The sequence below is a fragment of the Vibrio navarrensis genome, assembly GCF_015767675.1.
Classification (GTDB): domain Bacteria; phylum Pseudomonadota; class Gammaproteobacteria; order Enterobacterales; family Vibrionaceae; genus Vibrio.
The window spans coordinates 1,901,309-1,958,979 of sequence record NZ_CP065217.1; the positions used below are offsets into that span (position 1 = coordinate 1,901,309).

The window sequence follows — 57,671 nt, forward strand, 5'->3', positions numbered from 1 at the left end:
TTCTCACATTAGGGAGGGCGGCATCTGGCGAGTCTGCGCCCGAGCAGTAAAGCCACATATAACACTGTTTATCTTCTTTGAGGACATTGAGCGGCGTTTCATCCGCCTGAATCACCACTTGCTCAAGTAGGTGCGTTTTTAAGGCCGCGTAAAGTGGAGCGAACTTCTCACTGACTTGGATAATCCACCTTGCCATGGTGGTTCGTGAGAGTTCGATACCCGACTGGGTAAACAGGGATTCTTGACGGTAAAGTGGCATCGCATATTGGTATTTGCCGAGGATGATATTGGTCAACAAGCTTTCTGTGGCGAAGCTCTTCGGGATAATGCTTTGCGGCGCTGGCTTTTGAACAATGCGGCTGTTGTCCTGAGTTTGCTCGCATTGGCGGCAAGCATATTTAGGACGAACATATTCCAACACTTTAAGTACCGCAGGTGTGAACTCAAGTTTCTCGCTACGGTCTTCACCGATTTTATGCAGACTATGTTGGCAGCAAGCGCACTGCTTTTCATCGTCGTCTAAATCGAGTTCGATAACCTCACGAGGCAAGGTCTTTGGCAGTGGCTGACGTTTACCGCGTTTCTTCGTTGTGATGGTCGTTGTGACAACTTCAACCTCTTCTTCCTTAGCGGCTTCACATTCCGCTTCGTTGAAGAGGTCACCTTGTGATTCATTGTAAGGCTTTAACGCCTCCGAGCGTTTAGCGAACTGACGGTCGAAGGCAAGTTTGAGTTGTTCAAGCAGCGATTGGCGCTCTTGTTTCAATTGGTTTTCTGACGCCAACAGTGCTTTCACCATCGCTTGTAGCTCGGCAACATCTTGGCTTTCTGGGTTGATATTTGGCGTCTTTTTCATGGCATTGATGATACTAAAATCATGCCGTTAATGCTTGGTGGATAAGACTTTATTATCGCTTAAGTCATTGTAAAATCGTTTATTCTAACGGGTTTATGGCCGATAATCGTGAAGCCAGAAAGCAGTCTATCAAGCTCGAATTGAGTTAGGGTAAACACCTCATTTTGCTCTTTTGATGGCCACTTGTACTTGGCTTTTTCAAGGCGCTTATACCAAAGAGCAAAGCCTGTTTTATCCCAGTACAACACTTTGATTTTGTCGCGCTGTTTGTTGGTGAACAGGAACAGTGCGCCGCTGCCCAAGGGCAAGTCGGTGTCATTTTCGATAATCGCAGCGAGGCCGTTGATGGACTTTCTAAAATCGACGCTTTCACGATACAAGTAAATCTTTGGAGCGCTGAGCATGCGTTTCATGATAACGCACCGATAAGCTCTGCGAGATAGGTCGCTGGTGTGCCTTGTGGGATGCTCAGTTCAACATTGTTTACAAGTAGTGTCATGTTGGCAACGACAACGTGAGTGGCTTGATACTTTGTCGTCTTTTCAACGACTTCTGCTTTAACAAAGCCAACCGTGTTCGGTTTTTCGATGTGCTTTAACTGTTGGCGCTTAGCGTAAAAAGTGGAAAGGCTCAGTCCGTTACGTTCACAGAATAATCGTTGTGATAGCTGGCTGGATTCATAGTGTTCGAACAGGGTTCGCCATTCTTGGTTAGTGCGTCGTTTGGCCATTTCAAATCTCCTTTGGGTTGGAGGTTTGATCTTATTATTCGGGCTAGACGATTAGAATGCGGGGTTTATGATGCGCTTACATTGCATCACTATTCTTGGTCGATACTAGAAGTCCAAGTAGCAATGATATCGCTTCTTTATAGCGTCCCAAGTTGTAGAGGCACATGACATAGAAAGGCTGAACTTCAATAGAACCAGGGTAGTCACTGAGAGTTTGCTCGAAATAGCTTAACGCCTCTGAATACATGCCAAGGGTTCGATAAGTGCTCGCTAGCCCAAACAAAGCATCAAACCTTTCTACCGACGAAAGTAGACCCGAAAGAGACAACAGATAATGAGCAACCGCTTCTTGCTCTTTACCCTCATTGTCGTACGACCAAGCAATTTGCAAGTGAGCCTTAGCAGAATAAGCCTCATCATTTAATAACGTTTTTAGTAAAGCTCTCGACTCTTGATACTTAGCCTTTTTCCGCAATTCAATCGCTTGTTTGATGAGACTTTCCATAATTTTCCTCGAAGCTTATAACGCCCGGCTAAGGGGTTGACAACGCACCACCGAACTTAAAAAACACACCGTAAACCCTGAACTTCAATTTTGCACTAAAGTCGCCAAGCGTTGACAATCCCTCTTGAGCCGTTTGTTAGGCTATTAATCCACCAATTCAATACCTAAGCTTTCTAATAAGCTCAACGCTTCATATCGTGAAAACTTAGCCTTTTTAACGTTATTTTCTAGTACGTTAATGGAGTATGCTATTGATTCACTGAAATCAACCCCTTGCAAATTTGTTCTCATAAATAAACTGTGGCTAAGATCACTATAAATCATTATTGAACCTGCAAAGTTACCTTCACGGAAATCAACATCATGCAACTTACATTCATCCAAAACCAATTCATTTAAGGTCAGGCCAAAGAAAGACGAGTCATTTAAAATACAACGCTTAAAACTTAGCTCAAAGTCTGAGTGATAAACTGGCCATGTCGCTTTCGTCCAATCAACGCCAACTAACTTACTGTCTTGAAATTTAAGCTCAAAGAGCTTTGAGTTTGTAAAATCCACCAAACTCAAATTGCAGCGTTCAAATGTTCAGTTTGTAAACTTACATTTCTGGAATTTAACCGCTGAAAAATCGCAGTCGGAGAATTGGCAATCTTCAAACTCGACGTCGCTATATTTCTCATCAGGTGAGGAAAGCTTCTCAAAAGAAACGTCGAAATATTGCTCATTATTTTTTAAATCTATCATCGTATCCTCTGAATAGCCTAACGCCCGGCTAAGGGGTTGACAACGCACCGCAGAACTTAAAAAACACACTGTAAACTCTGAATTTCAATTTTGCACTAAAGTCACCACGCGTTGACAATCCCTCTTGAGCCGTTTGTTAGCTGCTACACTTTAGCCGGAGATTGACTAACCAATAGCCTAATTTAAAACACATTATTGCTTTCAAACGACAAAGTAAAACGGACAACTGAGAAACTAAAACCTAATCCACGAAACGCACTTGGCAAAGAAGAAATAACAGGAAAACTTGACGAGCTTCTAGAGCTTAAATTTACAAAGAATTATGTCGAAGAAACCAACAACCAAGTGCGCGAAATCCATTTAAGCGCAAAAGAGCTTCAAAACCAAAGAAGCCACACCAAAGAAATAAACAAACACACCACTTCCCGTCAGAAGACTTCGGTTAGTTCAACCGCTTCACAAACAGTGCCACTGGCGAGATACGCGGAAAAATGATGACTTTCAGGTGTAAAGCTAGAACCTCAGACTAAGAAAAATAAACACGTAATTTCATGATTTTTATTAACCTCAGCTAACGCCCAATTAAGTAGTCCGAAACGCGACTACCAACTTCCTGCACAACACCGTAATCACCAAACTCAACGCAAAACAAAAATGCCACGCGTTGAGGGTCTGCTTGAATTGTTTGTTATGTTTTTCTGTTCGTCGATTTTTCAATGAGCTCATTCAAAAATTGCTTATTATTTTTAGCATGTAACATTAGGTCTGTAAAATGGTTACCTGTTATTTCAGGCACACTAAACACCCTTTTCGGATCAATCCACTTTCCCCAGTGTATTGGTACTTGAATTTGAAGCATTGCGCTTTGAACCTCTGACCAAGACTTATATAAATGTGCTGATGTTCCACTAAAATCTGGATGAACCGAGCATATATTGATAAGGTTATTTAAGCTTATTAGTTCTTCAATATAGCGTATCTGACTAAATTCCCACCAATAAATTTCAATATTACCATCAAAATATTTTAGGGTATCAATATCTCCATTGTATACTATTGCTGAGTCGCCAAAATCAGGTAAGCAAAATTTACACCCATACATTAGTTCTAATACACCATTAATTCTAAGTAACTGGACTCTAGACCATACAATATTTTCTTTAGAAATAACATCCCTATTACATTTGGGATTTTGACACTTAAGGGGAAAGTAATCCCAATCAGTTTTATTAACATGATGATGGAGCTTATGAGGTTCAGGAAAGTACTTTTGTAACGTATATCCTGTCATATTTGGAATGATGTCTAGAATATCACTTTGATAAAACTTTATACATTCAATCGGCATCTTCTTTCTATTACTTAATTGCTCAAACTGTGACTCCAAATTGCTTGTGGCATGGGTTGAATAAAAAGCAATGAAACCATCACACTCGTGCCTCAAGACTCGGTCTGATATGTTTTTTTCGATATCTGGACCGATGGCTTTACCCGAATTCGCATAATGCTTACAACTAACCAAATAAGTAATTCCAGATTTTCTTACGATCAAGTCTTTACCTTGATCGTTTCCCTCAGATGGTCTTCCAATTATTTCATACCCTATATACCAGAGCACATCTTCTGCAAAGAACTCCCACTGGGTAGAGTCAAGAGACTTTAGTTCTTCAATATACATACGACTTCCTTTCATGATCTGGTTTAGTAAAGTATCTACTAAACGTGGGGTACTCTGAAACATAACGCCCGGCTAAGGGGTTAGACAACGCATAGCCGAACTCAAAAAAACACTGTAAACACTGAACTTCAATTTTGCACCAAAGCCGCCAAGCGTTGGCAATCCCTCTTGAGCCGTTTGTTAGTTGCCCTTGCCCAACTCCAGTGCTAACATTTGTACACACGCAAACTTAGGAACTACTTATGGACACTAGAATTCAATTTCGTGTTGATGACGAAATTAAACGTTTAGCCCAACAAATGGCTGAGAGCCAAGGTCGCACACTCAGCGATGCTTGCCGTGAACTTACTGAACAAATGGCTGAGCAACAAAGAAAAACATTATCTCATGACGCTTGGTTAACTGAACAAATAAACCTAGCATTTGAGAAGTTTGACTCAGGAAAATCTTCATTTGTTGAACATAATTCAGCTAAAGCACGAATGACTGAACGAAAGGCCAAAATTCGTAATCGAGGCCAGCAATGATTTTATGGGAAGAAGAATCGCTAAATGATCGAGAGAAGATCTTTGAGTTTCTTTATGACTTTAACCCTGATGCGGCTGAAAAAACTGATGACATTATTGAGGCTAAAGTAGAAAACTTACTCGAACAACCATTGATGGGTGTTCAACGAGATGGAATTCGAGGACGATTACTCATTATTCCCGAAATCTCAATGATCGTTTCGTACTGGGTAGAAGGTTCAATTATTCGCATAATGCGAGTTCTACACCAGAAGCAGAAATTCCCTACCGATTGATTGTAGTCGGTGGGCAACTAACGCCCGGTTAAGGGGCAGACAACGCCACTATCAAGCTTCCGCATAACACCGTAACCACAAAAACCAACGCATAATAAAAATGCCACGCGTTGGCTGTCCCTCTTGAAGCGTTTGTTAGGTGCTAATTGCCCACTCTAACTAGTTCAATCGTGCAGGTTGAACTGCTTGAACCAAAGCTTGTATATCGACATTGTTTAAACCACCTTTTTTTGCCTTATTGTTCAAATAAGTGCCAAACTTCTCGGTGACATAAATGTCGTCCATCCAAAGACGGAACTCACCTAAAGCCTCAACAGGATAAATCCATGCCATTGGATCTTTTTGGGGGAAATCTTCCGGAAATACGTGAAGGTGTTTTCGACGAAGACCGTATTTTTCATCAAAGCTATTGCCACACCAATGTTTGCCCCAAGCCATACCAACGCTTATATCTGGCATCGTATTACTGTCAAAAGGCATACCACCTCTAATACCGGAGATTACTAAATTAGCAATCTCAGAAAAAACACTGAAGTAACCTGACGGTAACTCGTTAAGTGTTATACGCTCGTGAAAAGTTTTCCAATATTGTGGCAGCGAGTCTTCAGGATTGTAGCCTGTGCGTTCATAAATGAATGTACGAAGAGTTAGTCTGGCAAGGCTACGATAATTACGTGTGGCCTGTTCCTGTGGTGTTTGAGACTCGAACGCATAGTATTCAAGTATTGCCATGCAATTAACATCGTTGATTGCATGGTAAGTTTTCCCATCGACGGTAATTGGAACATATAAACTATTTGGGTCACCACCTTGCTCCAGAATCAACCGCTCAATAGCCTGACCACGAGGCTTAAAGCGCAAATCTGCTTCCCAATCTTTTACAAGAGTGATTATTACACTTGGTGCAACACCACATAAGGCAGCCAAACCACGAGCACCAAGATACGGAGTGCCGTTGTTCATTACCCCCATTTCAATTCCGTCAGGAGCAGTATGTTTTACTGAAGATAGTTGAAGGTTGTATTGTTCCATTTAGATTCCTTTCGATTAGATACCCATTTTTTATATGTGGTCTCATATGCAAGAAAACAAGTATGAAGTACGATATTTCTAGCACCTAACGCCCGCTTAAGGGGCAGACAACGCTACTACCGAGCTTCCGCATAACACCATTATCACAAAAACCAACGCATGATAAAAATGCCACGCGTTGGCTGTCCTTCTTGAAGCGTTTGTTAGCCGATTTTCAGGTCTAGCTTGAAATTACGAATAATCTTTTCATCCAAACAGCTTCGTAAAAACTTATTCATTTGTGTCATGTCATTAGAATAGTAAAAATCGAGCATGAGCGTATTAAACTCTTGCTGACGCTTGGCTTGCACATTAATGATAGGAAAACCATTAGCCAACAAAATACCGTTCATCATGAACCGACCGGTACGTTTGTTAACATCCCAAAAAAATTGAGCGCGTGCCATTTGTAAAAATGCAGTAATTGCTTGATCGTAAACATCAGATTCACTATTAACCTGACTCTCAACTTCAAGCCATTTATCGTCCAACTCATCTGGAGCGGGGGGCTCATACTCTGAACCCGTAATGGAAACGTAACCAGAGCGAAACTTACCCCACTCTAACGCTTCTTCTTTGCCAGCTATATTGTGAATTCTCAAAGCGGTTTCTTTATTAAATTGAAACTCACCTTGATCAACTAAGCCAAAAATAAGTTCCCATGCTCGAGCTTGGTTCATTGCCATATTTTGATCACTAATTCGATGGCCACCTACGGTGATCCCATCAAGAATCGTTTGCACCTCAGGCAAAGTCATTGCTACACCCTCGAGGTTAACAGCGTCATAAACCAAAGCTGGAACATCTCTTTTGGCAAGTTGTTTAGCCAACGGTATATTTGGTTTCATATTCCACATGTTATCTGTCAATGCTGTCATGGTGGTCTTCTTCAATGTAAGTAAAACTTGGCTAAGTATACACTTACTGATGAGTAAGGTGGTAGAAGTCGGCTAACGCCCGGCTAAGGGGTTGACAACGCATAACCGAACTCAAAAAACACACTGTAAACACTGAGCTTCAATTTTGCACTAAAGTCGCCACGCGTTGGCAATCCCTCTTGAGCCGTTTGTTAGGCCAACCAATTGACACCTTCACTTTCAAAACTAAAGAACAGAAGTGGACCCCAATGGTTGGACGCATAAGCTCATTTCTTAAGTGGTTGACCCAGCTCATGCTGCGTATCTTTGCCTACCGAAGTAGGCCTCATCAGGAGTGAGGTTATTGAGTCCTTGATGGTTACGCTCTTCATTATAAAACACCATGTAGTTGCCGATTTCAAGCTCGGCTTCACGGGGCGTGGTATAAGCCTTTAAGTAAACCTCCTCATATTTCAGGCTTCGCCATAATCGCTCAATGAAAACATTGTCAACCCAGCGGCCTTTCCCGTCCATGCTTATACGTATGTCATGTTCAATTAACTTCTGTGTGAACTCTGTGCTGGTAAACTGGCTGCCTTGATCTGAGTTAAAGATATCAGGTGGCCCATAATGCTTCAGCGCTTCCTCAAGCGCTTCGATACAAAAACTCGTGTCCATGGTGTTGGATAGTCGCCAAGCCAGCACTTTGCGGCTATACCAGTCGATAATAGCAACGAGGTACAGGAACCCCTTCGCCATTGGGATGTACGTGATATCAATCGCCCAAGCTTGGTTTGGGTAAGTGACTTCGATATCACGCAACAGGTAGGGATACACCTTGTGTGCTTTGTTCGCCAGCGTCGTTTTGGGCTTGGGGTAAATCGCCCCAATCCCCATATCGCGCATGAGTCGAACAACACGCTTACGATTAACGCTATGACCCTTCTTAGCCAGCTCAGTTCGAATGCGCCGACTGCCCATAAACGGATACTGAAGATGAATTTCGTCAATCATACGGCGCAACGCAATCTCCTCAGCAGAGAGTCCTATGGGTTGATAGTAAGCGGTAGAGCGAGCAATATTGAGCAGCTCACACTGGCGCTTTATCGGCAATGGGGTGGATTTAACCAGCGAACTCTTTCGCTGGGCTCGGTCTAACGACCGAGCACTTTGGCCAAAAAATCATTTTCCATGGTCAATTGACCGATCTTGGCGTGAAGTTTGTCCACTTCTTCGGAATTCTCTTTTCCTGTGTGATTTTCGGTGGCAAAAATCATGGCTGCGTTTTCAAGCAGCTCCTTTTTCCATGTCGAGATTTGGTTAGCGTGCAGGTTGTATTTCTGAGCTAACTCAGCGACGGTTTTATCGCCTTTAGCGGCATCGAGTGCCACCTTAGCTTTAAACTCAGGAGAGTGGTTTCTACGTTTTCTAGTCATAATCTGTCCCTGTATTGTTGGGTACTATCAAAACAGATCGACCACTTAAAGTCATGTCCGAAAATCGGGGGCCACTTCTGAACAAAGCTTTTTTGCAAACCAAAACAAACTAACCCATTCATTTATAAACCAAAATGCCAAATCAGCAAAGAAACAAAAAACTCAAATTGAGCGGTTTGGAAGAAAAGTGACGAGCGTAGCATGCTCGGCGGACGTTTGGATGCTGAAGGTTATTTTGCCGCTAAATTCATAACGCTAAACAACCCACGCGATCAAGAAACAACAAATATGTGATGACTATTTATTACCTAACTTAAGCCAGAAAACCTTGAATTCACCGTTCAATTCCAACTCGATTTAGCTGATAAAAACTCATGTTGCCTAACGCCCGGCTAAGGGGTTGACAACGCACCACCGGACTCAAAAAACACACTGTAAACACTGAAATTCAATTTTGCACCAAAGCCGCCACGCGTTGGCAATCCCTCTTGAGCCGTTTGTTAGGCCAACAGATTGACACCGAGACTTTCAAAACCAAAGGACGAGCTTTTTTGCAAACTTGAAACAAACTAACCGACTCATTTATAAACCAAAATGCTAAATCAGCAAAGAAACAAAAAAACTCAAATTGAGCGATTTGGAAGAAAAGTGACGAGCGTAGCATGCTCGGCGGACGTTTGGATGCTGAAGGTTATTTTGCCGCTAAACTCACAACGAAAAGCAACCCAACGCGATCAAGAAACAACAAATACGTGATGATTATTTATTGCTTAACTTAAGCCAGAAAACATGGAATTTACCGTTCAATTCAAACTCGATTTAGCTGATAAAAACTCACTTTGCCTAACGCCCGGCTAAGGGGTTGACGACGCACCGCCGAACTCAAAAAACACACCGTAAACACTGAACTGCAATTTTGCACTAAAGTCGCCACGCGTTGGCAATCCCTCTTGAGCCGTTTGTTATGCAAATTCAATAAGATAAACTGACTTTACTCGACCAAAAGCCACAATTGCAATGGTTGAGTGATTCAAGAATCAACCCAAGCAAGAACTGTGATAAATGAGCTGCCAAAACAAAGCCCACCTTTCAACAACAAACCAAGCTCTTGAATCAGGAAAACTCAACGAGCGAAAACTTCAGCAACTAAAAAATGCTCGATAAACTTGCCATTTCCACACTTTGCGCACGCTGAATTGACAACAAAACAGCACCAAAACTCATTGAGGCAAACAAAGAACCTTGTCTGTTTTACGGCTTGAGTGAACCAAGAATTTTAGGATAAAAATGCTCATTTGCCGACAATACAAAACGAATGGCCAGAGAAATCCCAAAAGATTGAACTTCTAAATTTACCTGAGTTGCATAACGCCGCATTAAGTGGTGAGCGACGCTAAACACCAATGCTTCGACAAACCACTTAAAACGCAAAAACTGAATTTACACTAAAACCGCCAAGCGTTGCGAATCCGTCTTAAATGCTTTGTTATGCAAATTCAATAAGATAAACCAGAAGTTACACTACATTTGATTAAGAAAACAATCAAAATGTTGGTTAAGTGAACCAAGAATCAACCCAAGCCTGAACCGTGATAAATAAGCCACCAAAACAAAGTCCACCTTTCAGCAACAAACCAAGCTTTTGAATCTGAAAAACTCAACGAGCAAAATATTCAGCGAACTCGAAATTCTCGATTAACTTGCCCTTTCCACACTTTGCGCTCACTAAATTGACCACGTACAAACGCTAAAACCAATTGAGGCAAGCAAAGAAATTTGCCTGTTTTACGGCTTGAGTTAACCGCGAATTTGAGGATAGAAAAGATCATTTGCCGACAACACAAAACGAATGGCCAGAGAAATCCCAAAAGATTGAGCCCCTAAATTTACCTGAGTTGCATAACGCCGCATTAAGGTGTGAGCAACGCTGCCACTAAACTAAACCATACCACCGTAAACACCAAACCCAAGGATGGAATGAAAAATGCTGAGCGTTGGGAATCACTCTTAAATGCTTTGTTAACTGGCTAGTCACTATGCCTTATTGGGACTACTTTTCTCGAAAATACTTTTCATATGCTCAAATGCTTTGGGGTCAAAATTTGGTGAAGGAATCTTGGTAAATGCACTATCACTGTCAAAGTTCCAGTTCTCAAAGATAGACTTCATATCTTCTTTATCAACATTATTCCCATAGATTTCCAAGTATAGTTTTCCAAACCGAATAGCATGAACACGGTCACTTCGTTTAAGTGCTTCATGTAAATGGGCATTACCTTGATTAAAGCAATGCTTAGCAAATGCACCTAACAAACCAATTACAATCAACCCTTTGAGGATAAGGTAAATGAAAAATAGCCAGTCAATGTTTTCTTTTGATGCTACGTTAAACGAGTAAGCCCCATAAGCCAGAGCAGCAATAGCTGCACCAATTGACCATTTTAAAGCTGAAGTTCCACGCTCGTTCCACGCTTTAGCCTCCAACTGAAATTCTTGCGCTTTTTCATCCAGGATATCAATAGCATCAGAAACATACTCCGGAACCTTAATATCAATGCGTTCTTGTATCTTTTTATCATGCTCTAGTTGGAGTTCAGCGAGCCTTCTTGATATTTCTTTTTCACGATTGCTTAGCTCTTGAGCCTTTCGCTTTGACTGTACTTGTTGTTGATGTAAGTGCTTTTCTGCTTCAACAATCTGTTGCTGTATTGCTTCTAGTTGTTTTGATTGTTGTTCCACTTTTATTTCATGATGCTGCTCTCGATATTCAATTTGTTGCTCAATGCGTTTAAGCCTTTGCAATGCCTCAAACTCAATTGAGTTTTCAATATTACTATTCAACAGATGATTGTACTCTGAGTCTAAATTTAGTTCCTGTTGAATATAATCCTTCCATTGAAGTCTCATATTATGAGGCAATAATTTTAACAATCGGTTCCGCTGACTTTCCTACACAGACTTAAGCACTACACCTTGAGTATCAGGACTTAGGGCAGAGAAGATCTTTTTGATATTCTCGTTAGATAGCATGAACAAATATTTATTTATATTCCTCGGGGGAATAGTAGAAAAGACCTTTTCTATCGTTGCCGGTTTAGCGACGGAAAAAAAGCGGCGTAAACTTACTTCATCCAATACAGAAAAGACACGAGCAATTTCTTTCCCATTACTATTGTTTATTAATTGGTCAAAATCTTCATCACTTGAAACCAACCACAGCTCTCTAAGGTGCTCTTTTGGCAAGTTAGAGATTCTCGGATAATCTGTTTTTATATTCATATTCCTCCCAGACAGTTAACGCCCGCCTAAGGGGCTGGCAACGCATTACCACTAAACTCAAACACAACAACTGCAACCACCGCGGCTCAATGGGACTGGAAACGCTACGCGTTGACAGTCCCTCTTGAGGCGTTTGTTAGCTTCGTAGCCGATTGTTTAGCAATGATTTTTAAACACATTTGCTTGAAAATTATTTTACGCAGAAGCATCACACAAACACACGTCCAACGCCAAAAGCTGTGAAGTTGGCTGCCAAAACTCAAAACGGTCAAGGCTAAGTTGGTCACGGTTAAGAGTCCGCGACAAAGAAAGCATACTTTCAGCGATGATGCAGCCTTTGTGAAACCAAACTTTCCGCGTGGAGCATCCAACAACATTGAAGCATCGAGGCTTGCTAGTTTTCAGTGACTTTGAAACCACTGAACTTTCAACACGTTCGACCAAATCAGCATCAAGAAAAAGCCCAAAAGCCAAATTGTGCAATTTGAACGCTAAAGTCTGAATTTTCAGGACAATTAAACCCAGATTTTGATGGTTTTTGCTTTAAGAAGCTAACGCCGCGTTAAGGGGTGCAGGCACGCAATACAGAAGCTACCGCACAGTGCCGTAATCACCGAACTCAACGCAAACTGAAAATGCCACGCGTGCCAAATCCCTCTTAAACGCTTTGTTATGCATGTTTTTCAACCAAAGCTCAGGGCTTCACAGTTACTGTACGACCATGTCCGACTGAACAGTATTTAACAACACCATTTGGTGAAGTAAACTTTAAACTCTGAGCATTTAACAACAAATTTCTAAGTTCAGGTAATTCAAAAAACTTTTCTTCCAACTCTCCTTTGGGGCAATACCCAGCAAAAAACCTAAACTCTTTTTGATAGCTAAATCTGGAATCTTTTACTGTCAGAGAGCGCTCTGTTGGATCTTCTGAGTATTGAACTGCACCAAAACTGACTTTTAAGCCACTAGCTTTTTCTACTAACTGTGCGTAGTCCTGAATTCTATTCGCAGGCAAAATAACGAAAAACAGCCCGAATTCTTGCTGCATCCGCTCCAAAGCTCCCTCAAAATCATTGTGAGGGCCCATAATAGCCCAAGATTGCATCCAAGCATCATGTTGCTCATGAACAGGATAAACTAATACACTTTCGAACTCTTTATCATTCATTTCTAAGCCATCTGGCCTAATGAACTTAGGCTTAGGTCCACCAAGCTTTCTATCCCAAAATAGTATGCAAGATTCATTTCGATCACCTCGACCAATATCTTCACAAGTACGGTAGTAATGAGGCGTACGAAACAAACTTGTTCCTGCTAAAAAACTTAGATAATGCTCCTTTTGACTAAAGAACTTTATCAATGCGAACGCACTCTGCGAGCTATTTTTACTCATGAACAATACGCCTTATTATATTGGTGGCCAACATGCATAACGCTGCGTTAAGGGGTGAATGCCGCATAAACCAGCTTTCCGCAGACCACTTTCACCACTAAAACTCACCGCATACTAAAAATGCCACGCGGCATGAATCCCTCTTAAACGCCTTGTTATGTGTTTGAACCTATTGATTCAGCAATAAGTCTGTTCATGCGGTCCTTAACCGATTTATTAGGCCATGGCTCAGCCAAAACCCAAATTGGAACGGATAAGCCGTATCCGCCCCATGAACCCACGGGGCGATATTGTTAGTGTTTGAAGTTCCAAGGCAGGAGTGCATCGATATCAGGTTCCGCTTTCGCTAACTCCTGCATGCACTTGACCATGTAGTCGTAAAGGATAAGGCCGTTGGCTTTCGCTGTCTCGACGATACTGTAAAGCATCGCGCTCGCTTCCGCCCCGTTAGGGTTGGTCGAGAAGAGCCAGTTCTTTCTCCCAATAACCAGCGGTTTTATTGCGCGTTCAGCTCGGTTGTTGTCTATCGATAAGTGACCGTCATCGATATAGCGGGTGAGCTTCGGCCATTGGCCGAGCGTGTATTTTATCGCTTTACCCAGCGGGCTAGACTCAAGCACTTTCTGAGTTGTCATCCATTCATAAAGCTCATCCAGTATCGGCTTAGCATGCTCTTGGCGCTCTGCTTTTCGTTTTTCCGCAGACTCACCTTTTAAGCGTGATTCTATTCCATAAAGCTTCTGGATTTTGGCCAGCGCTTTATCCGCTTTACCTGACTTGCCTTTGCCTTGAAGCTTCTTCGCCTCCATGAACTTGCGCCGAGCATGCGCGAAGCAACCGACATTGGTGACGAGATGAAGCCCATCATAAACACCATAGCCATCGGTTTGTAGATAACCACTGTAATCCCCCAAGAAGGCAACAGGGCACGCCCTAGCTCGACTGTTTTGATAGTCGTACAAGACGATATTTCTCACATTAGGGAGGGCGGCATCTGGCGAGTCTGCGCCCGAGCAGTAAAGCCACATATAACACTGTTTATCTTCTTTGAGGACATTGAGCGGCGTTTCATCCGCCTGAATCACCACTTGCTCAAGTAGGTGCGTTTTTAAGGCCGCGTAAAGTGGAGCGAACTTCTCACTGACTTGGATAATCCACCTTGCCATGGTGGTTCGTGAGAGTTCGATACCCGACTGGGTAAACAGGGATTCTTGACGGTAAAGTGGCATCGCATATTGGTATTTGCCGAGGATGATATTGGTCAACAAGCTTTCTGTGGCGAAGCTCTTCGGGATAATGCTTTGCGGCGCTGGCTTTTGAACAATGCGGCTGTTGTCCTGAGTTTGCTCGCATTGGCGGCAAGCATATTTAGGACGAACATATTCCAACACTTTAAGTACCGCAGGTGTGAACTCAAGTTTCTCGCTACGGTCTTCACCGATTTTATGCAGACTATGTTGGCAGCAAGCGCACTGCTTTTCATCGTCGTCTAAATCGAGTTCGATAACCTCACGAGGCAAGGTCTTTGGCAGTGGCTGACGTTTACCGCGTTTCTTCGTTGTGATGGTCGTTGTGACAACTTCAACCTCTTCTTCCTTAGCGGCTTCACATTCCGCTTCGTTGAAGAGGTCACCTTGTAGTGGTACAGTAAATTTGGCCACCTAAATAGAGGTGTTAAAATACATCTCAGAGACAAATAGGTGACTTTATGAAAAATCGCACAAGACGAACTTTTAGTGCAGAGTTCAAGCTTGAAGCAGCACAATTAGTAACAGAGCACGGCCATTCGGTGACCGAAGCCGCTAAAGCAATGAATGTCAGTAAATCAGCAATGGATCGCTGGGTACGACAGCTTAAGCAAGAGCAACGAGGTATATCGCCGAAAGCCTCTCCGCTTACTCCAGAACAAATAGAAATTCGTGAACTCAAGAAGAGAATCGCTAACCTTGAGGAGCACAATGAAATTTTAAAAAAGGCTACTGCTCTCTTGATGTCGGACTCACTGAACAATTCTCGATGATCGAGAAACTCAGGAAGAGCTTTAGTGTAAAAACCTTATGCCATGTGTTCAGTGTTCATCGTAGTAGCTACAAGTATTGGCGTAACAGAGACAAACAACTCTCGCCAGAGCAGGTGAAATTGCACTCTATTGTGAGTGACATGCATGAAGCTAGCCACGGCTCAGCAGGTGCACGTACGATTGCTGATATGGTAACCAATATTGAGGGCATACCGCTTAGCCGTTATCGAGCAAGTAAGCTAATGAAATTACTAGGCTTAGTGAGCTGCCAGTCACCTAAACATAAATACAGAAAGGCCGAACAAGAGCATCTTGAGATCCCCAATCTTTTAGGGCGGCAATTTGCTGTGACTCAACCGAATCAGGTTTGGGTTGGTGATGTCACCTATGTATGGGTTGGCCATCGTTGGATGTATTTGGCTGTTGTCATGGATCTGTTTGCACGAAAACCTATTGGTTGGGCAATGTCACTATCGCCAGACAGCAAGCTCACTGGAAAAGCATTGATGATGGCCTTTGAATCTAGGGGCAGGCCCAAAGGGGTCATGTTCCACAGTGATCAGGGTAGCCATTATACGAGTCGCTATTATCGTCAGTTACTATGGCGTTGTCAGATTACACAAAGCCTATCAAGACTAGGCAATTGTTGGGATAATGCGCCGATGGAGCGCTTCTTTAGAAGCCTGAAAAGCGAATGGGTTCCCAGGGCGGGTTATCGTAGTTTTGCAGAGGCGCAACAAGAGATCATTCGATACATTATTGGATATTACAGCCAACTTAGGCCACATCAGTATAACGGTGGGTTAACGCCCAATGAATCGGAACGCTTGTATTGGGAAAACTCTAAAACCGTGGCCAATTTTAGTTGACCACTACACCTTGTGATTCATTGTAAGGCTTTAACGCCTCCGAGCGTTTAGCGAACTGACGGTCGAAGGCAAGTTTGAGTTGTTCAAGCAGCGATTGGCGCTCTTGTTTCAATTGGTTTTCTGACGCCAACAGTGCTTTCACCATCGCTTGTAGCTCGGCAACATCTTGGCTTTCTGGGTTGATATTTGGCGTCTTTTTCATGGCATTGATGATACTAAAATCATGCCGTTAATGCTTGGTGGATAAGACTTTATTATCGCTTAAGTCATTGTAAAATCGTTTATTCTAACGGGTTTATGGCCGATAATCGTGAAGCCAGAAAGCAGTCTATCAAGCTCGAATTGAGTTAGGGTAAACACCTCATTTTGCTCTTTTGATGGCCACTTGTACTTGGCTTTTTCAAGGCGCTTATACCAAAGAGCAAAGCCTGTTTTATCCCAGTACAACACTTTGATTTTGTCGCGCTGTTTGTTGGTGAACAGGAACAGTGCGCCGCTGCCCAAGGGCAAGTCGGTGTCATTTTCGATAATCGCAGCGAGGCCGTTGATGGACTTTCTAAAATCGACGCTTTCACGATACAAGTAAATCTTTGGAGCGCTGAGCATGCGTTTCATGATAACGCACCGATAAGCTCTGCGAGATAGGTCGCTGGTGTGCCTTGTGGGATGCTCAGTTCAACATTGTTTACAAGTAGTGTCATGTTGGCAACGACAACGTGAGTGGCTTGATACTTTGTCGTCTTTTCAACGACTTCTGCTTTAACAAAGCCAACCGTGTTCGGTTTTTCGATGTGCTTTAACTGTTGGCGCTTAGCGTAAAAAGTGGAAAGGCTCAGTCCGTTACGTTCACAGAATAATCGTTGTGATAGCTGGCTGGATTCATAGTGTTCGAACAGGGTTCGCCATTCTTGGTTAGTGCGTCGTTTGGCCATTTCAAATCTCCTTTGGGTTGGAGGTTTGATCTTATTATTCGGGCTAGACGATTAGAATGCGGGGTTTATGATGCGCTTACGTTTGTTAGGCATATGTACTAAAATATAATCCACTACCGAAAGACAAGGAATAATCGCCATTCCTATTCGCTTGACGAGTTATACAATCATTAGATTCTTGGCTAACAACAAATGAACAGTTTACGGTATATAAGCCTTCTTCTGTTGTAGGAATAAAGACCTCTTCATGAGCACATTCACCGGACCATAATGCAAAGCCTTCTGCGGACTGATCGACTCTAGCGAAAGAGCCAACAATAGGCTCAACATTTGAGTTGTATAATTGCGCCTGAATTGAGGATGCTTTGAGATCAATAAACTCAAAAACGTTTCCCGTGTTCTCTAGTTTAATAGAGAGTACTATACCGAATAATGCGCTTTGAGAATTCCTTACGGCTCTTGGTGTTACCACAACCTTAATCATTGGTTGCGAGGAGAGTTCTTTTCTCGTTTTTTCTAACTCAACTTCTAACTTTACTAACTCCAACTCAGCTTTACTTTTGGCACGTAAAGCCATAAATGTGTAAATAGCCCAAAAGCTAGCGACAGCAGCACCAAAAGAGACTGCTAATGCTTGAGCAATTTGTGCCAAATTTCTTATTTCTTCTAGTGTCATAAACACTCTCTATATGCCTAACGCCCGCCTAAGGGGCTGACAACGCACAACAACTAAACTCAAACACAACAACCGAAACCACCGCGGCTCATTGGGACTGGAAACGCCACGCGTTGACAGTCCCTCTTGAGGCGTTTGTTAGCTTCGTAGCCCATTGTTTACCAATGATTTTTTAAACACATTTGCTTGAAATGCATTTTACGCAAAAGCATCACTCAAACACACGTCTAACGCCAAAAGCTGTGAAGTGAGCTGCCAAAACTCTCAGCGATCAAGGTTACGTTGGCCACTTACCGAATTTCCGACAAAGAAAGCGCGATTTCAGCGACAATGCTGCTTTTTGTGAAACCAAGTTGACCGAGTTGAACATCCAACAACTTTGAAGCATCGAGGCTTGTTGGCTTTCAGCGGCTTTGAAACTGCGGAACTTCCAACACTTTCTACCAAATCAGCATCTAGAAAAATTCAAATACCAAATTGTGCAATTTGAACACTAAAAGCTGATTTTTCAGAACAAGAAGTTGGGATTTTGATGATTTTAGCCTTTAAGAAGCTAACGCCCGCTTAAGGGGCAGACAACGCTACTACCAACTTTCCGCATAACACCGTAACCACAAAAACCAACGCATAGTAAAAATGCCACGCGTTGGCTGTCCCTCTTGAAGCGTTTGTTATGTGGCTTTGCCTCGTAAGCCAATTAAGTTACCAAATGGGTCTTCTACTTGACACATTGAAAGCCCATTTTCTATTTCCATTGGGCCTCTGTATAGCTTTGCGCCAAGAGCCTCAAAGTATGTTAATGACTTGGATAAATCGTTTACCGACCAATAAAGAACAGTACCATTTTTACCAGAGCCCACCTTTTCATCAGCTTGCACTATTTCAATAAAAAAGCCATTAAGGTCTAACACTGTAAAATCAAAATCTGAGTGATAAACAGGCTTCGCGTCAGAAAAGGCTTTTTGATACCAACTTAACCCCTGTTCTACATTAGGGACATGAATAAGAACTGCTGCTGGGGTCATATTTTCTCTCTTGCCACATAACGCCCGCTTAAGGGGCTGACAACGCTACTACCAAGTTTCCGCATAACACTGAAACCACTAAAATCAACGCACAATAAAAATGCCGCGCGTTGGAAGTCCCTCTTGAAGCGTTTGTTATGCTCTTAGTTGATTACGCTACTACCCTTAAATAAGGTCATTTTCTAGATGGTGAAAATCTTTTGAAGATAGGTTCAAGGATATAGTTCAAACCTAAAATCGAAAGTGCATATACGCCTATCGAGGCAAAACCTCTGTAGCCAGTTGGTGATTCACCAAGAACAAAACTCACTAACAAAGAAGCAAGCAATCCAGCAATAAAAAGTCGAATAAAGTTCATACATTTCCTCTGAGAGCATAACGCCGCGTTAAGGGGCGCAGGCACGCAATACAAAAGTGACCGCATGACAACTTAACCACTAAACCCAACGCAAATTGAAAATGCCACGCGTGCCAAGTCCCTCTTGAACGCTTTGTTATGCTTAAGCTTCAATGACTTACACTTTACCAAAACCAAGATTAACTCAGCTTTAACTCACAGACAAAAGCCGAAAACCAAAAAACTGAAACGATTCATAGATTTGAAAAACAGACTTCGAATTTTGGCAATTCAAGCCCAAAAACTTGTGGTTAAAATACTGATTGAGCCAGCCGCACAAACCTCGCGCTTACTCGAAAATTGATTGAGGCAATTCTCTAAATTTCCAGCACCAAAGAATGAGTGTCCGGAAAACAGCGCCAAACGAAGCCAACTTGCCGACAAACTCAAAACCAACCAGCCGATGGAACAAAGAAAAACCATAAACCACTGATTTTGCGTGATTAAGCATAACGCCCGCTTAAGGGGCAGCCAACGCTACTACTAACTTTCCGCACAACACCGTAATCACAAAAACCAACGCATAGTAAAAATGCCACGCGTTGGCTGTCCCTCTTGAAGCGTTTGTTATATGCCTGACCACCAAGCCTAGTTTTATATCAATTCAAAAGCCGCACATGGCGTTCCTTGATGATACTTCAACTGCCAACCGCTACCAGTAAATGCCCAAATAGAACCACGTTTAGCATAATCGCTTACTTCACCAGATTCTTTGACTAAAGCTGATTCATATTTAAGAAGCTGAACTGACGGTTCAAGTTGAATACATTCGTATTTTTGCGAATGAACATGCAAATCCGAAGGCTTTTCTGAACTCATCATTTCGATTATCGAGTCAAAGTTAAAACTGTTACCTGATTTACCAACCTCAGTAAAACTCGGGTGAATTAGGCGTTCAATATCTGCTCTATTTTTTCGTATCTCATACTGGTGAAGTTCGATTTCTTGTTCAACTAAAATATCCATTTCTTCTCCTGAATTGATAAAGCATATAACGCCCGCTTAAGGGGCAGACAACGCTACTACCAACTTACCGCATAGCACCGTAACCACACAAACCAACGCATAGTAAAAATGCCACGCGTTGGCTGTCCCTCTTGAAGCGTTTGTTAAGTGCAAAATTCAGGTAACTCCCCAATAAAAAGTTCATCTTCACATTCTAACTTCGTTTGCTTAGCAACTTTATACATATTTCCAGCGTTGTCCCGCCATGAAAATCCAACAATTTTAGGTAAGTTTAAAAACTCTTCAGGGGGAGATTCGATGTTTGATATTGCACCTACAACCCACGGCTTGCGCATGAGTTAAATAATTGTTAAGTCCCAAATAACACGTGCTCTCGAAACTCTGTATTTAACGCACATTTTAATTGCCGCCTTTTCAAAGTGCCTTTCATTTCTACTAACTTTATCAAGTTCATGCACATTTGACGTATGCGCGAAAGATTCTCTGCCGCATGCTGATAAGTAATGCGGCTATCATCTTCTCCCATCACACAATCCAGCCACCAATGCATACTCTCTACACCCCAGTGACCACGACACAATTCGCCAAAACTAACCGGCGTCAGTTCCTTCGATGAGATGAAATACCGAATACCAAGACTTCCCGATGATTCACTATTCGACTTCTGGTAAGTTACTGCTATACATAATGTTTTTAAACCTTTCCAATCAACAGCAAAATCACCAAATTCTTGGGTAAATGGGACCGTGATGTAGGTCCTTATCACCTTGCGACCACGTTTACCTGCCTCTTCTTGCTCTACTGCGTGAGACGAATATTCTGCCAATTTCTCAAAAGAAAAATGAGATTGAAAAAGAGCATGTAAACGAGGTTGGTTATCCTTAACGGACATTAAATAGTCACCGCCTCTAAGAACAATATCTTCCGCTATGGCTCTTTGACATCCCATGGCATCTAGGCTGATAACTCGGTCTTCAACTTGGATTAATTTCAATATCTGGGGAATTAACGTGATCTCATTCGATTTTTCATCCGTTTTCAACTGCCCTAGCACAAGGCCAGTATCTACAGAATACGCGTTCACCATATGAGTTAAGCATTTGTTTTTACTATAATCATACGTACCTTTTAATGACTTGCCATCTATGGCAACATGATGGGTCACTAAGGATTTTTCTCGCCGAATATCATTACACCATCGAACGAAACACAATGAAAACTCATCTGGATCAATCAAACCCACTATTCGCGCCAAGGTATCGTGACTAGGCACACCAGAAGAGTAGTCACTAAACTTACGAAACCAGGTTAAATTTTCCTCACCAAAGCCTTCGATTTCATCCCAAGTCTTCATTCCGCACAGCATCGCTGTCACCACCTGGAACATCACTTCGAAGAAATTATAGGTCGATTTTCTTGCCTGACGAGTATCACTCAATATGCTAAAATGCTCTTTAAATTCGCTGTAATCCATATTCGTCTTATCCTGCTTTATTTTTAACAGTATAAGATCACGTCAAGATCGCTAATTCAATCTATTTCTAAAAATTTTATCCCGAAATTCGATAAAAAGGTGCGTCAATAACATGCGCGAACCCTGACCTACAACCCTAGTATGTTTGTTCCACTCAAGAGCCCAAAAAAAATCATTTTTCACTGAACTCTTTTTGATAATAACTTTAAAATACCCGTCTGCTGTAACTACATTACAGAAGCAGTCCCAGTTTTTTGTCCTTTTAATTATTTCAATTATCTGCGGGTTCCCCCAATCTTGTTCTGGATAATGACCAAGCAACCAAAAACGCCCTGGTTCCAATGTGCTAATAGCGTTTTCGCATAATGGATTAACAGTAGTGATGAGAGAAAAGAAACCTTGAATATGCATTAAAGCTAAGCTCTTAACGTAATCCCTATTCATTTGAGGGGGAGCGATTAGCCCTACACTCATATTGCTTTGAACAGCGAGGTCAAAGCTTGATGAAGAGTCTTTAACTAGGTGACCTTTTTTATCTGGGTGATAATCATTACTAGCTTTATGTATAGCTTGAACATCAATATCTCTATCATAGGTACGCGCAGATGAATTAAACAACGATACACTGGATATATGACGCTCAAAGTTCGACTTTTTATTGTTGCACACAACACATGCACGAAAGATAAAATTGAACGTAGTATCAGACAAACATCCTGAAGGTACAAAGTCTCTTGCGATCAAGTGTTCCTTGTTTGAGTCTACATTGCTTTTCAAACCAATAACTTCGTTACAGTAAAGGCATCGCTGATTAGATTTCGCGAGTGATTTTCTGTACCAAGAAACTGGTTGTTTAGGCTTAAAATTATAAACTTGCACCATAATATCCTTTGCACTTAACGCCGCGTTAAGGGGTGCAGGCACGCAATACAAAAGCTACCGCACAATGCCGTAACCACCAAACCCAACGCAAACTGAAAATGCCACGCGTGCCAAATCCCACTTGAACGCTTTGTTATGCTTAAGCTTCAATGGTTTACGTTTTACTAGAACCAAGATTAACTCGACTTTGATTTACAAACAAAAGCCAAAACGTAGAAAACCGAAATGACTCATAGTTTTGAAAATCGGACTTTGAAATTTGGCCGCTAAAACTCAAAAACCTAAGATCAAATTGCTGATTGAGCCAGCGCCCCCTAACCTCGCGCTTACCTGAAAATTGATTGAGGCAATTCTCTGAATTTCCAGCGCCAAAGAATTGATGTCCGGAAAACAGCGCTCACAAATGCCAACTTGCCGAGAAACACAAAACTCACAAGCCAAGGGAACAAAGAAAAAACATAAACCACTGATTTTGCGTGATTAAGCATAACGCCCAATTAAGGGGTGAACAACGCCACCACCCAACCTAACGCATTGTACCGTAAACACTAAATTTGAAGTAGAAGCAAAACCGCCAAGCGTTGGGAATCCCTCTTAAATTGTTTGTTATATGCCTGACCACTCTGTAGACAGAACTGACATTAGTACTTTATCGACAAATTCACCATTGCGAAAACCTGATTGTCGCATCACGCCCTCATGTTGATAACCTGCATTTTCATAAGCCTTAATTGCACCGTAATTAAGAGAGCTTGCTGTAAGCTGAACTCTGTGCAAACCAAGAGTTCGTATAGCGTAATCTGTTACGATTTTTGTTACTGATGTACCAAAACCCTTACCCCAGTAGCTTTTTTCTCCAATAAGAATGAAGTATTCACCGCTACGATTTAGAGTACTGATCCCAGATATGCCAGCATATCCAAGTAGCTGATCATTCTCGTTACTACATATGCCAAAAGAGACATTTTTAGGGTTTGAATTTATGGATAACAGCCATTTTTCGATATCTGATTTTGATTGAGGGTACGCATATGAAGAAAGGCTATAAAGTGTAACTTCACGGTCACGAGACCACTTGTAAAATGCTTCCTTATCTTCCACATCCAGTGAACGAAGATAGTAACCATCTAGTTCCAATTGCATGATTTCCCTTATAATCTCCGATTGGCATATAACGCCCGGCTAAGGGGTTGACAACGCACTGCCGAACTCAAAAAACACACCGTAAACCCTGAATTTCAATTTTGCACTAAAGCCGCCACGCGTTGGCAATCCCTCTTGAGCCGTTTGTTATAAGCGTGGTTGAGTATCCCTATGAACCCAAACAACATTTTCATTCGACGCTGGTGTTTCAAACCAAGACCAGAACAATTTCAACATTTCAGGTGTAATTTCATACGATTTGCCATCCAAATCTGAATTACGTGAAAGTGCCCTTTGTTGGCATGTTTCGAAGGGAACATCAAGATAATGAACTTCACTCTCAACACCCACCTCTGATGCCCAACCAGTAAAAGTTTCTCGGTCAGCTTTGCGCCAAAAACCAAAATCGAAAATAACTGGGACACCAAGAGCAAAAAGCTGGCGAGCAGAGTCTTTGAATAAGTCTTGAAGCGCAGCCAAACGGCTATCGAAGACTTCACGCTCCATATATTCACCATATAAAGGAATCATCCATTCATCGATGGAGAAACGAAAGGCTCCATGTTTATTTGCAAGCTTCTTAGAGTAGGTAGTTTTACCCGAACCAATAAAGCCACATACGAAATAGATTTTGGTCATAATTCCTCTTTAGCTTATAACGCCCGCTTAAGGGGCAGACAACGCTACTACCAACTTTCCGCATAACACCGTAATCACAAAAACCAACGCATAGTAAAAATGCCGCGCGTTGGCTGTCCCTCTTGAAGCGTTTGTTATGGCGCAATTCTCAAGTTAGGCCATATAACTAACCAACCCTTTGACTTTACTCGATTTTCGAAGGTTCCATATGCTCGTTTAGGATTATGTGTGATTAAACCTTGAAATAAACTCTCGAAACCAAAGGCTGATATACATTCATAATGATCGTGCTCGACTTTTCTCACTGCTACCGCCGTTTCTTTTTCAGGCCAATAGCTCATGGCATCCAGTGTGCTTTGGTAAGGATCGTCGCCATTTTGTAAGTGCATCTTGGCTTGATTTTTCACTTGCCAATTGATCTGGGGCATTTGCTCCGATAACTTGAGTTCAAGTGATTTTTCATAATCTGAATCGACACAATCAGCATCGAAGAAAATGACATCAATATCGTTTAATGGCGTCGGCTTTACGTTGCGATGTAAAAAGTCCCAGACAAGGTTTCGCACAAAACCTGCGGCTATGTAGCACTGAGGCAATTCAAGCTGGTAAACACATTCCAGTGCTTCAAATCGAACGGGATCTTTTCTAACTAAATCAACGATAGTATCCATTTTTCACCTTGCGCCATAACGCCCGGCTAAGGGGTTGACAACGCACCGCCGAACTCAAAAAAACACACTGTAAACACTGAACTTCAATTTTACACTAAAGTCGCCACGCGTTGGCAATCCCTCTTGAGCCGTTTGTTAGCTGCCTGACGATAAAGCCTAAATTAATAGTGATAACGGCAAGAAATAATCGTGATAGCACTATCATCAACCGCATAAACTAACCTATTCGCATCGCCTATTCGTCGCGACCAAAAACCAGATAAGTTTTCTTTTAGTGGCTCAGGTTTACCTATGCCCTCGAAAGGAGAACGCTTAGCATCCGTGATGAGTTTATTTATACGTTTAAGTGTTTTCTTGTCTTGCGTCTGCCAATAAACATAATCATTCCAAGATTCATCAGTCCAAGATAATAAACGACTACTCATCGATTAAATCTCTTTGGCTCGCCTTACCCGCTTTAAATTGAGCAATTGAACGATGTAAGTGCTCAGCATTTGCCGGAGAACGAAGTAAATGAACCGTTTCCATTAAGCTATTGTAATAATCCAGTGACATAACAACGGCATCTTCAGAATCACGACGTGTGATCACGGTTGTATCTGCGTCATTAACAACAGCATCCAAAACGCTCTTCAAGCTATTTCTAGCTTCTGTAAAAGATACAATTCTCATAAAACCTCCACATGTACATTTAATGAGACAAGTATATGACTAAAAAACCAACTTGTACAGCTAATGGAACATGCGAACTTGTAAGCAGCTAACGCCCGCCTAAGGGGCTGGCAACGCATTACCACTAAACTCAACCACAGCAACTGCAACCACCGCGGCTCATTGGGACTGGAAACGCCACGCGTTGACAGTCCCTCTTGAGGCGTTTGTTAGGCACAGGATGCACGCTGTAGCACCCATTTTTCCAATTTTTCATTGTCGCTATCAACCACAAAACCAATGAAAACAAAGTTGTTGGCTCGTACGACATTCAACGAAGCGAGGTTCGCCGATGAAATCAAAGCCACAACACTTTCAATTGAATCCATATTAAACGCTAACTGACAAAGTTGATTGACTGCCAATTTTGCAAATCCTCGACCTTGTTTATAAGGCGAAACATTGTATCCAATTTCAACTTCACCATCTTGAGGTTCATCTTTGAAGCCACAGAAACCAACGACATTATTGTCCACTGACATCATGTAGGGTAATGACCAAATTTCAGCTTTTGAGTTTTGGAGCTGCTCATAAGAACGAATCAGAACATGCTTTGGTGGCACAGCCCCTTCACAAAACGTCAATTCTGAGTCAAGGCAAATATGGTCGAGCAAGCATTTAACATGGCGCTGATTTAACTGTTGTAGTTCCAATTTTCCACCCTGTGCCTAACGCCTTGTTAAGGGGTGAGCAACGCAATACCAAAGCTGCCGCATACCACCTTAACCACTAAAACTAACGCATAGTAAAAATGCCACGCGTTGCGAATCCCTCTTGAACAATTTGTTAGCTTGATCCGTCATTCCGCAGCTAATTCCAGAATTTAAATAGTGTGATCTGGCGATCAGTTTTTCATAAAAACCACGACACCATCTTGACCGCGATCGACAGTTTTGATCTATTACTGCTATTTGACGGTCTCAAAATATGTCTACCCATCCTGTTATTAAACGCTTAGATCACCTTGGTCTCATTGCCGCCTTTTGTCACGAAATTGGCCTGCCACGGATGATAGATGCCGTTATCCCAAAATATTCTGACCACAATGTTTCTCATGGTGACGCGGTATTGGCCATGCTCCTAAATGGACTTGGCTTTCATAGCAGAACACTGCACATGTTCTCGGACTTTTTTAAGACCAAGCCTGTGTCTAAGCTACTCGCCAAAGACATTGAAGCACACCACCTTACTGATGATGTACTAGGCCGCACCTTAGATGCTCTATACGAAGCCGATGTCTCAGCGCTCTATCAGGTTATTGCTGAGCGTGTTGTTGATAAACTGGGCTTGACGACGGATTCTGTTCATCTTGATATCACTAGCTTCCACGTTGATGGTGAGTATGCACAAGATGAAAACACCAACGTCATTAAGCTTGTAAGAGGCTACAGTCGGGATCATAGGCCAGAGCTTAACCAAGTGGTGCTTGAACTCATCTGTGAAAACCAAGCAGGTATTCCTGTTTACATGCAAGCACTGAGTGGCAACACCAATGATGCCAAGGCATTCGCTGAAGTCACTAAAAGACACATACATTGCCTAAAAGCCGCGCAAAATAGTCGTTACTTTATCGCTGATGCCGCCTTGTACACCGAAGAAAGCATCTCCTCGCTAGATGAGCAAAATCAAAAGTTCATTACCCGTGTACCCATGACCATCAAGCTCGCAAAACAAGCACTGTTTGCGCTAGAGCCAGAGCAATTAATCGCTATTGATGATGGCTACTCAGGATGTTGGATAGACTCGGATTACGGAAAGGTCAATCAACGTTGGTTGCTCGTTCACAGTGAACAGGCCACCAAGCGGGAAGAAATCACTTTCTTCAAGAACTTAGAGAAAAACATAGCAAAAGAAATCAAAGCGTTGGAAAAGCTAAGTAAAAAACCATTCGCTTGTGAAGTTGACGCAGAATTAGCGTTTAACGATTTCAAGAAACAATCTGACTTACTAGGGTTTGAACAAGGCACTCTCATCAAACTGCCGACTTACTCTCATTCGGGCCGCCCAAAGACAGATGAAGCACCGACAGGATACCAATACTTTATCGAAGCCGCTCCCTTCACCGACCTAGAAAAAGTAAAACTGGCTAAGCTCAAAGTAGGCATGTTTATCCTCGCGACAAATGACACCGACAATGAAGAACTCACCATGACGGCTCTTCTAGCACATTACAAATCGCAACAAAAAGTCGAGCGCGGCTTCCGCTTTCTAAAAAGCCCTGAATTTTTAACCTCTTCCATCTTCTTGAAAAAGCCTGAACGCATTGAAGCGTTGCTAATGATAATGACGTTGAGCTTGCTTGTTTACGCCAGTTTAGAACACAAAATCAGAGAGCAACTCGCACAAACCGAAGCGTTCTTCCCAAGTATGGTAAAGAACAAGACGACCTCCAGACCGACGGCACGTTGGGTCTTCTTGCAATTCGAAGGCATAGATACGCTAGAGATTAACGGCCAACGGTTCATCACTGGACTTCAAGATCACCAAACACAACTACTCAAATTACTCGGTAGATTCTATGAGGTAGTTTATTCCTAAATTAGCTGCGGAATGTCGGCTTGATATTAACCGGCTCTTTGATACCTTCCATACAGCCATAAACCTAGCAACACTAAACTAGGTAAATACCAAGACATCGAAGGGTCATTGTACTTATTGACCAAAAGGTGTACAAAATTAATAAACAAAGTTAATTCACATGCTATGTAACTAACAAATAATGTTTTTAGCCATTCTAAAAGCTTTTCAGTATTTGATTTAAACCATACCTGTTCGTCCAATATAAAGGTCAAAGACACAAGAAACGCAACAAACACGCAAACTATTCGAAGCGGATTTACTTCAAAAAGGTCTATTGATACATTCAATAGAAAGTTACTTAGCAGAAGTAGTTGAAGAAGTGGCATCCCGTCCTCTTTGCAAAAGGGCTTATATTAAGTTCACCAGTTGTGGTTTTCTTGGTTGGAAATTTCGATAGCAAGCTAACGCCGCGTTAAGGGGTGAATGCCGCATAAACCAAGCTTCCGCAGGCCACTTTCACCACCAAAACTCACTGCAAACCAAAAATGCCACGCGGCATGAATCCCTCTTTAACGCTTTGTTATGTGCTTTAATTTTTCTGCAACTATATCTTCTATATGATAATTGATATCAAATGCCTTTGCCGCAACCTCTAACACTTCTTGATGGCTCATTCCATTGTGAATATAACGTTCTTTCTTTATATTTAACTCATGGACAAGATAGCTGTATATAATAATTTGACCATGAATTTCATTCAGATCACTGCTAGTCAACTTTATTTGAGAATTAAATTTTTCGCCTATAAAAACAAGCTGCTTATTAACAGCTTCTATATTTGCCAACAAGGCTCGAACGCCATCTCTATAGCCAATTTCAAAGTCTTCAATTACTGAGTAAAAAGTATCTTCGATTGGTTTACCCTCGATTTTTGTAGGCAGTGACAATAGTTTAAACTGACCTTGGTTGATTAAACTTGCCTCTTCTAATATGGCTGAACAGTATGCACTATTTATCGATTGCAAATCTTTCACTCTCCTAGATTCTAAATCTCGGATAAGACAGAATAATTTTTTCTTTTTCCGTTCAATCTCAGTTTTACTTTTCCATCGTTCTTGCTGCTTACCTAGAAAAAATCCCCCTAAAAGGGTAATTATTGCAATGATAAACTCTTTCATCTCAACCTCACCTTCATACTTAGCACATAACGCCGCGTTAAGGGGCGCAGGCACGCAATACAAAAGCTACCGCACACTGCCGTAACCACTAAACCCAACGCAAACTGAAAATGCCACGCGTGCCAAGTCCCTCTTGAACGCTTTGTTATGCTTAAGCTTCAATGGCTTACGTTTTACCCAAACCAAGATTAACTCGACTTTGATTCACAAACAAAAACCAAAACGTAGAAAACAGAAATGACGCATAATTTTGAAAATCAGACTTTGAACTTTGGCTGTCAAAACTCAAAAACCTAAGATCAAATTTCTGATTGAGCCAACCGCCCTAACCTCGCGCTTACCCAAAAATTGACTGAGGCAAATCTCAGAATTTTTAGCGCCAAAGAATAAGTGTCCAGAAAACAGCGCCCACTGAAGCTAACTTGCCGACAAACTCGAAACCAACAAGCCGAGGGAGCAAAGAAAAACCATAACCCACTGCTTTAAAATGATTAAGCATAACGCCGCGTTAAGGGGTGAATGCCGCATAAATCAACTTTCTGCAAACCACTTTCACTACCAAATTTCACTGCATACCAAAAATGCCACGCGGCATGAATCCCTCTTGAACGCTTTGTTATGTTTAAGCTTCAACGGCTTACGTTTTACCAAAACCACGATTAACTCAGCGTTGACTCACAAACAAAAGCCAAGACCAAAAAAACTGAAATGACTCATAGATTTGAAAAACAGACTTCGAATTTTGGCAATTCAAGCCCAAAAACTTGTGGTCAAAATACGGATTAAGCCAGCCGCACCTACCTCGCGCTTACTCGAAAATTGACTGAGGCAACATTCTGAATTTCCAGCGCCAAAGAATAAATGTCCGGAAAGCAGCGCCAAGTGAAGCCACTTTGCCGACGAGCACAAAATCAACAAGCCGAGGGAGCAAAGAAAAGATACAACCAACTGATTTGACGTGATTAAACATAACGCCCTGTTAAGTAGTGAGGCATGCACTACAAAAGCTTCTGCAACACTACGTAATCACTAAAACCGCTGCAAACCAAAAATGCCACGCATGCCGAATCTGCTTGAACAGTTTGTTAGCTTAAATTTCAGCACCTTAGATTTACTAAGCCCGAGATTAACCTGATTTGGAAAACCAACAAACCACTTGAGTTTTGAAACCCGAATTGGCTCAAACTTTGTGACCTTTCATGCGATTTGAAAAACCGAAAATTTTGAGAAATCACTTTCAGAAAACTCAAAGCGAATGCAAAACTTCCAAAGCGACTTTGAGCCAAGCTTGCTAACCTCGCGCAATCCCAAAATTCAATTGAGGCAACAACTCAAGATTCACATTGGCAAACAATGTTGATTTGCCGAAAAACCTGGGCGAATTGCCAAAGGAAGAAAGAAAAGACCACAACCACTTGATTTTTATTGTTTTAAGCTAACGCCGCGTTAAGGGGTGCAGGCACGCAATACACAAGTTACCGCACAATGCCGTAACCACCAAACCTAACGCAAACTGAAAATGCCACGCGTGCCAAATCCCACTTGAACGCTTTGTTATGCTTAAGCTTCAATGACTTACGTTTTGATAAAACCAAGATTAACTCGGCCTTGATTCACAAGCAAAAGCCAAAACCTAAAAAACGGAAATGACTCATGATTTTGAAAATCAGACTTTGAAATTTGGCTGCTAAAACTTAAAAACCTAAGTTCAATTTGCTGATTGCGCCAACCGCCCTAACCCCGCGCTTACCCGAAAATTGATTGAGGTATTTCTCTGAATTTCCAGCGCCAAAGAAAAAGTGTCCGGAAAATAGCACCCACTGAAGCCAACTTGCCGACAAACTCAAAACTGAAAAGCCAAAGGAACAAAGAAGAACCATAACCCACTGATTTTGCGTGATTAAGCATAACGCCCGCTTAAGGGGCAGACAACGCTACTACCAAGCTTCCGCACAACACCGTAATCACAAAAACCAACGCATAGTAAAAATGCCACGCGTTGGCTGTCCCTCTTGAAGCGTTTGTTATGTGCATATCGGTGCAAAATACGCTAACTTTCTTGTATTTTCTGTATCGAAATACCTGCAATACCTACCAATGCCCACTTTGCCGATGAAATGAGCCAATAGAAATAACTTTCATTTGAGTTCACTGTAGAAGCAACCAAAAATATGCAAATTGATGCGAATAATATTAACACCCATCCTAAGCCTTTCGGTTGAAAAACCTTCGTTAAAAGTAGTTGAATGACGTAGCACACTGCCAGTGCAATAAGAAGAGAAACACTGACGTTAAGCAACTCATTTTCAAATAGCCTTTCCATTTAACCACCTGCATGATTGCGATTGATTACTAAAATACAAACTAACATTTTTCCATACTGCTATTTCAAAACAACTATCTGATTATATGGATAATATTTATTGTTGACTCATGCACATAACGCCCGCTTAAGGGGCAGACAACGCTACTACTAACTTCCCGCATAACACCATAATCACGAAACCTAACGTATGATAAAAATGCCACGCGTTGGCTGTCCCTCTTGAAGCGTTTGTTATGTAACAATATTTTCCATCAGGTATATGTGATCAGCATACATTTGACCACCAATTCCATATGCATCAGGAATAACACTATGTAATGTGAATCCACTTTTGATTAATACTTTTTCCGAACCCAGATTACCTTCAGTAACTACAGCGGAAAAACTGTTTAGGCAAAACTGTTTTCGGGAATATTCGACTAAAGCTCGTAATGATTCAGTTCCATAACCTCGACCGTGGAAACTAGGTAAAAACATAAAACCAACTTCAGCAGTTCCATTCTGGATGCAATAACCCGTTATACCCACTTTGATACCCGTTTCTAATTCCGAAGCAACCAAACAGTAGCAATGACTAGAATCTGGTGTCCATGGTTCAAGCCTAGAACGAAATTTAGACTGAATTTCCAGCAAAGTCGGTTCATCAAAGCAAAGTGAAATGACCTCAGGATCGGTATGAAGTGTGTGAAATAGAGACCAATCATCTTCCGATATCGGAGACATCACTAAACGATCTGAAAATATTTTTTCCACTGAACCTTCCTTGTTACATAACGCCGCATTAAGCGGCTAAAAATTGTGGGCTAAAATACAAGCGCAGCGCAGTAGCCCACTGTTTTTAGTCCGACTTAAATGCCTTGTTAGTTGACTTTTAGGATTAAAGACTGCCCTAATCAACTTGCTGATATTACTTTGTTTTATCCCGACTGGAAGATAAAACTAGCCACTATGTATAAAAATTTGAACTAACACCGGCAACGATTGGAAACCAGAAACAGAAATAACGCCATTATAAACGAGCAAGAACTAATGGAGCGAAGCTACTGATAAAACCAACGTGCGCAGACGACTATTAGTGACAGCATTATTTGGCGTTATGCTCAGACTTAAAAAACCCTCAACGCAACATTTTTTGAGCGCTAAAACAAACCAATTCAAACTCGACATTCAATTTCAGAAACTAAATTACTGCACATCGGTTAAGGCAACTAACGCCCGGTTAAGGGGCAGCCAACGCCATTACAAAGCTTCCGCATAACACCGTAACCACAAAAACCAACGCATGATAAAAATGCCGCGCGTTGGCTGTCCCTCTTGAACCGTTTGTTATGTTTAAGCTTCAATGACTTACGTTTTACTAAAACCAAGATTAACTCAGCTTTGACTCACAAACAAAAGCCAAGACCTAAAAAACTGAAATGACTCATAGAATTGAAAAACAGACTTCGAATTTTGGCAGTTCAAGCCCAAAAAACTTGTGGTCAAAATACTGATTGAGCCAGCCGCCCTAACCTCGCGCTTACTCGAAAATTGACTGAGGCAATTCTCTGAATTTCCAGCGCCAAAGAATGAATGTCCGGAAAACAGCGCCAAACGAAACCAACTTGCCGACAAGCACAAAACCAACAAGCCAAGGGAGTAAAGAAAAGATACAACCAACTGATTTTGCGTGATTAAACATAACGCCGCGTTAAGGGGTGAGTGCCGCATAAACCAAGTTCCCGCAGACCACTTTCACCACAAAACTCACCGCATACCAAAAATGCCACGCAGCACGAATCCCTCTTGAACGCTTTGTTATGTTTAAGCTTCAAGGGCTTACGTTTTACCAAAATCAAGATTAACTTGGCTTTGACTCACGCACAAAAGCCAAAACCTAAAAAACTGAAATGACTCATAACTTTTGAAAATCAGACTTGGACTTTTAACAATTCAAGCTTTGACAACATGAAAATGAAAGCTGATTTTTGATTGAGCCAACCGCCTTAACCTCGCGTTTGCCCGAAAATTGATTGAGGCTACTCTCTGAACTTCCAGCGCCAAAGAATAAGTGTCCAGAAAACAGCGCCCACTGAAGCCAACTTGCCGACAAACACAAAACCAACAAGCCGAGGGAGCAAAGAAAAGATGCAACCAACTGACTTTGTGTGATTAAACATAACGCCCTGCTAAGGGGTGAGCAATGCACTGCAAAAGCTACCGCACGCCAACTTAATCACAAAACTCACCGCATACTAAAAATGCCACGCATTGCGAATCCCGCTTAAGCAGTTTGTTAGCTTAAATTTTAGCACCTTAGATTGACCAAACCCGAGACTAACCCAGCTTGGAAAAACGACAAACCACCTGAGTTTTAAAACCCGAAATGACTCAAACTTTGTGGCCGTTCATTTGCTTTGAAACCAGTAAATTTTTGAGAATTCATCTTCGGAGAGCTCAAAGCGAAAGCAAAACTTCCAAAGCGACTTTGCGCCAAACTGGCTAACCTCGTGCAATCCCAAAGCTCAATTGAGGCAACTGCTCAAAACTCGCGTTGGCAAACAATGCTGATTTGCCGAGAAACCGGAACGAGCTGCCAAGGGAAGAAAAAACAGGCTGCAATCAATTGATTTTCATTGTTTTAAGCTAACGCCCTGTTAAGTAGTGAGGCATGCACTACAAAAGCTTCCGCAACACTACGTAATCACTAAAACCAACGCAAACCAAAAATGCCACGCATGCCGAATCTGCTTGAACAGTTTGTTATGCGCGTGCTTCAGACCAAACAGCAAATTCATTACCACTTGGCTCCACAAAATGAAAACGGCAACCTCCAGGAAATTCAAAAATTGGACGGATGATTTCACCGCCATTTTTCACAACTTTATCCAATGTTGCTTCAATGTCTGAACTATAGAAAACTAAAAGTGCGCCACCACTTTCCGTCCGACTAGAACGCTCAGATTTGAAAAAACCACCATCTAAACCTTCATTTGAAAAAGCTGCGTATTCAGACCCATAATCAACAAATTCCCAGCCAAAAACCTTTGAAAAGAACGCTTTCGTTGACTCTAAGTCTTTCGCTGCAAACTCTACATAATTGAGCTTTTCATGCTGATTCACTGTTCACTCCTGTCATTTTTCCAATTAGCGCATAACGCCGCGTTAAGGGGCGCAGGCACGCAATACAAAAGTGACCGCATGACAACTTAACCACTAAACCCAACGCAAATTGAAAATGCCACGCGTGCCAAGTCCCTCTTGAACGCTTTGTTATGCTTAAGCTTCAATGACTTACGTTTTACCAAAACCAAGATTAACTCAGCTTTAACTCACAAACAAAAGCCAAAAACCAAAAAACTGAAATGACTCATAATTTTGAAAATCAGACTTTGAACTTTGGCAGATAAAACCGAAAAACCTAAGATCAAACTTCTGATTGAGCCAACCGCCCTAACCTCACGCTTGCCTGAAAATTGATTGAGGCAACGCTCTGAATTTCCAGCGCCAAAGAATAAGTGTCCAGAAAACAGCGCCCACTGAAGCAAACTTGCCGACAAACTCAAAACTAACCAGCCGAGGGAACAAAGAAAAAACATAAACCACTGACTTTGCGTGATTAAGCATAACGCCCTGCTAAGGGGTGAGCAATGCACTGCAAAAGCTAACGCAAACCGCCTGAATCACGAAACCCACCGCATGCTGAAAATGCCACGCATTGCGAATCCCTCTTAAGCAGTTTGTTAGCTTAAATTTCAGCACCTTAGATTTACCAAAACTGAGATTAACCCGATTTGGGAAACCGACAAACCACTTGAGCTTTAAAACCCGAATTGATTCAAACTTTGTGGCCTTTCGTGCGATTTGAAAACTCGAAAATTTTGATAAATCATTTTCGGAAAACTCAAAGCGAAAGCAAAACTTCCAAAGCGACTTTGCGCCAAACTTGCTCACCTCGCGCAATCCAAAAATTCAATTGAGGCAACTGCTCAAAACTCGCGTTGGAAAACAATGCTGGTTTGCCGAGAAACCTGAACAAATTGCTAAAGGAAGAAAAAACAGACCACAAACAATTGATTTTTATTGTTTTAAGCTAACGCCGCGTTAAGGGGTGAGTGCCGCTTAAACCAACTTCCCGCAAACCACTTTCACCACCGAAACTCACCGCATACCAAAAATGCCACGCGGCACGAATCCCTCTTTAACGCTTTGTTATGTTTAAGCTTCAATGACTTACGTTTTACCAAAACCAAGATTAACTCGGTTTTGACTCACAAACAAAAGCCAAGACCTAAAAAACTGAAACGACTCATAGATTTGAAAAACAGACTTTGAATTTCGGCAATTCACGCCCCAAAACCTGTTTTCAAAATACTGATTTCGCCAACCGCCCTAAACTAGCGCTTACTCGAAAATTGAATGAGGCAATTCTCTGAATTTCCAGCGCCAAAGAACAAGTGTCCAGGAAACAGCGCCCGCTGAAGCCAACTTGCCGACAAACACAAAACCAACACGCCGAGGGAGCAAAGAAAAGATGCAACCAACTGATTTTTGCTGATTAAGCATAACGCCCGCTTAAGGGGCAGCCAACGCCACTACTGACTCTCCGCATAACACAGTAACCACGAAAACCAACGCATAGTAAAAATGCCATGCGTTGGCTGTCCCTCTTGAAGCGTTTGTTATGTACGTTTCACCGCCACCACGGAATATGTGTGCCAATGCTTCATTCTACCCAATGAAGTTTTAGCATTTTCATCACGTTCAAAGAACCTGACTATTTCAAAGTCAGAGAACAAACCCTTTACCTCTAACTCCGATAAAGGTGTTGTCGGGCTACGATAGTTTTCAGCCCAACTGTCTTTGAATCCCATGAAGTCACCCGAAAATACCCCACCGGCTTCAATTGAAGATTTAATGTTGCGCCAAGTCGTTTCAAACTGGTTTGGGTCAGCAAAGAACAGACTAGAATTTGCGATAACAACACCAGATTTTGGATAGTCAAAAGACTCAAACGAAGACTCCGAAATGTTCACTAACGACCTTGAACCAAACCTGTCTCTACAAATAGCAACCGAATCAGGATTTATATCGAAGCCATGAACTCGAAAACCCTGTTGTTCTAGATACTGGATATCGCTGCCTGTTCCACAACCACAGTCAGTAGCTACTTTGAGATTTGATTCATTGAGACGAACTGCAAACTCAGCACTTTTTGAATGTGGACGAGATAGTGCTTTTTCGTAGAACTGACGCCAAATTTCAGCATTTTTATCCATAAGTTTCTAATTTTCCGTAAAAGTACATAACGCCGCGTTAAGGGGCGCAGGCACGCAATACAAAAGTGACCGCATGACAACTTAACCACCAAACCCAACGCAAATTGAAAATGCCACGCGTGCCAAGTCCCTCTTGAACGCCTTGTTATGCTTAAGCTTCAATGACTTACGATTTGCCAAAACCAAGATTAACTCAGCTTTAACTCACAAACAAAAGCCGAAAACCAAAAAACTGAAATGACTCATAGATTTGAAAAACAGACTTCGAATTTTGGCAATTCAAGCCCAAAAACTTGTGGTCAAACTTCTGATTGAGCCAACCGCCCTAACCTCGCGCTTGCCCGAATATTGATTGAGGCAATTCTCTGAATTTCCAGCGCCAAAGAACAAGTGTCCGGAAAATAGCGCCCACTGAAGCCAACTTGCCGACAAACTCAAAACTGAAAAGCCAAAGGAACAAAGAAGAACCATAACCCACTGATTTTGCGTGATTAAGCATAACGCCCTGCTAAGGGGTGAGCAATGCACTACAAAAGCTACCGCACACCAACTTAATCACAAAACTCACCGCATACTAAAAATGCCACGCATTGCGAATCCCTCTTAAGCAGTTTGTTATGTTTAAGCTTCAAGGGGTTACGTTTGCCTAAACCAAGATTAACTCAGCTTTGAGCCACTAACAAAAGCCAAAAAACCAAAAACTGAAATGACTCATAATTTTGAAAATCAGACTTTGAACTTTGGCAGCTAAAACGAAAAGACCTAAGATCAAATTTCCGATTGAACCAACCGCCATAACCTCGCGCTTGCCCGAAAATTGATTGAGGCAATTCTCTGAATTTCCAGCGCCAAAGAATAATTGTCCGGAAAACAGCGCCCACTGAAGCCAACTTGCCGACAAACACAAAACCAATCAGCCGAGGGAACAAAGAAAAACCATAATCCACTTATTTTTGGTGATTAAACATAACGCCCGGTTAAGGGGCAGCCAACGCCATTACCAAGCTTCCGCATAACACCGTAAACACAAAAACCAACGCATAATAAAAATGCCACGCGTTGGCTGTCCCTCTTGAACCGTTTGTTATGTTTAAGCTTCAATGACTTACGTTTTACCAAAACCAAGATTAACTCAGCTTTGATTCACAAACAAAAGCCAAGACCTAAAAAACTGAAACGATTCATAGATTTGAAAAACAGACTGTAAATTTCAGCAATTCAAGCCCAAAACCTGTGTTCAAAATACTGATTGAGCCAAACCGCCCTAACCTCGCGCTTACCCGAAAATTGATTGAGGCAATTCTCTGAATTTCCAGCGCCAAAGAACAAGTGTCCGGAAAACAGCGCCCGCTGAAGCCAACTTGCCGACAAACACAAAACCAATCAGCCGAGGGAACAAAGAAAAACCATAATCCACTGATTTTTGGTGATTAAACATAACGCCCGCTTAAGTGGTGAGCAACGCTACCACGAAAATCAATTATTGCACCGTAAACACAAAAGCTAAATCAAACCAAAACCGCCGAGCGTTGCGAATCCGTCTTAAAGCGTTTGTTATGTTCACATTGCTAAAGATGCTTAACCAAATCAATGTAATACCTTAAAGCAAAACAAAACTTCGTAGCATCCAACACAATGACCCACTCTTTGTTATTGAAGCTACCTTTGAGCTCACATTTTCCTACCCAATAGTCAGAACCAGCTTCATTTTTAGCAAACACTAAATCGTACGAGGTTGCATGAATAATTTTATTACAACACTCACGAAGAGAAGGTTTGAAGCTTCCTTTTTTTACTTCTGCTATTTCTTCGAAATGCTCGAAAGCTTCAAGGTCTGGCGAATATTGAGGATTATCGTCACTAGAAAAATCGTAACTATCTTGTAAAACCCTCGTACGCGTAGCACATAGAATTAAGTGGCTACTTACAGTTTCTATTAGCCACTCAACGTAAGACTCATACTCTATTTCATATTCAGAAATAACGTATTCTTCCGCTTTTTCTGTATTGTACAATTCTAATAACTTGAGCACATGATTGGCACTTGCCGAAGCCAATTGTTCAATGTAATACGCCTCATGTACGATCGAATTGTAATAAATAGGATGTGACATTTTATCTCCGTGAACATAACGCCGCGTTAAGGGGTGAGTGCCGCCTAAACCAACTTTCCGCAGACCACTTTCACCACCAAAATCACCGCATACCAAAAATGCCACGCGGCACGAATCCCTCTTGAACGCTTTGTTATGCTTAAGCTTCAATAACTTACGTTTTACCAGAACCAAGATTAACTCGGCTTTAACTCACAAACAAAAGCCAAAAACCAAAAAACTGAAATGACTCATAATTTTGAAAATCAGACATTGAACTTTGGCCGCTAATACTCAAAAACCTAAGATCAAATTGCTGATTGAGCCAACCGGCCTAGCCTCGCACTTACCCGAAAATTGATTGAGGCAACACTCAGAGTTTTCAGCATTAAAGAATAAGTGTCCGGAAAACAGCGCCCACTGAAGCCAATTTGCCGACAAACTCGAAATGAACCAGCCGAGGGAACAAAGAAAAATGATAAACCGCTGATTTTTGTGATTAAGCATAACGCCCGGCTAAGGGGTTGACAACGCACCGCCGAACTTAAAAAACACACTTAAACACTGAACTTCAATTTTGCACTAAAGTCGCCACGCGTTGGCAATCCCTCTTGAGCCGTTTGTTATGCAAATTCAATGAGATAAACTAACTTTACTCGAAAAAAAAGCCACGATTGCAATGGTTGAGTGATTCAAGAATCAACCCAAGTAGGAGCCGTGATAAATAAGCCGCCAAAACAAAGTCCACCGTTCAGCGACAAACCAAGCTTTTGAATTAGACAAACTCACCGAGCAAGACTTTCAGCAAGTACAAAACGCTCGATAAACTTGCCCTTTCCACACTTTGCGCCCACTGAATTTACAACGCGCCAACGCTAAAATTGATTGAGGCAAACAAAGAACCTTGCCTGTTTTACGGTTTGAGTTAACCACGAATTTTAGGGTAAAAAAGCTCATTTGCCGACAACACAAAACGAATGGCCGGAGAAATCTAAAAAGATTGAACCCCTAACTTTACCTGAGTTGCATAACGCTGCGTTAAGGGGTGAATGCCGCATAAACCAACTTTCCGCAGACCCTTTCACCACCAAAACCAACCGCATACCAAAAATGCCACGCGGCATGAATCCCTCTTTAACGCCTTGTTAGGTGCTGGCGCTCAATTAAAGGTAACCTCTTGAAAATGTGGATTATTGACCGATACTTTTAGCTTGGTCACTGAATTTAAAACCACTAAGATTTCAGTCCCTTCAGTTTGAAGTTTGATACATTCTTCGTTAGCTTGATTTCGAGCTGTATCTAGAGCCTTTCCACAGATTATTGAGCCCGATTTCATCGTCAGCTCCACTGGATATTTGAACAAACAAACTATCTCAATGTAGTCATAATCACTGCAACTAATCATGTTTGTGCCCTTGCTGATGACCAATTTACTAACGATGATTTTAGACGTTTCACTGACCAACACCTAACGCCCGGTTAAGGGGCAGCCAACGCCATTACCAAGCTTCCGCATAACACCGTAACCACAAAAACTAACGCATGGTAAAAATGCCGCGCGTTGGCTGTCCATCTTGAACCGTTTGTTATGCTTAAGCTTCAATGACTTACGTTTTACCAAAACCAAGATTAACTCAGCTTTGATTCACAAACAAAACCCAAAAACCAAAAAACTGAAATGACTCATGATTTTGAAAATCAGACTTTGAACTTTGACCGCTAATTCTAAACAAACCTAAGATCAGATTGCTTATTGAGCCAACCGCCTCAACCTCGCGCTTGCCCGAAAATTGATTGAGGCAATTCGCTGAATTTCCAGCGCCAAAGAATAATTGTCCAGAAAACCGCGCCCACTGAAGCCAACTTGCCGAGAAACACCAAACTAAAGAGCCAAGGGAAGTAAGAACAATCATAAACCACTGACTTTTGGTGATTAAGCATAACGCCCGCTTAAGTGGTGAGCAACGCAATACAACGTTTCCGCATACCACCTAAATCACTAAAATCAACGCATGGTGAAAATGCCACGCGTTGCGAATCCGTCTTGAAGCGTTTGTTAGGCTCCGAACTCATTGGTAAACGCGTTCATGTAGTTTCTATAGAAGTTCAAAGCTGTATCTGCTGCCTCTATTGGAGACATTGGACCTGGAGCTTGATTTCCCCACGGAGGTGAATATGTTTGCCCACGGTCTACCACATCAACCAATTCAAACTTCATGTCCATTTGTATAGAAGGTTTACCTGATGGATTGATAGGTACAAATACATCTGGTTTACCCATGCCTCTACTTACTATCCCCATTGGAACAAATGAATAATGGCTTAAGTAGCCACTAACCTCTTGTACGCTATGTTCGTCACTATTTCTGGCATGCAATATATAACTCAAAAGCCTGTCATGCTTTTTTTGTAACTTATATGGTTTTTGAAACTGACTAAACCTACCTTGATTGACAGCAACTCCGGCTCTTTCTATTTTCTTCCACACCTTTTCGATTGAGACTAGAAAGCCACGCCACTCGATATCCATATCCTCAAAAGAGTCACATTCTTTCATCTTCTTTAAGTGCCTTTCCGCAGCACTAAACTCTCTTTTTGCCACAGAAAAAGCAGCACTATTTTTACTCATATTCACCTTTAATCTAAAAACACCTGCTTAGGAGCCTAACGCCCGGTTAAGGGGCAGCCAACGCCACAACCAAGCTTCCGCATAACACCGTAACCACAAAAACCAACGCACAATAAAAATGCCGCGCGTTGGCTGTCCCTCTTGAACCGTTTGTTATGTACGTGCTTAAAGAGATGCTCCGTCTATTTTAACCACTGGAATTTCACTTAAATTCAGGTCATTGATACAGCGGGCATTCACAGCCCAACCAGTAAACTCAACTTTACCAGCTGCTTTTTCAGCTTCGGTTAGCTTGCTTGGTTTACGAAACGGTAGGATGCCACATTTAGGACAAAAGTAATCTTCCGCGGTCCTACTTCCCCATTGATATAAACTTACGTCCGTCAGTTGGGTAAGCACTGTTAAATTCTCTTTAGGCACTCGAAAGTTTAGCGCGCCTCTCCGAATACAGATTGAGCAATTGCATTCACGAAGATGGTCAATATCAGCTAAAACCTCAAATTTTATCAGCCCACAATGACATGAGCCGAAATACATTTTTGGCATTTTGCCTCCAAAGTACATAACGCCGCGTTAAGGGGCGCAGGCACGAAATACAAAAGCTACCGCACAGTGCCGTAACCACTAAACCCAACGCAAACTGAAAATGCCACGCGTGACAAGTCCCTCTTGAACGTTTTGTTATGCTTAAGCTTCAATGACTTACGTTTTACCCAAACCAAGATTAACTCGACTTTGATTCACAAACAAAAACCAAAACGTAGAAAACCGAAATGACTCATGATTTTGAAAATCAGACATTGAACTTTGGCTGCTAAAACTTAAAACCTAAGATAAAATTTCTGATTGAACCAACCGTCCTAACCTCGTGCTTACCCGAAAATTGATTGAGGCAACGCTCTGAATTTCCAGTGCCAAAGAACAAGTGTCCGGAAAATAGCGCCCACTGAAGCCAACTTGCCGACAAACTCAAAACCAACCAGCCGAGGGAACAAAGAAAAACCATAAACCACTGATTTTGGGTGATTAAGCATAACGCCCGCTTAAGGGGCAGACAACGCTACTACTAACCGTCCGCATAACACCGTAATCACAAAAAACAACGCATAGTAAAAATGCCGCGCGTTGGCTGTCCCTCTTGAAGCGTTTGTTATGCCGTTACTTTTTGTTTTAACTGAACTTCTACCGCTTTTGAACCGTCGGAAAGTATGAAAAAGTCTGAATCAAAACGTTGAACCACATTAAAGCCTAGTGCCTTAAAAACAGCGACATTACCTGTTTGCTCAACACACCAAACCGAGACTGAGTCAATAGGCTTAAACTGTGTAACAACAAAATCGACGAGCTTTCTCGCTACACCTTTTTGGCGAAAACTTGGTGCGACTGCTAACGAGCTAAGTTGTAACTCTGAGTCAACCTGTTTAGCTTCAACTACTCCGACTAAAACCTCATCAACATGGAAACCAAAGCAACTCCACTCACTTTTAGCACTGTTTTTATTGCTAACTGCGAGCTCAGTTGGCCTGTAAACTTGACGAAGTTCGTCGAAGCAACGCTCTGACAGTTCAACCACTGATTTTTCATTTGCATCAAGCTGCTTTATCATCAATTTCACCTTAGGCATAACGCCGCGTTAAGGGGTGAATGCCGCATAAACCAAACTTCCGCAGACCACTTTCACAACCAAAACTCACCGCATACCAAAAATGCCACGCGGCATGAATCCCTCTTGAACGCCTTGTTATGCTTAAGCTTCAATGGTTTACGTTTTACTAGAACCAAGATTAACTCGACTTTGATTTACAAACAAAAGCCAAAACGTAGAAAACCGAAATGACTCATAGTTTTGAAAATTGGACTTTGAAATTTGGCCGCTAAAACTCAAAAACCTGAGATCAAATTGCTGATTGAGACAACCGCCCTAACCTCGCGCTTGCCCGAAAATTGACTGAGGCAACACTCTGAATTTCCAGCGCCAAAGAACAAGCGTCCGGAAAACCGCGCCCAATGGAGCCAACTTGCCGACAAACACAAAACTGAAAAGCCAAAGGACCAAAGAAGAACCATAACCCACTGATTTTGCGTGATTAAGCATAACGCCCGCCTAAGGGGCTGACAACGCATAACAACCAAACTCAAACACAACAACTGCAACCACCACGGCTCATTGGGACTGGAAACGCCACGCGTTGACAGTCCCTCTTGAGGCGTTTGTTAGTTTCGTAGCCTATTGTTTAGCAATGACTTTTAACACTTTTGCTTGAAAGTCATTTTACGCAAATGCATCGAACAAGCACACGTCCAACGCCAAAAGCTGTGAAGTTGACTGCCAAAACTCAAAACAATAAAGGTTAAGTTGGCCACGGTTAAGGGTCCGCGACAAAGAAAGCAAGATCACAGCGATGATGCTGCCTTTTGTGAAACCAAACTTTCCGAGTAGAACATCTAACAACGTTGGAGCATCGAGGTTTTTGGGCTTTCAGCGACTTTGAAACTACTGAACTTTCAACGCATTCTACCAAATCAGCATCAAGCCAAACTTAAAAGTCCAGTTGTGCAGTTTGAACGCCAAAAGCTGAATTTTCAGAACCTTGGGCGTAAATTTTTGATGATCTTTCCTGAGAGAAACTAACGCCCGGCTAAGGGGTTGGCAACGTACCGCCGAACTTAAAAAATACACTGTAAACACTGAACCGCAATTTTGCACTAAAGTCGCCACGCGTTGGCAATCCCTCTTGAGCCGTTTGTTATGCAAATTCAATGAGATAAACCGAATTTACACGACCAAAAGCCACAATTGCAATGGTTGAGTGATTCAAGAATCAACCCAAGCAAGAACTGTGATAAATGAGCCGCCAAAACAAAGTCCACCTTTCAGCACCAAACCAAGCTTTTGTGTCAGGAAAACTCAACGAGCGAAAACTTCAGCAAGTACAAAATGCTCGATAACCTTGTCCTTTCCACACTTTGCGCCCGCTGAATTGGCAGCAAGCAAACGCTAAAAATGATTGAGGCAAACCAAGAATCTTGTCTGTTTTACGGTTTAAGTTAACCACGAATTTGAGGATAAAAAAGCTCATTTGCCGACAACACAAAATGAATAGCCGGAGAAATCCCAAAAGTTTGAGCCCCTAAATTTACCTGAGTTGCATAACGCCCGGCTAAGGGGTTGACAACGCACCGCCGAACTTAAAAAACACACTGTAAACACTGAATTTCAATTTTGCACTAAAGTCGCCAAGCGTTGGCAATCCCTCTTGAGCCGTTTGTTATGCAAATTCAATAAGATAAATTGACTTTACTCGATCAAAAGCCACAATTGCAATGGTTGAGTGATTCAAGAATCAACCCAAACCAGAGCCATGATAAATAAGCCGCCAAAACAAAGTTCACCCTTCAGCAACAAACCAAGCTTTTGGAACAGACAAGTTCAACGGGCGAAAAATTCAGCAAGTGCAAAACGCTCGATAAACTTGCCCTTTCCACACTTTGCGCACGCTGAATTGACAACAAACCAGCGCCAAAAACTCATTGAGGCAAACCAAGAATCTTGCCTGTTTTACGGCTTGAGTTCACCATGAATTTGAAGGTGAAAATGTTTATTTGCCGACAACACAAAACGAATGGCCGGAGAAATCCAAAAGATTGAACCCCTAAATTTACCTGAGTTGCATAACGCCCAATTAAGGGGTGAGCAACGCTACCACCCAACCTAACGCATTGTACCGTAAACACTAAAATTGAAGTAAAAGCGAAATGCCAAGCGTTGGGAATCCCTCTTAAATTGTTTGTTAGCTGAATTTTTCCATAACAAAGTTCTGCAGTTTTTGGCCCCGAACTTCTATCGCTTGCTCTTTCACAACCTTAAAACCAAATTTTTCGTAGAAAGGTCGAGCTGTAATACTAACCTCAGAACAATACTTGGCAATACCACGTGCTTTCCCGACTTTAAAAACGTGCTCCATAAGACAACGAGCAACACCTTTACCTTGGTAGTCATGATGACAAAAGAAATGATCGATTAAACCACTTTCTTGAAGGTCAGCATAACCAACAATGACACCCTCTATTTCTGCAATAAAAGGTGAAATAGCGTTAAGTTTATTCTTCCATATCTCGCGGTCAAAATTATCTGGTGCCCAAGCCTCAACTTGCTCTTGGGAATAGTCTCTTCGATTCACGTTACGAACCGTATGATAAAAAAGTTCCCACAACTCACTTGCGTCAGATTCTTCGTATTTTCTAATTTTGATCATGCTACTTGTACCAATATTCAGCTAACGCCCGGTTAAGGGGCTGACAACGCAAAACACTGGGCTCAAAATAACAACCGTAATCACAAATGCCAATTTGAACTAAAACCACCACGCGTTGGCAGTCCCTCTTTAACCGTTTGTTATGTGAATTGCTCACCGTAACTCATTGTTTTTATTAAATCGTCTAACTTTAGTACGCATATTTTTCATTGGTGATGATGTATTGAACTGGATCATTCGACCCAACGTCCACTTTTCATACCATGCCGTTTCATACAATTCTTCATTGTCTAAGCTTGAAACTAGATAGATAAGCTCGTTAATGGTTAAGTCCAACTCCTTGAGTAAGTCTTCGTATTTCCAGTCACTGTACTGATCGTGAAAACTGACTGCCAATAAACCAAGTTGATTCCATTTATAACCAGTATCAGGGAAATCTACTGGTAAACCTTGAGACTTCAAACTATGCCATTTCAAGACCAACTTCCCCCAACCTACAAGATAAGCTACAGTGTCACAAATGCTAATTTGTGTTCCTTTTACATTACCTTCAATTTCACACTTACGTGATAATGATTCTGGAACAATCCGATAATCGTCCACACGTTTGGGAAATATAGAGTTGATGGCAGCGAGTAACTCATCTTTTGATTGTGGAACTGATGACATAGTTTCCTCCATTCACATAACGCCCGCTTAAGGGGCAGCCAACGCTACTACTAACTTTCCGCATAACACCGTAACCACAAAAACCAACGCACAGTAAAAATGCCACGCGTTGGCTGTCCCTCTTGAAGCGTTTGTTAGCCCTGTGCTGATTAATACATGTAACCCAACCAATCTAAATGGCCTTTTATCCACTCCTTGCCACTTACTGACTTTATGAACAACTCATCAATATGCTCTACTGCTACACCGTAGTTTGTGTGCTCATGAAGCCTCAACCAAGAATGCACAGCCTCCACTTTGCTGTAACCATGCTTCAAATAGAACTCATCTAGCTCAGAAATAAGCATGATGAAATCAACTGCTTTCCCCTTTGCAAACAAAGACACTTCAGAAAGCATAAGTGACCCGATACCTTTACCTCGATATTGCTCGGCAACGCAAAAATCAATGATGCCTAAGATTTTGTAAACTTCATCACCGACTTTAACCGCACGATAATCTAACCCAAGGTAACCCACGAGCATGTCATCTTCGTATTGCAAAGCACGCATATGAGGTAGTTGCTTGTAATACGAGCGATTGGCTTTATGCTCGGGAAAGGACTGATTTCTCAGAGTCTCGATAGCTTTATGCTGTGCTTCCGTTACATTAATCTCATATACGATGTCCATTATATTCCTTATAAGGGCTAACGCCCTGCTAAGGGGTGAGCAATGCACTGCCAAAGCTACCGCACACCGCCTTAATCACAAAACTCACCGCATGCTGAAAATGCCACGCATTGCGAATCCCTCTTAAGCAGTTTGTTAGCTTAAATTTCAGCACCTTAGATTTGCCAAAACTGAGATTAACCCGATTTGGGAAACCAACAAACCACCTGAGATTTAAAACCCGAATTGACTCAAACTTTGTGGCCTTTCGTGCGATTTGAAAACTCGAAAATTTTGATAAATCATTTTCGGAAAACTCAAAGCGAAAGTAACACTTCCAAAGCGACTTTGTGCCAAGCTGGCTAACCTCGAACAGTCCCAAAACTCAATTGAGGCAACAGCTCAAAACTCACCTTGGCAAACAATACAGATTTGCCGAAAAACCAGAACGAATGGCCAAAGGAAGAAAGAAAAGACCACAACCAATTGATTTTAATTGTTTTAAGCTAACGCCCGGTTAAGGGGCAGACAACGCCACTACCAAGCTTGTGCATAACACCGTAACCACAAAAACCAACGCATAATAAAAATGCCACGCGTTGGCTGTCCCTCTTGAACCGTTTGTTATATGCCCGTTCTAAAAACCTTTTTTCTATACTCATCAACAGCAGATCGTATTGGCTCCCAGATTTTAATGTAACCGGATGATGTATCAAAAACTTTACCGTGATTTTTATCTGCTTTTGCTTTCATTTGAATAAAATTGGAAGTGAACCACTCTGGATTACCTAACTTCTTGCTTAGTTCTTGCTCTGTTACATGAGTATAACCAGACATAAAAAGTTCAAGAAATGCATTCAAGATTTGAGCATTATACTGATTCTGCCTCTCCGGCTTTGACCACATCCGTAATCGCCTAGAAACCTTATTTATCTCATCAACATCACTAACCTCGGTAGTCATATTCGAGCTCATCTCTTCAACCAAGACTAAGCACTTAATGACTTTAGAATGTATTTCCTTTTTATTCAGATCTCTAGCCAACATAAAAGCAATATCTTCAAGTTCAAATTTTAACTGTTCTAACATACAACCCTCGAAAGACTAAATTAGACTAATTAAGACTATTTTATAGTCTACGACATTGCAAATTGGCATATAACGCCGCGTTAAGGGGCAGCCAACGCAACTGCCAAGCTTCCGCATAACACCGTAACCACAAAAACCAACGCATAATAAAAATGCCACGCGTTGGCTGTCCCTCTTGAACGCTTTGTTATAAGCAAATAACACATTGATTTAATTGATTTTCAACTGTTCTGCGCGATATAGAACCCATGCACTATTAAGAGCTTCAAAACCAATTTTCGGATAATAACCTTGTGCTTTCGGTGCTGACAGTAAAACCAATTTACAGCTTGGGCTCAGCTCTTCTTTGGTCACTAAGATCAGATATTTACCTATACCATTGGATTGAACACTTTCATCAACAGCTAAATCAGACAGATAGCAGCAATAATGGAAATCTGTCACTGAACGAGCAACACCGACAAGTTGATCGTTCAGCCATGCGGTCACAATTAAATTAGAGTTATCGAGCATACCCTGAATGGTTAGCTCATTACCCAAAGGACGCCGCTCACCCAATGATGTTTTCTTCAGTAAAGTCACGAATTGTTCAACTGAGATTGGATGGTTTACTTTGTACTCGATTTCCATTTTTCATCCTCTGGGGCTGAATTTGCTTATAACGCCGCGTTAAGTGGTGAGCAACGCATGCCACCTTACTTAAACCATTGTGCCGTAAACACTTAAGCTGAATCAAACCGAAAATGCCGAGCGTTGGGAATCCGCCTTAAACGCTTTGTTATGTGAATTTTTTCACGCGCCCAAAAGAGGCAAATTTTTACGCTGTTGATAGGTTAAAGCTAACTCTAAACAGGACTTGATTGTTGTTTCTGGTAACGCTTTCGATAAGGACAGAACTATTGCTCTGTTTCCCTGAAACACCAGTTCTTCACCATACAATTCTCGAAATGTATCGACTAACTTAGTTTGGCAATTAAAGAACAGGTAATAATTGTTAGGAGATTTCAGCTTCCAGTCCATTCTTAACGGGCTGCCTGTTTTTACACTATAGCTAGGTTCACCCCACTTTAGAGTTTCATCGACTTCACCCAGCTCCAAATCAGATGCGATTTGAAAGACTAGATTTCGTAGTTCCTCTAGCCTAATACGAGCCTTTTCCGGATATTCGTCGAAGCGTTCTTTGACTACCTTGTTCACTGGAACCTCCTATTCACATAACGCCCGGTTAAGGGGCAACCAACGCCACTACCAAGCTTCCGCATAACACCATAATCACCAAAACCAATGCATAGTAAAAATGCCACGCGTTGGTTGTCCCTCTTGAACCGTTTGTTAGCATTCTTGCCCACGTCACTTAATGACTAAAATACCTAAGCATATGAATTGTATTATATTTAAATCAGTCACATAAAAACTGCTGCTATCAATCTTCTATTTCTTTGTGGCCACATACTTCACATACACGATGGCGAGAAAAATCATCCATTGCGGCGACAAAGGCTCCAAGGAACCAACCTTTAATTGCACCATGCCAAAATTCTTTCAACTTACTATTCGGTTGGTCTTTAAATGGACTTTCCTTTCTAACCAATACAACCACATGATTTGTATCTGCATGACATTGTGAACAATGGCAGACCTCTGAAACTAGCTGTGACATGTATTTCTCCATTGAATGCTAACGCCCTGCTAAGGGGTGAGCAATGCACTACAAAAGCTGCCGCACACCAACTTAATCACAAAACTCACCGCATGCTGAAAATGCCACGCATTGCGAATCCCTCTTAAGCAGTTTGTTAGCTTAAATTTCAACACCTTAGATTTGCCAAAACTGAGATTAACTCGATTTAGGAAACCGACAAACCGCTTGAGTTTGAAAAACCGAATTGACTCAAACTTTGTGGCCATTCATTTGCTTTGAAAGCCAATAAATTTTGAAAACTCGTTTTCGCAAAACTCAAAGCGAAAGCGACACTTCCAAAGCGACTTTGCGCCAAACTGGCTAACCTCGGTTAAGCCCAAAAACTCAATTGAGGCAACGGCTCAAAACTCACATTGGCAAACAATGCTGATTTGCCGAGAAACCTGAACGAATTGCCAAGGGAAGAAAGAAAAAACCACAACCAATTGATTTTATGTGTTTTAAGCTAACGCCGCGTTAAGGGGCGCAGGCACGCACTACAAAAGTGACCGCATAACACCTTAACCACTAAACCCAACGCAAACTGAAAATGCCACGCGTGCCAAGTCCCTCTTTAACGCTTTGTTATGCGATTTTTGATTCAGCAGTAGTCAAGAAAACCAAAGTTGAAGCGGTCATGTGAAGCATGTAAGCAACTAAATAATCCGGTATCTCGATCGTATTGCTGCCTTGTCCATGCCCACTGAGCTTATTTCTGCCTGTAGGAACACTACTTTCAAGCAAACTTCTCAATGAGGTCATTTGCTGTTGCCAAAATGTTGGCACTAGACCTCTTTCAAAACAGATTTGGATTAACGACTTAGCTGTCGCATTTTGCTGGTAGAACCAACCATGCTTATCACAAATTGATTTCATAGTGCTTTCAAAAGCCTTTAAGCAATCATTTAGTGATTCCTTGTGCCGACCATGACGATAGTGTTCATAAGCAAAAAGAAATTCTTCTTGCGCTCCTTCATAATGACTTTGATTCAGTAAAAGAAGAGCTGGTTTAACGGCCTCAGTGTGAAGTAATTCGGAGTCTACTCGGATAATTTCACTGTTTGTAAATTGAAAGCCAATCCCATGCTCTTTGAAGCGCGCATTTAGTTCATCAATAGCACTATCGGCTATCTTAGATGCATCATTCTTAGCCAAGTATTCAAAGTCACGTGTAACTGTGTCAATTAACTTGAAAGTTATCTCAACGACATCCAATTGCTTCTCTACATCATGCTCCTCGAGAAAATAATTAGTTAATTCAGTTATATATACGCGCTCCCTATCAATTTTACTACTTGACAGTTCAAATCGCCCATACTCCCGACACAAGGTTTCTACGATAAATTTGTAAACCATTTGGACATCTTCAACGCTGAAATACTGAAGAATGTCACCTAATGAGTCATTCCAAATGTGAATTATTTGGACTCGTAGCGGTTCTGGCAATGAGTCATAAACATATACATCAGGTATATCGCCTCTAAGTTTTTTCTGCTTTTTTGAAAACAATTCAAATATTGCCATTTTAGAATTCCTTACTTGAGTGATATCTCAAATCGCATAACGCCAAATTAAGCTGCTACCAACGCACAATGTCACTTTCAGCAATGCACCATAATCACAAAACCACTTTAGAGCAGATTCAGCCGCGCGTTGGTAGAAGTGGGACCCCAATGGTTGGACGCATAAGCTCATTTCTTAAGTGGTTGACCCAGCTCATGCTGCGTATCTTTGCCTACCGAAGTAGGCCTCATCAGGAGTGAGGTTATTGAGTCCTTGATGGTTACGCTCTTCATTATAAAACACCATGTAGTTGCCGATTTCAAGCTCGGCTTCACGGGGCGTGGTATAAGCCTTTAAGTAAACCTCCTCATATTTCAGGCTTCGCCATAATCGCTCAATGAAAACATTGTCAACCCAGCGGCCTTTCCCGTCCATGCTTATACGTATGTCATGTTCAATTAACTTCTGTGTGAACTCTGTGCTGGTAAACTGGCTGCCTTGATCTGAGTTAAAGATATCAGGTGGCCCATAATGCTTCAGCGCTTCCTCAAGCGCTTCGATACAAAAACTCGTGTCCATGGTGTTGGATAGTCGCCAAGCCAGCACTTTGCGGCTATACCAGTCGATAATAGCAACGAGGTACAGGAACCCCTTCGCCATTGGGATGTACGTGATATCAATCGCCCAAGCTTGGTTTGGGTAAGTGACTTCGATATCACGCAACAGGTAGGGATACACCTTGTGTGCTTTGTTCGCCAGCGTCGTTTTGGGCTTGGGGTAAATCGCCCCAATCCCCATATCGCGCATGAGTCGAACAACACGCTTACGATTAACGCTATGACCCTTCTTAGCCAGCTCAGTTCGAATGCGCCGACTGCCCATAAACGGATACTGAAGATGAATTTCGTCAATCATACGGCGCAACGCAATCTCCTCAGCAGAGAGTCCTATGGGTTGATAGTAAGCGGTAGAGCGAGCAATATTGAGCAGCTCACACTGGCGCTTTATCGGCAATGGGGTGGATTTAACCAGCGAACTCTTTCGCTGGGCTCGGTCTAACGACCGAGCACTTTGGCCAAAAAATCATTTTCCATGGTCAATTGACCGATCTTGGCGTGAAGTTTGTCCACTTCTTCGGAATTCTCTTTTCCTGTGTGATTTTCGGTGGCAAAAATCATGGCTGCGTTTTCAAGCAGCTCCTTTTTCCATGTCGAGATTTGGTTAGCGTGCAGGTTGTATTTCTGAGCTAACTCAGCGACGGTTTTATCGCCTTTAGCGGCATCGAGTGCCACCTTAGCTTTAAACTCAGGAGAGTGGTTTCTACGTTTTCTAGTCATAATCTGTCCCTGTATTGTTGGGTACTATCAAAACAGATCGACCACTTAAAGTCATGTCCGAAAATCGGGGGCCACTTCTCTCTATCTTTGATGGCTGCGACCACAGCATTCTTAACTTCTCTTTTAAATAATAAACCACCGCTAAGGGCTGATTGGCTGCGAGTGCTCGCTCCAATCTCGCTTGGCCTTGCTCATCTAACCTATCGGGATTACTTACCAATAACCAACGAGTATTCTTAAGGTATTGAGCGTCATTTTTGTTACTCATCGAATTTTGTAGTTCACGCCTGAACTCTGTCAGCTTTTCATTAAAACGCTTCACCACGTGGAAACGGTCAATGACCAACTTCGCCTTCGGGGCGTGCTGTTTTACCGAAGAGATGTATGCCTGTCCCATATCGGTGGCGACGGCTTCAATCGGCTTTTTACAACGCAGCTTCCGTTTCCAAAAACCGTCAAGGCTTTCGGCCTTCTTTCCTTTCTCTGTATAAATGACGGCACTTGTCTTCATATCAATCACAACCGTCATGAAGCCACTTTTTGAGCCACAGTAAATCTCATCAATTCCAATGTGAGTGACGTTTTTAAGACAAGGTTGAGAGTATCGCTTTTGCAGGTAATGCTTCTGAATATCTTTCACTGTATCCCAACAGACACCACATAGCTTGGCAATGGCATTGATGGTGACGTTCAATGCTGACAGCGAGAGAACATACTGTTCAAAGCCCTTTGTGTAACGCACTTTGGGACGAGGAACAAAGTTAAGCGGCAAATACCCGAGTGTATTACAAGCTCGGCATTCAATCCGCTGGTTTGCTATCTGGATGTAACAGGGGCTAGTGCCGATTGGCGTAGCGATGAAACGGCGAACCTTACCTCCTTTTTTTTATGACATCACGACTACGACATGATGGACATTTAATATGAGGATTGTGTGCTACGTGAAAGATGGTCGCGTCACCATCAAACTCTGTAGAGCAATAATGGAAAGGGCCGCGTATTCCAAAGCGATGGTAAAGAAGTGAAGTTGACATTAACTGGCTATTTTTGGCGATATGGTATCAGAAAAGCCATTCAGGTATCGATTTTCCGGATGAACCGAGAAACCGTTAAAGAAACATGATGATTGGGGCAGACCAAGCTGATTTGCTGACATCCGTAAACGAATGGTTGGAGATATCCCCAAATCTTTTCCCCAACAATTATGCTTTTCTCTTCGTAAACCTAACGCCCGCTTAAGGGGCAGCCAACGCTACTACCAACTTACCGCATAACACCGTAATCACAAAAACCAACGCATAATAAAAATGCCGCGCGTTGGCTGTCCCTCTTGAAGCGTTTGTTATGTGAATTTTTCCAGCGCGCTCAATACACACAACCATTAAATTCAATGACTTGGTCGCTTAAAGCATGACTGCCATTGTAAGACTTAACCATACCTCCACGGTAGACAAACTGATTCCAATTTTTCCGCTCCACGTCGAAGTAATGGATAGGCAAAACTAACTCCGAATACCCTGAGCTTCGATAAACATCTGGGTCATAAGCGAAGAGAAAAGAATGAGTTACGCCAAAAGACACTAAGCATCGATCGAGTTCTTTCACGATGACTTTAGCCAAGCCCAAACCACGCTTACTTGGTGTAATGGCAATACCACCAATTATGCCCCCTTTGAAGCTTATTGAGCCCTGCTTCATTAAACGACTATAAGCAAAACCAGTAGCGATAATCTGATTATCGTCTTCAATAAGAATTGCACAGACGAACTCACGATTGAAAATGAACATGGAATCTTGGCCAAAAACGGAGTTTAGATGAGCATTAAGTTCAGCTTCGTAAGCCCCAATCTGACCACTTTTGACAACTGATATTTTCAAGGTTGACTCCATTCACATAACGCCAAATTAAGCTGCTACCAACGCACAATGCCACTTTAAGCAATGCACCGTAATCACTAAACCATTTTAGAGCAGATTCAGCCACGCGTTGGTAGTCAGGCTTGAATTTTTTGTTAGGTGTTACTGTTTCGCATTCATTAACTTGGCAAAGAACGACTAATTTAACGCATTGTGATGAACAAAACCCAAACCTTTCACTCAATTTGGCAGCCAAATGCGAGTAACTTAAAACAAGTATTCTGCTGATTTGATTGAGAAAACCAAAGCACCTTTGCGCCAGTGGAACATTCAACCAACCTACGCCATTTTCCAATGAAGCAACCCACGAATTTTGGCATGAGAAACCGTTAAAGAAACGTGATGATTTGGGTAGACCAAGCCGATTTGCTGAAAGCCGTAAACGAATGGCCAGAGAAATCCCCAAATCTTTTTCCCAAAAATTATGCTTTTCTCTTCGTAAACCTAACGCCGCGTTAAGGGGTGAATGCCGCATAAACCAAGTTTCAGCAGACCACTTTCACCACCAAAATTCACCGCATACCAAAAATGCCACGCGGCATGAATCCCTCTTAAACGCCTTGTTATGTGTGCCTTTCGAGAGAGCGTACTAGCAGCTCAACCTGCCCCTTCCAATCCTACTGATTTATTAAGAAAAGACTCACTGCTCAAAGCCTTCAATTGCTCAATGGTCATCAAAACTTGAATTTTAATCCTTGATTGATCTTCAGTTAACTTTTCATGAGAAGTAAGTTTAACAATATCTTTTTCTAGTTGTTCTAATTTGAAATTTTTAACAGGCTCGTTAAACGCAAGAGAACTTTCACTTGAGATATACCTAGCCTTTAATACTATCTGATTCATGATTACTCACTTTTAACAAACACATAACGCCCGGCTAAGGGGTTGACGACGCACCGCCGAACTCAAAAAACACACCGTAAACACTGAACTGCAATTTTGCACTAAAGTCGCCACGCGTTGGCAATCCCTCTTGAGCCGTTTGTTATGCAAATTCAATAAGATAAACTGACTTTACTCGACCAAAAGCCACAATTGCAATGGTTGAGTGATTCAAGAATCAACCCAAGCAAGAACTGTGATAAATGAGCTGCCAAAACAAAGCCCACCTTTCAACAACAAACCAAGCTTTTGAATCAGGAAAACTCAACGAGCGAAAACTTCAGCAACTAAAAAATGCTCGATAAACTTGCCATTTCCACACTTTGCGCACGCTGAATTGACAACAAAACAGCACCAAAACTCATTGAGGCAAACAAAGAACCTTGTCTGTTTTACGGCTTGAGTGAACCAAGAATTTTAGGATAAAAATGCTCATTTGCCGACAATACAAAACGAATGGCCAGAGAAATCCCAAAAGATTGAACTTCTAAATTTACCTGAGTTGCATAACGCCCGGCTAAGGGGTTGACAACGCACCACCGGACTCAAAAAACACACTGTAAACACTGAAATTCAATTTTGCACCAAAGCCGCCACGCGTTGGCAATCCCTCTTGAGCCGTTTGTTAGGCCAACAGATTGACACCGAGACTTTCAAAACCAAAGGACGAGCTTTTTTGCAAACTTGAAACAAACTAACCGACTCATTTATAAACCAAAATGCTAAATCAGCAAAGAAACAAAAAAACTCAAATTGAGCGATTTGGAAGAAAAGTGACGAGCGTAGCATGCTCGGCGGACGTTTGGATGCTGAAGGTTATTTTGCCGCTAAACTCACAACGAAAAGCAACCCAACGCGATCAAGAAACAACAAATACGTGATGATTATTTATTGCTTAACTTAAGCCAGAAAACATGGAATTTACCGTTCAATTCAAACTCGATTTAGCTGATAAAAACTCACTTTGCCTAACGCCCTGCTAAGGGGTGAGCAATGCACTACAAAAGCTACCGCACACCGTCTTAATCACAAAACTCACCGCATGCTGAAAATGCCACGCATTGCGAATCCCACTTAAGCAGTTTGTTAGCTTAAATTTCAGCACCTTAGATTTACCAAACCCGAGACTAACCCAGTTTGGAAAAACGACAAACCACCTGAGTTTTAAAACCCGAAATGACTCAAACTTTGTGGCCGTTCATTTGCTTTAAAAACCAGTAAATTTTGAAAACACGTTTTCGCAAAACTCAAAGCGAAGGCTAAACCTTCCAAAGCGACTTTGCGCCAAACTGGCTAACCTCGCACAATCCCAAAACTCAATTGAGGCAACAGCTCAAAAATCGCGTTGGCAAAAAATGCCGATTTGCCGATAAACCAGAACGAATTGCCAATGGAAGAAAGAAGAGACCACAACCAATTGATTTTAATTGCTTTAAGCTAACGCCGCGTTAAGGGGCGCAGGCACGCAATACAAAAGTAACCGCATGACAACGTAACCACTAAACCCAACGCAAATTGAAAATGCCACGCGTGCCAAGTCCCTCTTTAACGCTTTGTTATGTTCGTAGTTCAAGTTTGACTTTGGTGGCTTCTGAATCTGTTAAATCGTAGAACTTTCGTTTTGCTATGGCCTTAACTGGGTTGTCTAGCTTTCTGATATTACTTAATTTCCATGCCAACCAGCCATTCTCAAACTCTGATTCATCACAGCCTGAATGCTCGCAATCCTCTTTTACCCACGGCTCACACGCGACAATATCAACAATAGCGACAACCCGCCCTGTCAAATCTTCATCACCTTCTGTCGTTAGCCGTCTGCGATTTTGGACCAGAGCAACATTGAGCATTGGTAACACTTCTGGACGCCAAGTTCTGATTTCTAACAACTTGGTTTGGTTCGCAATCATTGTTCCCCAAGGCTCAACTA

Annotated in this window: 58 protein-coding genes and 5 pseudogenes (2 of these 63 running past the window's edge); 5 read left to right on the top strand and 58 right to left on the bottom strand. The window is 42.0% G+C overall.

Annotated features, from left to right (window positions below; translation table 11 throughout):
- The 5 genes and pseudogenes from tnpC (I3X05_RS08935) to I3X05_RS08955 form a co-directional block, all read right to left on the bottom strand.
- Positions 1 to 856, bottom strand: the 5' portion of a protein-coding gene (gene tnpC / locus I3X05_RS08935; protein ID WP_193277853.1) for an IS66 family transposase. Its footprint begins 677 nt before the window's first position; 856 of the gene's 1,533 nt are visible here — the first part of the coding sequence; it begins with the start codon at positions 854 to 856; the stop codon falls past the left edge of the window.
- 59 nt (positions 857 to 915) lie between these two features.
- Positions 916 to 1,269: an IS66 family insertion sequence element accessory protein TnpB gene (gene tnpB / locus I3X05_RS08940; RefSeq protein ID WP_337970604.1), complete on the bottom strand. Its 354-nt coding sequence runs from the start codon at positions 1,267 to 1,269 to the stop codon at positions 916 to 918.
- Positions 1,266 to 1,586 carry an IS66 family insertion sequence element accessory protein TnpA gene (tnpA, locus tag I3X05_RS08945; protein ID WP_045569184.1) on the bottom strand — a complete coding sequence of 107 codons (321 nt, stop codon included), beginning with the start codon at positions 1,584 to 1,586 and terminating at the stop codon, positions 1,266 to 1,268. The genes tnpB (I3X05_RS08940) and tnpA (I3X05_RS08945) overlap by 4 nt, the downstream gene beginning before the upstream one ends.
- A 76-nt stretch (positions 1,587 to 1,662) precedes the next feature.
- Complete coding sequence (locus I3X05_RS08950) at positions 1,663 to 2,091, bottom strand: tetratricopeptide repeat protein (RefSeq protein WP_337970623.1); 429 nt, start codon at positions 2,089 to 2,091, stop codon at positions 1,663 to 1,665.
- Positions 2,092 to 2,235: 144 nt separating this feature from the next.
- Positions 2,236 to 2,835 (bottom strand): annotated as a pseudogene (locus I3X05_RS08955) (pentapeptide repeat-containing protein).
- A 195-nt stretch (positions 2,836 to 3,030) separates the two neighbouring features.
- On the opposite strand from I3X05_RS08955, the gene I3X05_RS08960 reads away from it, so the two are divergent.
- The gene (locus I3X05_RS08960) at positions 3,031 to 3,330 is read left to right on the top strand and encodes a hypothetical protein (RefSeq protein WP_226972542.1); all 300 of its coding nucleotides are present in this window, start codon (positions 3,031 to 3,033) and stop codon (positions 3,328 to 3,330) included.
- A 193-nt stretch (positions 3,331 to 3,523) separates the two neighbouring features.
- Here I3X05_RS08960 and I3X05_RS08965 read toward each other — a convergent pair whose 3' ends face one another.
- The gene (locus I3X05_RS08965) at positions 3,524 to 4,513 is read right to left on the bottom strand and encodes a restriction endonuclease (protein WP_193158215.1); all 990 of its coding nucleotides are present in this window, start codon (positions 4,511 to 4,513) and stop codon (positions 3,524 to 3,526) included.
- Positions 4,514 to 4,755: 242 nt separating this feature from the next.
- Between I3X05_RS08965 and I3X05_RS08970 the strand changes: the two genes are divergently transcribed.
- Both I3X05_RS08970 and I3X05_RS08975 read left to right on the top strand, forming a co-directional pair.
- Positions 4,756 to 5,040: a type II toxin-antitoxin system RelB/DinJ family antitoxin gene (locus tag I3X05_RS08970; protein ID WP_045569188.1), complete on the top strand. Its 285-nt coding sequence runs from the start codon at positions 4,756 to 4,758 to the stop codon at positions 5,038 to 5,040.
- Positions 5,037 to 5,315, top strand: coding sequence for a type II toxin-antitoxin system mRNA interferase toxin, RelE/StbE family (locus I3X05_RS08975; protein WP_010320663.1), 279 nt, complete (start codon positions 5,037 to 5,039; stop codon positions 5,313 to 5,315). The genes I3X05_RS08970 and I3X05_RS08975 overlap by 4 nt, the downstream gene beginning before the upstream one ends.
- Positions 5,316 to 5,474: 159 nt before the next feature.
- Here I3X05_RS08975 and I3X05_RS08980 read toward each other — a convergent pair whose 3' ends face one another.
- The 8 genes and pseudogenes from I3X05_RS08980 to tnpC (I3X05_RS09020) all read right to left on the bottom strand — a co-directional run.
- Positions 5,475 to 6,347, bottom strand: a complete 873-nt coding sequence (locus tag I3X05_RS08980) for a hypothetical protein (RefSeq protein ID WP_045569187.1) — start codon at positions 6,345 to 6,347, stop codon at positions 5,475 to 5,477.
- A 203-nt stretch (positions 6,348 to 6,550) separates the two neighbouring features.
- The gene (locus tag I3X05_RS08985; protein ID WP_337970624.1) at positions 6,551 to 7,264 is read right to left on the bottom strand and encodes a Fic family protein; all 714 of its coding nucleotides are present in this window, start codon (positions 7,262 to 7,264) and stop codon (positions 6,551 to 6,553) included.
- Positions 7,265 to 7,555: 291 nt separating this feature from the next.
- A protein-coding gene (locus I3X05_RS08990) for an IS3-like element ISVpa4 family transposase (protein WP_337970625.1) occupies positions 7,556 to 8,679 on the bottom strand; the annotation gives its coding sequence in 2 pieces (ribosomal slippage) (positions 7,556 to 8,427 and positions 8,427 to 8,679; 1,125 coding nt in all).
- A gap of 2,034 nt (positions 8,680 to 10,713) precedes the next feature.
- A complete protein-coding gene (locus I3X05_RS08995; RefSeq protein ID WP_139046221.1) occupies positions 10,714 to 11,610 on the bottom strand; it encodes a hypothetical protein in 897 nt (298 codons plus the stop codon).
- A gap of 18 nt (positions 11,611 to 11,628) precedes the next feature.
- Positions 11,629 to 11,958: a hypothetical protein gene (locus tag I3X05_RS09000; RefSeq protein ID WP_193278030.1), complete on the bottom strand. Its 330-nt coding sequence runs from the start codon at positions 11,956 to 11,958 to the stop codon at positions 11,629 to 11,631.
- Between the two features lie 258 nt (positions 11,959 to 12,216).
- A pseudogene (locus tag I3X05_RS09005) lies at positions 12,217 to 12,273 on the bottom strand (DUF645 family protein); the annotation flags it as partial.
- A 379-nt stretch (positions 12,274 to 12,652) separates the two neighbouring features.
- A complete protein-coding gene (locus I3X05_RS09010) occupies positions 12,653 to 13,351 on the bottom strand; it encodes a hypothetical protein (RefSeq protein ID WP_188012074.1) in 699 nt (232 codons plus the stop codon).
- Positions 13,352 to 13,644: 293 nt separating this feature from the next.
- Positions 13,645 to 14,988 (bottom strand): annotated as a pseudogene (gene tnpC / locus I3X05_RS09020) (IS66 family transposase); the annotation flags it as partial.
- Positions 14,989 to 15,059: 71 nt separating this feature from the next.
- Between tnpC (I3X05_RS09020) and I3X05_RS09025 the strand changes: the two are divergent.
- A protein-coding gene (locus I3X05_RS09025) for an IS3 family transposase (protein ID WP_193158292.1) occupies positions 15,060 to 16,240 on the top strand; the annotation gives its coding sequence in 2 pieces (ribosomal slippage) (positions 15,060 to 15,327 and positions 15,327 to 16,240; 1,182 coding nt in all).
- Here the strand turns inward: I3X05_RS09025 and I3X05_RS09030 are convergent.
- From I3X05_RS09030 to I3X05_RS09105, 17 genes and pseudogenes are all read right to left on the bottom strand, one after another.
- A pseudogene (locus I3X05_RS09030) lies at positions 16,236 to 16,442 on the bottom strand (IS66 family transposase); the annotation flags it as partial. The gene I3X05_RS09025 and the pseudogene I3X05_RS09030 overlap by 5 nt on opposite strands.
- 59 nt (positions 16,443 to 16,501) lie before the next feature.
- Positions 16,502 to 16,855: an IS66 family insertion sequence element accessory protein TnpB gene (gene tnpB / locus I3X05_RS09035; protein WP_337970604.1), complete on the bottom strand. Its 354-nt coding sequence runs from the start codon at positions 16,853 to 16,855 to the stop codon at positions 16,502 to 16,504.
- Entirely contained in the window at positions 16,852 to 17,172 is a 321-nt protein-coding gene (gene tnpA / locus I3X05_RS09040) for an IS66 family insertion sequence element accessory protein TnpA (RefSeq protein WP_045569184.1), read from the bottom strand. The genes tnpB (I3X05_RS09035) and tnpA (I3X05_RS09040) overlap by 4 nt, the downstream gene beginning before the upstream one ends.
- An 85-nt stretch (positions 17,173 to 17,257) precedes the next feature.
- Positions 17,258 to 17,848, bottom strand: a complete 591-nt coding sequence (locus I3X05_RS09045) for a hypothetical protein (protein WP_337970626.1) — start codon at positions 17,846 to 17,848, stop codon at positions 17,258 to 17,260.
- Positions 17,849 to 18,046: 198 nt separating this feature from the next.
- Positions 18,047 to 18,160, bottom strand: a pseudogene (locus I3X05_RS23770) (DUF645 family protein); the annotation flags it as partial.
- Positions 18,139 to 18,225, bottom strand: coding sequence for a DUF645 family protein (locus I3X05_RS23775; protein WP_134820423.1), 87 nt, complete (start codon positions 18,223 to 18,225; stop codon positions 18,139 to 18,141). The gene I3X05_RS23775 and the pseudogene I3X05_RS23770, both read right to left, overlap by 22 nt.
- A gap of 294 nt (positions 18,226 to 18,519) precedes the next feature.
- Positions 18,520 to 18,873, bottom strand: coding sequence for a glyoxalase/bleomycin resistance/dioxygenase family protein (locus tag I3X05_RS09055; RefSeq protein ID WP_337970627.1), 354 nt, complete (start codon positions 18,871 to 18,873; stop codon positions 18,520 to 18,522).
- 175 nt (positions 18,874 to 19,048) lie between these two features.
- On the bottom strand, positions 19,049 to 19,231 hold the full coding sequence (locus tag I3X05_RS09060; RefSeq protein ID WP_094868033.1) for a hypothetical protein: 183 nt from the start codon (positions 19,229 to 19,231) through the stop codon (positions 19,049 to 19,051).
- Between the two features lie 633 nt (positions 19,232 to 19,864).
- Entirely contained in the window at positions 19,865 to 20,236 is a 372-nt protein-coding gene (locus tag I3X05_RS09065; protein ID WP_337970628.1) for a DUF4440 domain-containing protein, read from the bottom strand.
- 349 nt (positions 20,237 to 20,585) lie between these two features.
- A complete protein-coding gene (locus tag I3X05_RS09070) occupies positions 20,586 to 21,710 on the bottom strand; it encodes an ISAs1 family transposase (protein ID WP_045571304.1) in 1,125 nt (374 codons plus the stop codon).
- Positions 21,711 to 21,761: 51 nt separating this feature from the next.
- Complete coding sequence (locus tag I3X05_RS09075) at positions 21,762 to 22,592, bottom strand: hypothetical protein (RefSeq protein WP_337970629.1); 831 nt, start codon at positions 22,590 to 22,592, stop codon at positions 21,762 to 21,764.
- 606 nt (positions 22,593 to 23,198) lie between these two features.
- Complete coding sequence (locus I3X05_RS09080; protein WP_094133690.1) at positions 23,199 to 23,735, bottom strand: GNAT family N-acetyltransferase; 537 nt, start codon at positions 23,733 to 23,735, stop codon at positions 23,199 to 23,201.
- A gap of 147 nt (positions 23,736 to 23,882) precedes the next feature.
- Complete coding sequence (locus I3X05_RS09085) at positions 23,883 to 24,374, bottom strand: AAA family ATPase (RefSeq protein WP_337970630.1); 492 nt, start codon at positions 24,372 to 24,374, stop codon at positions 23,883 to 23,885.
- A gap of 134 nt (positions 24,375 to 24,508) precedes the next feature.
- The gene (locus tag I3X05_RS09090; protein ID WP_047691683.1) at positions 24,509 to 25,045 is read right to left on the bottom strand and encodes a nucleotidyltransferase family protein; all 537 of its coding nucleotides are present in this window, start codon (positions 25,043 to 25,045) and stop codon (positions 24,509 to 24,511) included.
- Between the two features lie 161 nt (positions 25,046 to 25,206).
- A complete protein-coding gene (locus I3X05_RS09095; RefSeq protein WP_337970631.1) occupies positions 25,207 to 25,470 on the bottom strand; it encodes a Txe/YoeB family addiction module toxin in 264 nt (87 codons plus the stop codon).
- Positions 25,463 to 25,717, bottom strand: a complete 255-nt coding sequence (locus tag I3X05_RS09100) for a type II toxin-antitoxin system Phd/YefM family antitoxin (protein WP_019283323.1) — start codon at positions 25,715 to 25,717, stop codon at positions 25,463 to 25,465. Before I3X05_RS09100 ends, I3X05_RS09095 begins: the two co-directional genes overlap by 8 nt.
- 209 nt (positions 25,718 to 25,926) lie before the next feature.
- Positions 25,927 to 26,409 (bottom strand): GNAT family N-acetyltransferase, encoded by a 483-nt coding sequence (locus I3X05_RS09105; RefSeq protein ID WP_337970632.1) that lies wholly within the window; start codon positions 26,407 to 26,409, stop codon positions 25,927 to 25,929.
- Between the two features lie 274 nt (positions 26,410 to 26,683).
- Between I3X05_RS09105 and I3X05_RS09110 the strand changes: the two genes are divergently transcribed.
- Positions 26,684 to 28,294, top strand: a complete 1,611-nt coding sequence (locus I3X05_RS09110) for an IS1634-like element ISSpu7 family transposase (RefSeq protein WP_337970633.1) — start codon at positions 26,684 to 26,686, stop codon at positions 28,292 to 28,294.
- A 551-nt stretch (positions 28,295 to 28,845) separates the two neighbouring features.
- Here I3X05_RS09110 and I3X05_RS09120 read toward each other — a convergent pair.
- The 27 genes from I3X05_RS09120 to I3X05_RS09280 all read right to left on the bottom strand — a co-directional run.
- Complete coding sequence (locus I3X05_RS09120; protein WP_226983211.1) at positions 28,846 to 29,454, bottom strand: hypothetical protein; 609 nt, start codon at positions 29,452 to 29,454, stop codon at positions 28,846 to 28,848.
- A gap of 2,050 nt (positions 29,455 to 31,504) precedes the next feature.
- Complete coding sequence (locus tag I3X05_RS09130) at positions 31,505 to 31,777, bottom strand: hypothetical protein (protein ID WP_047689392.1); 273 nt, start codon at positions 31,775 to 31,777, stop codon at positions 31,505 to 31,507.
- A 234-nt stretch (positions 31,778 to 32,011) separates the two neighbouring features.
- A complete protein-coding gene (locus I3X05_RS09135; protein WP_337971174.1) occupies positions 32,012 to 32,503 on the bottom strand; it encodes a GNAT family N-acetyltransferase in 492 nt (163 codons plus the stop codon).
- Positions 32,504 to 34,522: 2,019 nt separating this feature from the next.
- Positions 34,523 to 34,882: a VOC family protein gene (locus I3X05_RS09145; RefSeq protein WP_061899438.1), complete on the bottom strand. Its 360-nt coding sequence runs from the start codon at positions 34,880 to 34,882 to the stop codon at positions 34,523 to 34,525.
- 1,559 nt (positions 34,883 to 36,441) lie between these two features.
- The gene (locus I3X05_RS09155; protein WP_337970635.1) at positions 36,442 to 37,038 is read right to left on the bottom strand and encodes a class I SAM-dependent methyltransferase; all 597 of its coding nucleotides are present in this window, start codon (positions 37,036 to 37,038) and stop codon (positions 36,442 to 36,444) included.
- A 1,568-nt stretch (positions 37,039 to 38,606) separates the two neighbouring features.
- Positions 38,607 to 39,257, bottom strand: a complete 651-nt coding sequence (locus I3X05_RS23780; RefSeq protein WP_425304481.1) for a hypothetical protein — start codon at positions 39,255 to 39,257, stop codon at positions 38,607 to 38,609.
- Between the two features lie 168 nt (positions 39,258 to 39,425).
- Positions 39,426 to 39,611, bottom strand: a complete 186-nt coding sequence (locus tag I3X05_RS09165) for a hypothetical protein (protein ID WP_337971176.1) — start codon at positions 39,609 to 39,611, stop codon at positions 39,426 to 39,428.
- Positions 39,612 to 40,290: 679 nt separating this feature from the next.
- Entirely contained in the window at positions 40,291 to 40,536 is a 246-nt protein-coding gene (locus I3X05_RS09175; protein WP_337971177.1) for a Rho-binding antiterminator, read from the bottom strand.
- A 229-nt stretch (positions 40,537 to 40,765) separates the two neighbouring features.
- On the bottom strand, positions 40,766 to 41,044 hold the full coding sequence (locus I3X05_RS09180) for a hypothetical protein (RefSeq protein WP_337971201.1): 279 nt from the start codon (positions 41,042 to 41,044) through the stop codon (positions 40,766 to 40,768).
- A gap of 143 nt (positions 41,045 to 41,187) precedes the next feature.
- Complete coding sequence (locus I3X05_RS09185) at positions 41,188 to 41,760, bottom strand: hypothetical protein (RefSeq protein ID WP_337970636.1); 573 nt, start codon at positions 41,758 to 41,760, stop codon at positions 41,188 to 41,190.
- A gap of 165 nt (positions 41,761 to 41,925) precedes the next feature.
- Complete coding sequence (locus tag I3X05_RS09190) at positions 41,926 to 42,306, bottom strand: GFA family protein (RefSeq protein WP_337970637.1); 381 nt, start codon at positions 42,304 to 42,306, stop codon at positions 41,926 to 41,928.
- Positions 42,307 to 42,910: 604 nt separating this feature from the next.
- On the bottom strand, positions 42,911 to 43,366 hold the full coding sequence (locus I3X05_RS09195; RefSeq protein WP_337970638.1) for a GNAT family N-acetyltransferase: 456 nt from the start codon (positions 43,364 to 43,366) through the stop codon (positions 42,911 to 42,913).
- Positions 43,367 to 44,032: 666 nt separating this feature from the next.
- Positions 44,033 to 44,212: a DUF645 family protein gene (locus I3X05_RS09205; protein ID WP_002021999.1), complete on the bottom strand. Its 180-nt coding sequence runs from the start codon at positions 44,210 to 44,212 to the stop codon at positions 44,033 to 44,035.
- Positions 44,213 to 45,551: 1,339 nt separating this feature from the next.
- The gene (locus I3X05_RS09210) at positions 45,552 to 46,016 is read right to left on the bottom strand and encodes a GNAT family N-acetyltransferase (RefSeq protein WP_080608937.1); all 465 of its coding nucleotides are present in this window, start codon (positions 46,014 to 46,016) and stop codon (positions 45,552 to 45,554) included.
- Positions 46,017 to 46,169: 153 nt separating this feature from the next.
- The gene (locus I3X05_RS09215) at positions 46,170 to 46,685 is read right to left on the bottom strand and encodes a ClbS/DfsB family four-helix bundle protein (protein ID WP_337970639.1); all 516 of its coding nucleotides are present in this window, start codon (positions 46,683 to 46,685) and stop codon (positions 46,170 to 46,172) included.
- A gap of 149 nt (positions 46,686 to 46,834) precedes the next feature.
- Entirely contained in the window at positions 46,835 to 47,356 is a 522-nt protein-coding gene (locus tag I3X05_RS09220) for a GNAT family N-acetyltransferase (RefSeq protein WP_193158098.1), read from the bottom strand.
- Positions 47,357 to 47,959: 603 nt separating this feature from the next.
- Entirely contained in the window at positions 47,960 to 48,424 is a 465-nt protein-coding gene (locus tag I3X05_RS09225; protein ID WP_193158238.1) for a hypothetical protein, read from the bottom strand.
- A 210-nt stretch (positions 48,425 to 48,634) separates the two neighbouring features.
- Positions 48,635 to 49,054: a GNAT family N-acetyltransferase gene (locus I3X05_RS09230; protein ID WP_193158307.1), complete on the bottom strand. Its 420-nt coding sequence runs from the start codon at positions 49,052 to 49,054 to the stop codon at positions 48,635 to 48,637.
- A 162-nt stretch (positions 49,055 to 49,216) separates the two neighbouring features.
- The gene (locus I3X05_RS09235) at positions 49,217 to 49,621 is read right to left on the bottom strand and encodes a DUF1801 domain-containing protein (RefSeq protein ID WP_337970640.1); all 405 of its coding nucleotides are present in this window, start codon (positions 49,619 to 49,621) and stop codon (positions 49,217 to 49,219) included.
- Between the two features lie 226 nt (positions 49,622 to 49,847).
- Positions 49,848 to 50,084, bottom strand: coding sequence for a hypothetical protein (locus tag I3X05_RS09240; RefSeq protein WP_000080934.1), 237 nt, complete (start codon positions 50,082 to 50,084; stop codon positions 49,848 to 49,850).
- A gap of 606 nt (positions 50,085 to 50,690) precedes the next feature.
- A complete protein-coding gene (locus I3X05_RS09245) occupies positions 50,691 to 51,629 on the bottom strand; it encodes an STM4504/CBY_0614 family protein (RefSeq protein ID WP_193188395.1) in 939 nt (312 codons plus the stop codon).
- A 192-nt stretch (positions 51,630 to 51,821) separates the two neighbouring features.
- A protein-coding gene (locus I3X05_RS09250; protein WP_337970625.1) for an IS3-like element ISVpa4 family transposase occupies positions 51,822 to 52,945 on the bottom strand; the annotation gives its coding sequence in 2 pieces (ribosomal slippage) (positions 51,822 to 52,693 and positions 52,693 to 52,945; 1,125 coding nt in all).
- The gene (locus I3X05_RS09255; RefSeq protein ID WP_337971179.1) at positions 52,938 to 53,804 is read right to left on the bottom strand and encodes an ISL3 family transposase; all 867 of its coding nucleotides are present in this window, start codon (positions 53,802 to 53,804) and stop codon (positions 52,938 to 52,940) included. Before I3X05_RS09255 ends, I3X05_RS09250 begins: the two co-directional genes overlap by 8 nt.
- Before the next feature lie 506 nt (positions 53,805 to 54,310).
- Positions 54,311 to 54,823, bottom strand: coding sequence for a GNAT family N-acetyltransferase (locus I3X05_RS09260; protein ID WP_337970641.1), 513 nt, complete (start codon positions 54,821 to 54,823; stop codon positions 54,311 to 54,313).
- On the bottom strand, positions 54,774 to 55,268 hold the full coding sequence (locus I3X05_RS09265) for a hypothetical protein (RefSeq protein WP_337970642.1): 495 nt from the start codon (positions 55,266 to 55,268) through the stop codon (positions 54,774 to 54,776). The genes I3X05_RS09260 and I3X05_RS09265 overlap by 50 nt, the downstream gene beginning before the upstream one ends.
- 191 nt (positions 55,269 to 55,459) lie before the next feature.
- Positions 55,460 to 55,705, bottom strand: coding sequence for a hypothetical protein (locus I3X05_RS09275; protein WP_337970643.1), 246 nt, complete (start codon positions 55,703 to 55,705; stop codon positions 55,460 to 55,462).
- A gap of 1,595 nt (positions 55,706 to 57,300) precedes the next feature.
- On the bottom strand, positions 57,301 to 57,671 hold the 3' portion of the coding sequence (locus I3X05_RS09280) for an ASCH domain-containing protein (RefSeq protein ID WP_193158099.1). The gene runs 16 nt beyond the window's last position; only the last 371 of its 387 coding nucleotides appear in the window; the start codon falls outside the window, past its right edge; its stop codon occupies positions 57,301 to 57,303.

What these genes read in the sequence shown, in the direction of transcription:
- tnpB (WP_337970604.1), bottom strand. Translation starts at nt 1,269, where the DNA reads ATGAAACGCATGCTCAGCGCTCCAAAGATTTACTTGTATCGTGAAAGC.
- tnpA (WP_045569184.1), bottom strand. Translation starts at nt 1,586, where the DNA reads ATGGCCAAACGACGCACTAACCAAGAATGGCGAACCCTGTTCGAACAC.
- I3X05_RS08950 (WP_337970623.1), bottom strand. Translation starts at nt 2,091, where the DNA reads ATGGAAAGTCTCATCAAACAAGCGATTGAATTGCGGAAAAAGGCTAAG.
- I3X05_RS08965 (WP_193158215.1), bottom strand. Translation starts at nt 4,513, where the DNA reads ATGTATATTGAAGAACTAAAGTCTCTTGACTCTACCCAGTGGGAGTTC.
- I3X05_RS08970 (WP_045569188.1), top strand. Translation starts at nt 4,756, where the DNA reads ATGGACACTAGAATTCAATTTCGTGTTGATGACGAAATTAAACGTTTA.
- I3X05_RS08975 (WP_010320663.1), top strand. Translation starts at nt 5,037, where the DNA reads ATGATTTTATGGGAAGAAGAATCGCTAAATGATCGAGAGAAGATCTTT.
- I3X05_RS08980 (WP_045569187.1), bottom strand. Translation starts at nt 6,347, where the DNA reads ATGGAACAATACAACCTTCAACTATCTTCAGTAAAACATACTGCTCCT.
- I3X05_RS08985 (WP_337970624.1), bottom strand. Translation starts at nt 7,264, where the DNA reads ATGACAGCATTGACAGATAACATGTGGAATATGAAACCAAATATACCG.
- I3X05_RS09000 (WP_193278030.1), bottom strand. Translation starts at nt 11,958, where the DNA reads ATGAATATAAAAACAGATTATCCGAGAATCTCTAACTTGCCAAAAGAG.
- I3X05_RS09010 (WP_188012074.1), bottom strand. Translation starts at nt 13,351, where the DNA reads ATGAGTAAAAATAGCTCGCAGAGTGCGTTCGCATTGATAAAGTTCTTT.
- tnpB (WP_337970604.1), bottom strand. Translation starts at nt 16,855, where the DNA reads ATGAAACGCATGCTCAGCGCTCCAAAGATTTACTTGTATCGTGAAAGC.
- tnpA (WP_045569184.1), bottom strand. Translation starts at nt 17,172, where the DNA reads ATGGCCAAACGACGCACTAACCAAGAATGGCGAACCCTGTTCGAACAC.
- I3X05_RS09045 (WP_337970626.1), bottom strand. Translation starts at nt 17,848, where the DNA reads ATGACACTAGAAGAAATAAGAAATTTGGCACAAATTGCTCAAGCATTA.
- I3X05_RS09055 (WP_337970627.1), bottom strand. Translation starts at nt 18,873, where the DNA reads ATGACCCCAGCAGCAGTTCTTATTCATGTCCCTAATGTAGAACAGGGG.
- I3X05_RS09060 (WP_094868033.1), bottom strand. Translation starts at nt 19,231, where the DNA reads ATGAACTTTATTCGACTTTTTATTGCTGGATTGCTTGCTTCTTTGTTA.
- I3X05_RS09065 (WP_337970628.1), bottom strand. Translation starts at nt 20,236, where the DNA reads ATGGATATTTTAGTTGAACAAGAAATCGAACTTCACCAGTATGAGATA.
- I3X05_RS09070 (WP_045571304.1), bottom strand. Translation starts at nt 21,710, where the DNA reads ATGGATTACAGCGAATTTAAAGAGCATTTTAGCATATTGAGTGATACT.
- I3X05_RS09075 (WP_337970629.1), bottom strand. Translation starts at nt 22,592, where the DNA reads ATGGTGCAAGTTTATAATTTTAAGCCTAAACAACCAGTTTCTTGGTAC.
- I3X05_RS09080 (WP_094133690.1), bottom strand. Translation starts at nt 23,735, where the DNA reads ATGCAATTGGAACTAGATGGTTACTATCTTCGTTCACTGGATGTGGAA.
- I3X05_RS09085 (WP_337970630.1), bottom strand. Translation starts at nt 24,374, where the DNA reads ATGACCAAAATCTATTTCGTATGTGGCTTTATTGGTTCGGGTAAAACT.
- I3X05_RS09090 (WP_047691683.1), bottom strand. Translation starts at nt 25,045, where the DNA reads ATGGATACTATCGTTGATTTAGTTAGAAAAGATCCCGTTCGATTTGAA.
- I3X05_RS09095 (WP_337970631.1), bottom strand. Translation starts at nt 25,470, where the DNA reads ATGAGTAGTCGTTTATTATCTTGGACTGATGAATCTTGGAATGATTAT.
- I3X05_RS09100 (WP_019283323.1), bottom strand. Translation starts at nt 25,717, where the DNA reads ATGAGAATTGTATCTTTTACAGAAGCTAGAAATAGCTTGAAGAGCGTT.
- I3X05_RS09110 (WP_337970633.1), top strand. Translation starts at nt 26,684, where the DNA reads ATGTCTACCCATCCTGTTATTAAACGCTTAGATCACCTTGGTCTCATT.
- I3X05_RS09120 (WP_226983211.1), bottom strand. Translation starts at nt 29,454, where the DNA reads ATGAAAGAGTTTATCATTGCAATAATTACCCTTTTAGGGGGATTTTTT.
- I3X05_RS09130 (WP_047689392.1), bottom strand. Translation starts at nt 31,777, where the DNA reads ATGGAAAGGCTATTTGAAAATGAGTTGCTTAACGTCAGTGTTTCTCTT.
- I3X05_RS09135 (WP_337971174.1), bottom strand. Translation starts at nt 32,503, where the DNA reads ATGTCTCCGATATCGGAAGATGATTGGTCTCTATTTCACACACTTCAT.
- I3X05_RS09155 (WP_337970635.1), bottom strand. Translation starts at nt 37,038, where the DNA reads ATGGATAAAAATGCTGAAATTTGGCGTCAGTTCTACGAAAAAGCACTA.
- I3X05_RS09175 (WP_337971177.1), bottom strand. Translation starts at nt 40,536, where the DNA reads ATGATTAGTTGCAGTGATTATGACTACATTGAGATAGTTTGTTTGTTC.
- I3X05_RS09180 (WP_337971201.1), bottom strand. Translation starts at nt 41,044, where the DNA reads ATGATTGTTCTTACTTCCCTTGGCTCTTTAGTTTGGTGTTTCTCGGCA.
- I3X05_RS09185 (WP_337970636.1), bottom strand. Translation starts at nt 41,760, where the DNA reads ATGAGTAAAAATAGTGCTGCTTTTTCTGTGGCAAAAAGAGAGTTTAGT.
- I3X05_RS09190 (WP_337970637.1), bottom strand. Translation starts at nt 42,306, where the DNA reads ATGCCAAAAATGTATTTCGGCTCATGTCATTGTGGGCTGATAAAATTT.
- I3X05_RS09195 (WP_337970638.1), bottom strand. Translation starts at nt 43,366, where the DNA reads ATGATAAAGCAGCTTGATGCAAATGAAAAATCAGTGGTTGAACTGTCA.
- I3X05_RS09210 (WP_080608937.1), bottom strand. Translation starts at nt 46,016, where the DNA reads ATGATCAAAATTAGAAAATACGAAGAATCTGACGCAAGTGAGTTGTGG.
- I3X05_RS09215 (WP_337970639.1), bottom strand. Translation starts at nt 46,685, where the DNA reads ATGTCATCAGTTCCACAATCAAAAGATGAGTTACTCGCTGCCATCAAC.
- I3X05_RS09220 (WP_193158098.1), bottom strand. Translation starts at nt 47,356, where the DNA reads ATGGACATCGTATATGAGATTAATGTAACGGAAGCACAGCATAAAGCT.
- I3X05_RS09225 (WP_193158238.1), bottom strand. Translation starts at nt 48,424, where the DNA reads ATGTTAGAACAGTTAAAATTTGAACTTGAAGATATTGCTTTTATGTTG.
- I3X05_RS09230 (WP_193158307.1), bottom strand. Translation starts at nt 49,054, where the DNA reads ATGGAAATCGAGTACAAAGTAAACCATCCAATCTCAGTTGAACAATTC.
- I3X05_RS09240 (WP_000080934.1), bottom strand. Translation starts at nt 50,084, where the DNA reads ATGTCACAGCTAGTTTCAGAGGTCTGCCATTGTTCACAATGTCATGCA.
- I3X05_RS09245 (WP_193188395.1), bottom strand. Translation starts at nt 51,629, where the DNA reads ATGGCAATATTTGAATTGTTTTCAAAAAAGCAGAAAAAACTTAGAGGC.
- I3X05_RS09275 (WP_337970643.1), bottom strand. Translation starts at nt 55,705, where the DNA reads ATGAATCAGATAGTATTAAAGGCTAGGTATATCTCAAGTGAAAGTTCT.